This is a genomic window from Streptomyces crystallinus (assembly GCF_039521265.1).
Taxonomy (GTDB): domain Bacteria; phylum Actinomycetota; class Actinomycetes; order Streptomycetales; family Streptomycetaceae; genus Streptomyces; species Streptomyces crystallinus.
The window spans coordinates 171948-224280 of sequence record NZ_BAAACA010000037.1 but is presented as its reverse complement, the minus strand read 5'-3'; the positions used below and the strand labels follow the sequence as shown (position 1 = coordinate 224280).

At 71.8% G+C, this 52333-nt stretch carries 45 protein-coding genes and 1 rRNA gene (1 of these 46 running past the window's edge); 18 read left to right on the top strand and 28 right to left on the bottom strand.

The genetic code is table 11. The features are described from left to right. Positions 1–64: ribosomal RNA gene (gene rrf / locus ABD236_RS35080) — 5S ribosomal RNA — on the top strand; the annotation flags it as partial. An 82-nt stretch (positions 65–146) separates the two neighbouring features. After that, entirely contained in the window at positions 147–710 is a 564-nt protein-coding gene (locus ABD236_RS26180; RefSeq protein WP_344077509.1) for a GNAT family N-acetyltransferase, read from the top strand. Between the two features lie 48 nt (positions 711–758). Here the strand turns inward: ABD236_RS26180 and ABD236_RS26175 are convergent, their stop codons facing one another. The 6 genes from ABD236_RS26175 to ABD236_RS26150 all read right to left on the bottom strand — a co-directional run bounded on the left by ABD236_RS26175 (position 759) and on the right by ABD236_RS26150 (position 8310). Next, on the bottom strand, positions 759–2483 hold the full coding sequence (locus ABD236_RS26175; protein ID WP_344077507.1) for a type IV secretory system conjugative DNA transfer family protein: 1725 nt from the start codon (positions 2481–2483) through the stop codon (positions 759–761). Between the two features lie 111 nt (positions 2484–2594). Beyond that, positions 2595–4019: an ATP-binding protein gene (locus tag ABD236_RS26170; protein ID WP_344077505.1), complete on the bottom strand. Its 1425-nt coding sequence runs from the start codon at positions 4017–4019 to the stop codon at positions 2595–2597. 24 nt (positions 4020–4043) lie between these two features. Beyond that, positions 4044–5594, bottom strand: coding sequence for an SCO6880 family protein (locus ABD236_RS26165; protein WP_344077503.1), 1551 nt, complete (start codon positions 5592–5594; stop codon positions 4044–4046). Beyond that, positions 5591–6952 (bottom strand): hypothetical protein, encoded by a 1362-nt coding sequence (locus ABD236_RS26160; RefSeq protein ID WP_344077501.1) that lies wholly within the window; start codon positions 6950–6952, stop codon positions 5591–5593. Before ABD236_RS26160 ends, ABD236_RS26165 begins: the two co-directional genes overlap by 4 nt. Beyond that, entirely contained in the window at positions 6942–7793 is an 852-nt protein-coding gene (locus tag ABD236_RS26155; RefSeq protein ID WP_344077499.1) for a hypothetical protein, read from the bottom strand. The genes ABD236_RS26160 and ABD236_RS26155 overlap by 11 nt, the downstream gene beginning before the upstream one ends. Positions 7794–8001: 208 nt before the next feature. Next, complete coding sequence (locus ABD236_RS26150) at positions 8002–8310, bottom strand: hypothetical protein (protein ID WP_101389324.1); 309 nt, start codon at positions 8308–8310, stop codon at positions 8002–8004. Positions 8311–8697: 387 nt separating this feature from the next. On the opposite strand from ABD236_RS26150, the gene ABD236_RS26145 reads away from it, so the two are divergent. The 4 genes from ABD236_RS26145 to ABD236_RS26130 all read left to right on the top strand — a co-directional run bounded on the left by ABD236_RS26145 (position 8698) and on the right by ABD236_RS26130 (position 13171). Continuing rightward, positions 8698–9429, top strand: coding sequence for a trypsin-like serine peptidase (locus tag ABD236_RS26145; protein ID WP_344077497.1), 732 nt, complete (start codon positions 8698–8700; stop codon positions 9427–9429). Positions 9430–9507: 78 nt separating this feature from the next. Further along, positions 9508–11148, top strand: coding sequence for a serine/threonine-protein kinase (locus tag ABD236_RS26140; protein WP_344077494.1), 1641 nt, complete (start codon positions 9508–9510; stop codon positions 11146–11148). A gap of 68 nt (positions 11149–11216) precedes the next feature. Continuing rightward, positions 11217–12233, top strand: a complete 1017-nt coding sequence (locus tag ABD236_RS26135; protein WP_344077492.1) for a C40 family peptidase — start codon at positions 11217–11219, stop codon at positions 12231–12233. A gap of 209 nt (positions 12234–12442) precedes the next feature. Continuing rightward, positions 12443–13171, top strand: a complete 729-nt coding sequence (locus ABD236_RS26130) for a phosphatase PAP2 family protein (protein ID WP_344077490.1) — start codon at positions 12443–12445, stop codon at positions 13169–13171. Positions 13172–13181: 10 nt separating this feature from the next. Here ABD236_RS26130 and ABD236_RS26125 read toward each other — a convergent pair whose 3' ends face one another. After that, a complete protein-coding gene (locus tag ABD236_RS26125) occupies positions 13182–14738 on the bottom strand; it encodes an FAD-binding oxidoreductase (RefSeq protein ID WP_344077488.1) in 1557 nt (518 codons plus the stop codon). 267 nt (positions 14739–15005) lie between these two features. Further along, on the bottom strand, positions 15006–15161 hold the full coding sequence (locus ABD236_RS26120) for a hypothetical protein (RefSeq protein WP_344077486.1): 156 nt from the start codon (positions 15159–15161) through the stop codon (positions 15006–15008). 111 nt (positions 15162–15272) lie between these two features. Between ABD236_RS26120 and ABD236_RS26115 the strand changes: the two genes are divergently transcribed. Both ABD236_RS26115 and ABD236_RS26110 read left to right on the top strand, forming a co-directional pair. Next, positions 15273–16139, top strand: a complete 867-nt coding sequence (locus ABD236_RS26115) for an SCO4651 family lipoprotein (RefSeq protein ID WP_344077484.1) — start codon at positions 15273–15275, stop codon at positions 16137–16139. Positions 16140–16274: 135 nt separating this feature from the next. Further along, entirely contained in the window at positions 16275–16448 is a 174-nt protein-coding gene (locus tag ABD236_RS26110; protein ID WP_425543956.1) for a hypothetical protein, read from the top strand. 170 nt (positions 16449–16618) lie between these two features. Here ABD236_RS26110 and ABD236_RS26105 read toward each other — a convergent pair whose 3' ends face one another. Next, complete coding sequence (locus ABD236_RS26105; protein ID WP_067155185.1) at positions 16619–16957, bottom strand: metal-sensitive transcriptional regulator; 339 nt, start codon at positions 16955–16957, stop codon at positions 16619–16621. 206 nt (positions 16958–17163) lie between these two features. On the opposite strand from ABD236_RS26105, the gene ABD236_RS26100 reads away from it, so the two are divergent. Then, complete coding sequence (locus tag ABD236_RS26100) at positions 17164–17784, top strand: DUF47 domain-containing protein (protein ID WP_190094774.1); 621 nt, start codon at positions 17164–17166, stop codon at positions 17782–17784. Positions 17785–17789: 5 nt separating this feature from the next. Then, on the top strand, positions 17790–18788 hold the full coding sequence (locus ABD236_RS26095; RefSeq protein ID WP_344077476.1) for an inorganic phosphate transporter: 999 nt from the start codon (positions 17790–17792) through the stop codon (positions 18786–18788). A gap of 421 nt (positions 18789–19209) precedes the next feature. On the opposite strand, the gene pstB is transcribed toward ABD236_RS26095, so the two are convergent. From pstB to mshD, 8 genes are all read right to left on the bottom strand, one after another. After that, positions 19210–19986 carry a phosphate ABC transporter ATP-binding protein PstB gene (gene pstB, locus ABD236_RS26090; protein ID WP_344077474.1) on the bottom strand — a complete coding sequence of 259 codons (777 nt, stop codon included), beginning with the start codon at positions 19984–19986 and terminating at the stop codon, positions 19210–19212. A 29-nt stretch (positions 19987–20015) separates the two neighbouring features. After that, the gene (gene pstA, locus ABD236_RS26085; protein WP_344077472.1) at positions 20016–21092 is read right to left on the bottom strand and encodes a phosphate ABC transporter permease PstA; all 1077 of its coding nucleotides are present in this window, start codon (positions 21090–21092) and stop codon (positions 20016–20018) included. Beyond that, entirely contained in the window at positions 21092–22081 is a 990-nt protein-coding gene (pstC, locus tag ABD236_RS26080; protein ID WP_344077470.1) for a phosphate ABC transporter permease subunit PstC, read from the bottom strand. The genes pstA and pstC overlap by 1 nt, the downstream gene beginning before the upstream one ends. A gap of 145 nt (positions 22082–22226) precedes the next feature. Next, positions 22227–23369 carry a phosphate ABC transporter substrate-binding protein PstS gene (gene pstS, locus ABD236_RS26075; RefSeq protein WP_344077468.1) on the bottom strand — a complete coding sequence of 381 codons (1143 nt, stop codon included), beginning with the start codon at positions 23367–23369 and terminating at the stop codon, positions 22227–22229. A 272-nt stretch (positions 23370–23641) separates the two neighbouring features. Then, positions 23642–24064, bottom strand: a complete 423-nt coding sequence (locus tag ABD236_RS26070; protein ID WP_344077466.1) for an NUDIX hydrolase — start codon at positions 24062–24064, stop codon at positions 23642–23644. Further along, on the bottom strand, positions 24061–25065 hold the full coding sequence (locus ABD236_RS26065) for a CHAD domain-containing protein (RefSeq protein WP_344077464.1): 1005 nt from the start codon (positions 25063–25065) through the stop codon (positions 24061–24063). The genes ABD236_RS26070 and ABD236_RS26065 overlap by 4 nt, the downstream gene beginning before the upstream one ends. Beyond that, positions 25052–27301, bottom strand: a complete 2250-nt coding sequence (locus ABD236_RS26060; RefSeq protein WP_344077462.1) for an RNA degradosome polyphosphate kinase — start codon at positions 27299–27301, stop codon at positions 25052–25054. Before ABD236_RS26060 ends, ABD236_RS26065 begins: the two co-directional genes overlap by 14 nt. Positions 27302–27596: 295 nt before the next feature. After that, positions 27597–28535 carry a mycothiol synthase gene (gene mshD / locus ABD236_RS26055; RefSeq protein WP_344077460.1) on the bottom strand — a complete coding sequence of 313 codons (939 nt, stop codon included), beginning with the start codon at positions 28533–28535 and terminating at the stop codon, positions 27597–27599. 210 nt (positions 28536–28745) lie between these two features. Between mshD and ABD236_RS26050 the strand changes: the two genes are divergently transcribed. Next, positions 28746–30590, top strand: a complete 1845-nt coding sequence (locus tag ABD236_RS26050; protein ID WP_344077458.1) for a bifunctional metallophosphatase/5'-nucleotidase — start codon at positions 28746–28748, stop codon at positions 30588–30590. A 56-nt stretch (positions 30591–30646) separates the two neighbouring features. On the opposite strand, the gene ABD236_RS26045 is transcribed toward ABD236_RS26050, so the two are convergent. The 3 genes from ABD236_RS26045 to ABD236_RS26035 all read right to left on the bottom strand — a co-directional run bounded on the left by ABD236_RS26045 (position 30647) and on the right by ABD236_RS26035 (position 33945). After that, complete coding sequence (locus ABD236_RS26045) at positions 30647–32083, bottom strand: sensor histidine kinase (protein WP_344077456.1); 1437 nt, start codon at positions 32081–32083, stop codon at positions 30647–30649. After that, the gene (locus tag ABD236_RS26040; protein ID WP_344077454.1) at positions 32080–32814 is read right to left on the bottom strand and encodes a response regulator transcription factor; all 735 of its coding nucleotides are present in this window, start codon (positions 32812–32814) and stop codon (positions 32080–32082) included. The genes ABD236_RS26045 and ABD236_RS26040 overlap by 4 nt, the downstream gene beginning before the upstream one ends. A gap of 90 nt (positions 32815–32904) precedes the next feature. Beyond that, entirely contained in the window at positions 32905–33945 is a 1041-nt protein-coding gene (locus ABD236_RS26035; RefSeq protein WP_344077452.1) for a S1C family serine protease, read from the bottom strand. A 580-nt stretch (positions 33946–34525) separates the two neighbouring features. On the opposite strand from ABD236_RS26035, the gene ABD236_RS26030 reads away from it, so the two are divergent. After that, positions 34526–35422 carry an NUDIX hydrolase gene (locus ABD236_RS26030; protein WP_344077450.1) on the top strand — a complete coding sequence of 299 codons (897 nt, stop codon included), beginning with the start codon at positions 34526–34528 and terminating at the stop codon, positions 35420–35422. Between the two features lie 61 nt (positions 35423–35483). Then, positions 35484–36314, top strand: coding sequence for an MBL fold metallo-hydrolase (locus ABD236_RS26025; RefSeq protein WP_344077448.1), 831 nt, complete (start codon positions 35484–35486; stop codon positions 36312–36314). Positions 36315–36409: 95 nt separating this feature from the next. Here ABD236_RS26025 and ABD236_RS26020 read toward each other — a convergent pair whose 3' ends face one another. Beyond that, positions 36410–37084 (bottom strand): Crp/Fnr family transcriptional regulator, encoded by a 675-nt coding sequence (locus tag ABD236_RS26020; RefSeq protein ID WP_017947815.1) that lies wholly within the window; start codon positions 37082–37084, stop codon positions 36410–36412. 557 nt (positions 37085–37641) lie between these two features. On the opposite strand from ABD236_RS26020, the gene nth reads away from it, so the two are divergent. The 4 genes from nth to ABD236_RS26000 all read left to right on the top strand — a co-directional run bounded on the left by nth (position 37642) and on the right by ABD236_RS26000 (position 42147). Further along, positions 37642–38649, top strand: coding sequence for an endonuclease III (gene nth, locus ABD236_RS26015; protein WP_344077533.1), 1008 nt, complete (start codon positions 37642–37644; stop codon positions 38647–38649). 107 nt (positions 38650–38756) lie between these two features. Beyond that, a complete protein-coding gene (locus tag ABD236_RS26010; protein ID WP_344077445.1) occupies positions 38757–39524 on the top strand; it encodes an NUDIX hydrolase in 768 nt (255 codons plus the stop codon). A 12-nt stretch (positions 39525–39536) separates the two neighbouring features. Beyond that, positions 39537–40760, top strand: coding sequence for a MarP family serine protease (locus ABD236_RS26005; protein WP_344077443.1), 1224 nt, complete (start codon positions 39537–39539; stop codon positions 40758–40760). A gap of 46 nt (positions 40761–40806) precedes the next feature. Then, positions 40807–42147: a 6-phospho-beta-glucosidase gene (locus tag ABD236_RS26000; RefSeq protein ID WP_344077441.1), complete on the top strand. Its 1341-nt coding sequence runs from the start codon at positions 40807–40809 to the stop codon at positions 42145–42147. A 32-nt stretch (positions 42148–42179) separates the two neighbouring features. Here the strand turns inward: ABD236_RS26000 and ABD236_RS25995 are convergent, their stop codons facing one another. From ABD236_RS25995 to ABD236_RS25970, 6 genes are all read right to left on the bottom strand, one after another. Continuing rightward, positions 42180–42359, bottom strand: a complete 180-nt coding sequence (locus tag ABD236_RS25995; protein WP_344077438.1) for a hypothetical protein — start codon at positions 42357–42359, stop codon at positions 42180–42182. A 378-nt stretch (positions 42360–42737) separates the two neighbouring features. Further along, on the bottom strand, positions 42738–43694 hold the full coding sequence (locus ABD236_RS25990) for an alpha/beta fold hydrolase (RefSeq protein WP_344077436.1): 957 nt from the start codon (positions 43692–43694) through the stop codon (positions 42738–42740). Continuing rightward, positions 43691–44152 (bottom strand): phage holin family protein, encoded by a 462-nt coding sequence (locus tag ABD236_RS25985; RefSeq protein ID WP_344077434.1) that lies wholly within the window; start codon positions 44150–44152, stop codon positions 43691–43693. Before ABD236_RS25985 ends, ABD236_RS25990 begins: the two co-directional genes overlap by 4 nt. A gap of 75 nt (positions 44153–44227) precedes the next feature. Next, positions 44228–45631: a Na+/H+ antiporter NhaA gene (gene nhaA / locus ABD236_RS25980; protein ID WP_344077432.1), complete on the bottom strand. Its 1404-nt coding sequence runs from the start codon at positions 45629–45631 to the stop codon at positions 44228–44230. A 448-nt stretch (positions 45632–46079) separates the two neighbouring features. Continuing rightward, positions 46080–48035 (bottom strand): acetate--CoA ligase, encoded by a 1956-nt coding sequence (acs, locus tag ABD236_RS25975; protein ID WP_344077430.1) that lies wholly within the window; start codon positions 48033–48035, stop codon positions 46080–46082. A 218-nt stretch (positions 48036–48253) separates the two neighbouring features. Continuing rightward, positions 48254–50569: a bifunctional SulP family inorganic anion transporter/carbonic anhydrase gene (locus ABD236_RS25970; RefSeq protein ID WP_344077428.1), complete on the bottom strand. Its 2316-nt coding sequence runs from the start codon at positions 50567–50569 to the stop codon at positions 48254–48256. A gap of 298 nt (positions 50570–50867) precedes the next feature. Between ABD236_RS25970 and ABD236_RS25965 the strand changes: the two genes are divergently transcribed. Further along, positions 50868–52145: a polysaccharide deacetylase family protein gene (locus ABD236_RS25965; RefSeq protein WP_344077426.1), complete on the top strand. Its 1278-nt coding sequence runs from the start codon at positions 50868–50870 to the stop codon at positions 52143–52145. A gap of 5 nt (positions 52146–52150) precedes the next feature. On the opposite strand, the gene ABD236_RS25960 is transcribed toward ABD236_RS25965, so the two are convergent. Further along, positions 52151–52333: the final stretch of an ATP-binding protein gene (locus ABD236_RS25960; RefSeq protein ID WP_344077424.1), read on the bottom strand. It continues 804 nt past the right edge of the window; the window shows 183 of its 987 coding nt (coding positions 805–987); its start codon lies off the right edge, out of view — the gene reads right to left on this strand; the stop codon is at positions 52151–52153.

Sequence of the window (52333 nt, the reverse complement as noted above, 5' to 3'; positions counted from 1 at the left end):
TAAGCCTTTCAGCGCCGATGGTACTGCAGGGGGGACCCTGTGGGAGAGTAGGACGCCGCCGAACAATCATTGCGGGAAGCCCCGCACCATGATCCGCAAGGATTAATGGTGCGGGGCTTTTCTGCGTTTCATGGCAGGATCTGGCCATGGATCACGTGATACGCCCCGTACGGGCCGATGAATGGCGCAAGGCCAAGGAGCTCCGGCTGGCCGGGCTCGCAGACCCCGCCGCCCCTGTTGCTTTCCTTGAGACCACCGAAGAGGCCAACGCCCACCCCGACATCTTCTGGCAGGAGCGGACGGCCGGCGTCGCCGCCGACAGCCCCAGCACCGGTGGCCGCCAGTTCGTGGCCGAGGGCCCCGACGGCACCTGGGCCGGAGCCGTCGTCGTGCTGGTGGAACAGGCCGGGAACGTGGACTTCTTCGGGGTGGACATCGAAGCCACCCAGGGGCATGTCGTCGGCGTCTTCGTACGGCCCGAGTTCCGGGGCATCGGGCTCACCGAGCGCCTCTTCGAGGCCGCGCTGGAGTGGGCCTGGTCCTTGGAGGAGCCGCGCCTGGAGCGCGTACGGCTCTATGTGCACCACCAGAACGAGCGGGCCGAGGGCTTCTACCGGAAGTTCGGGTTCGTACGGACCGGGAAGACCGCGCCGGCGCCCGGCGGGGCGCCGAACGCGCATGAGGTCGAGATGGAGTTCCTCCGCCCGTAGCCTTCCGCCCGTAGCCCTCCGCCGTGAACTCACCGGCCGGGGATCCCGCTACGGCGTGAGCGTCTCCGTCCACCGGGCCCTGGCCTGTTCCGCCGAGCGGAGCAGGACCAGGGTCGGCAGGCCCAGGTCCTGGCCGGTCGACAGGAGTTCGGGCAGCCGGGGCAGCGGGGCGACCGCTGCCACGTCGTCCAGGACCAGCGTCATTGGTGGGTCGAGCCGACCGTCGGGTGACCGTTCGGCCATGCGGCGGCCGCGCTCGACCACGTCTGAGGCGAGGGCGGTCAGGAGGGGCATCGCGGCGGGGCGGGACCGCGGGTCCTCGATGGCTTCACCCACCACGTAAAGCGTGCCCCCTTCGGCGGCGAATGATTCCAGCGCGAGCGAATCCGCTCGGTTCGGCGTGCACGCCTCACGGATGTGGATCGAGGACAGCGCGTCGAGCGCACGGGCCGTCAGCTCCTGCGCGATCTCCCGGCGTTCGGGGTGCGCGGTCAGCGCCGACTCCAGCAGGCCCGCGGAGCCGCTCATGGCCTTGGGGTGGGTGCGGAGTATCCGTACGGCCTCGTGGGCGCCGGTGCCCTGGGCCCAGCGGTGCATCTGCTTGACCGCCTTGCCGTCCCGGCTGTCCAGTGCCGCAGCGTGCAGCCAGCACCGCAGCAGGGTCTCGGCGGTGTCGGCCATGGCGGCGTCGATACGGGCCTGCGGGCGTACGGGCGCGAGCAGCGCGGTCGCGCGTGCCGCCGCCACCTCCGCGTCCTCGCAGCCGCTCGTGGGCGACCAGTGCAGCCGGGCCGGGGTGTCGCAGAGGTGCCCCGGGTCGTACACGTGCACAGGGCCGAGCTTCGCGCGCGCGTCCTTGGTCTCCGCCCAGAGAGTGGGGTCCGAGGTGATGACGAGGGCGGCGCCCTCCGCGTCCTGGATGGCCTGGACGGCCGTGGGGCGGCGGGTGTCGGGGCCGCCGTAGACGAGCCGGGGCGGGCGGGCCGCGCGCGGCGCGGGCAGCCGGGCGGCTTCCGGCCCTTCGGCCGCCCAAGCGGCCGTGGCGGGCGCAGGCGCAGGCGCAGACGCGGGGGCGAGGCCGGGGTGCGGTTGGGTGCCAGTGCCAGTGCCAGTGCCAGTGGCGGCACCGGCACCGGCACCGGCACCGGCACCGGTGCCGGCACCGGTGCCATCCTCCGTACGTACCGTACGAGCCGCTTCCGTACCCGCAGCCGGGCTCCACGCGCGCGTGTCGGTGGCCTCGGCGGTCCATGGGGCTTGGGCTTGGGCTTCGGCGGCGGGCGGGCCCACCGCCGGTGCCGTCTCCGTCCGGGCGGCCCGCTGGGGCGGATGCGCCGGTCTCGCCCCGGTGTTGCCGTCCCCGGTCAGCCCCGTACCCGAACCGCCCTGCCCCGTGGCCGCGGCCGCCGCCCTGGCTCTCGCGCGTACCGCACGCCACCGCGACCACGTGCCCAGGGCGAAGATGAACAGGACCAGCAGGATCAGGAGCTCGCTGATGAGCAGGCCCCAGAAGAGGCCGTAGCCGGAGAGCTGCGCGGCGGGGGTGTCGGGCCAGGCGGCCGGGAGGTCGTGCGGGGCCTGGATCAGTTGGCGCATGGCGAGCGGGGTGCGGGTGAACGTCACTGCGTCCGGCCAGGCGCCGTGGCTGAACAGGCCGGCCAGGCCCGTGGCCGTCCAGACCAGGACCGTCAGACCGAGCAGGAACGCGAGCAGCCCGACCAGCAGGGAGTCGGGGATGCCGCGCTCCTCGCCGCGGGAGCGGGACTCCGGCATTGCAGGCAACCTCCGGCGTGTCGGGCCGACTTGCGCGTGTCGGGGAACTTCCTGGGTGGGGACGGCCGTTGATCCGGCAGGCCCGTCGGGGGAGACGGGCCCGGCGGACCGTCAGGCCACGGTCGACTCGGGGGAGGAGGTGCCGGACATTTGCTGTTCCATCAGCGCTGCCCTGCGCTCGCTCTCCGACTCCAGCTGGCTCTCCAGTTCATGGGCGAGCACGTCGTCGGTCGCCGCCGACTCCGTCATCGCCCGGTCGGTGAAGACCAGCGGCCGCTCCCGCTCCGTGACCAGGTGCTTGACCACCTGGACATTGCCGTTGACGTCCCAGACGGCGATCCCTGGCGTGAGCGTCGGGATGATCTCCACCGCCCAGCGCGGCAGACCGAGGACGCCGCCCGTCGCCCTCGCCTCGTCCGTCTTCTGGGCGTAGATCGTCCTGGTCGACGCCATCTTCAGGATCGCCGCCGCCTCCCGCGCCGCCGCCCCGTCCACCACGTCCGACAGATGGTGCACCACGGCCACGAAGGACAGCCCGAGCCGCCGGCCGAACTTGAGCAGCCGCTGGAAGAGCTGCGCCACGAACGGCGAGTTGATGATGTGCCAGGCCTCCTCCACCAGGAAGATGCGCTTCTTGCGGTCGGGCCGGATCCAGGTGTGCTCCAGCCAGACGCCGACGATCGCCATCAGGATCGGCATCGCGATCGAGTTGCGGTCGATGTGCGAGAGGTCGAAGACGATCAGCGGGGCGTCCAGGTCGATGCCGACCGTGGTCGGCCCGTCGAACATGCCCCGCAGGTCGCCGTCGACCAGCCGGTCCAGGACGAGCGCCACGTCCAGGCCCCAGGCCCGGACGTCGTCTATGTCGACGTTCATGGCGACCGCCGACGAGGCCTCCGGGTGGCGCAGCTGCTCCACGATGTCGGTGAGGACGGGCTGGCGGTCGGTGATGGTCTCGTTGACGTAGGCGTGCGCGACCTTCAGGGCGAAGCCCGACCGCTCGTCCAGGCCGTGCCCCATGGCCACCTCGATGATGGTGCGCAGCAGCGCCAGCTGGCCCGTGGTGGTGATCGCCGGGTCCAGCGGGTTGAGCCGGATGCCGCCGTCGAGGGCGGCCATCGGGTCCAGCCGGATGGGAGTTATCCCCAGCTCGCGCGCGATGAGGTTCCACTCGCCGACGCCGTCCTCGCCCTGGGCGTCGAGCACCACGACCTGCCGGTCGCGGAACCGCAGCTGGCGCAGGACGTAGGTCTTCTCCAGGGCCGACTTGCCGTTGCCGGACTCGCCGAGCACCAGCCAGTGCGGCGCGGGCAGCTGCTGGCCGTACAGCTGGAAGGGGTCGTAGATGTATCCCTTGCCGCTGTAGACCTCCCGGCCGATGATCACGCCGGAGTCGCCGAGGCCCGGCGCGGCCGTCGGCAGGTAGACGGCCTGCGCCTGCCCGGTGGAGGTGCGCACGGGCAGCCGGGTGGTCTCCACCTTCCCGAAGAGGAAGGAGGTGAAGGCGTTGGTGAGCGCGGAGAGCGGATCTCGCATGAGCAGGCCCCAATCAGCTCTCGGCTAGCGGCGGATGCCGGTCGCGAACGGCAAGGTGTTGACGAAGGCCCGGTGGTGCTCGCGGTCGCACCACTCCAGCTTCAGGTACGACTTGCCGGCCGAGGCGCGGATGGTGCGCTTGTCCCGCGCCAGCGCCTCGGGGGAGCGCGCCGACACCGTGATGTACCCGACGAGGTTGACGCCTGCCGCGCCGCTGGCGAGATCTTCACCCCGTTGGTCGAGACGGCCGTGGGCGGCGATGTCGCGCGGGTCGACGGTGCGGTTCATCTTGGCCGCGCGCGAGGCCTCGGCCTCGTCGTTGGTCTTCTCGGTGAGCATCCGCTCGATGGCGACCTCGGTGGGTTCGAGGTCCATGCAGACGGCGACGGTACGGATGACGTCCGGGGTGTGGACGAGCAGCGGGGCGAGGAAGTTGACGCCCACGGGGGTCATCGGCCACTCCTTGACCCAGGCGGTGGCGTGGCACCAGGGCGCGCGCGTGGACGACTCGCGGGTCTTGGCCTGGAGATAGGTGGGCTCGACCGCGTCGAGCTCGGCGGGCCAGGCGTTGCGCTTGGTCATGGCCTGGATGTGGTCGATGGGGTGGTCCGGGTCGTACATGGAGTGCACGAGCGAGGCGAGCCGCCCCTGTCCGAGCGGCTGGCGCACCCGGATGTCGGCCTCGGCGAGCCGGGCGCAGATGTCGGTGAGCTCGCGGGCCATGACGACGGCGAGCCCGGCGTCCCGGTCGAGCTTGCGGCCGTTCTGCGGGCGGGCGGCGCGGGCCATGGCGTTGGCCTCGGCGGCGAGCTCGCGCGAGTACTGCATACAGGCGACGAGATACGCGCGGTGCTGCTCACTGGAGGTCGAGACCATCGACTGGAGCTGCTGGTAGGACTCCTGGAGCCAGTCGGGTGAGCTGTGGTCGCCGCGCTGGGCGACGTCCTTGGCGTGCGCGTCCGGGTCGGCGGGCAGGGTCCGGGCGAGCATCTGGAGGCGGGTGACGAACCCGTCGCCGTTGGCCACGTGCTTGAGCAGCGTGCCGAACCGGTCGACCAGGGCCTCCTGGTCCTCCGAGTCGCGCAGCCCGACGCCCGGGCCCTCGATCTCGATGGCGGCGGTGACGGTCCGGCGGTCGGCGTGCAGCAGTACGGCGATCTCGTCCGGGCCGAAGGGCGCGGCGAGCCAGCTGATCCGGCCGATGCCGGGCGGCGGCCCGACCTCGACCTCGCGCCCGTCGCCGCGTACACCTGCCTCCATGGCGCCGGAGCGGTAGGTGGTGCCGCGCCGCAGGGAGCGCTTATAGCTGCGGTTGATCTCGAACCACTTGTAGAAGGTGCGGTGTTTGTACGGGAGGTACACCGCGGCGAGCGCCAGCATGGGGAAGCCCATGAGCAGCACGATCCGCAGGGACAGGACGGGGACCAGCAGTCCGCACATCATGCCGAGGAACGCGCCGCCGATGATCAGCGCGATCTCGCCGGTCTCGCGGTTCTTGCCGACGATGGCCGACGGCCTGGCCCGGCCGATCAGATACGTGCGGCGGGGCGAGACCGGTTGGGACTGGGTCGTCAACGCCCTCCACCTCCTGTGCTGTTGTTGCCTTTGTTGCCGGTGTTGCGGCTGCTGTGCGGGGTGCCGCTGGTGGGTCCGGTGCCGCTACGGGGCGGGGGTGCGGCGGAGGGGACAGGTCCGCCGCCGCCACCGCCGCCGGAGGGACCCCGGCTGCTGTGGGCGGCCACGCCGCCGGACATCGGGTTGGCGGGCCGGGCCTGGGCGCCGCCCGCCTGGTTGCCTCGGCTGCTGTGGGTCTTGATGCCCTGGGAGACGAGGGCGGCCGGGGAGGAGATCACGGCGGCGGCCTGGGAGCCGTCGGTGGCCTGCTTGCGGTTGGTGCGGGCGGCGGCGATCTCGTCGCCGAAGCCGGGGACGAAGCGGTAGATCATCGCGGAGGCGAAGATGGCCAGCAGGATGATGGCGAGGCCGGAGACGACGGCCTGGAAGGAGTCCGGCCCCTTCCCGGCGGAGAGCGCGCCCGCCAGGCTGAGAACGATCACGATGATGGGTTTCACCAGGATGATCGCGATCATGATCCCGGCCCAGCGGCGGACGTGGCCCCACATGTTCTTGTCGACGAGTCCCGAGTACACGACGACGCCGAGCAGCGCTCCCACGTACAGCAGGAGGGCGCGGATGTAGAGCTCCAGGAAGAGGATGCCGGCGGCGAGGATGGTGACCAGGGAGACGACGATCAGCATGATCGGCCCGCCGCCGATGTCCGTCCCCTTCTTCAGGGCGGCCGAGAACGACCCGAAGAAGACGTCGGTCTGGTCGCCGGTGCCGGAGGCGATGACGTCGGTGACGGCGTCGGTGGCGTTGACGACGGTGTAGAGGATCAGCGGGGTGAAGGCGGACGCGAGCACGGTCAGCCAGAGGAATCCGACGGCCTCGGAGATCGCGGTGGTCAGCGGCACCCCGCGGATGGCCCGCTTGGCGACGGCGAGCAGCCACAGGACGAGGGTGAGGATGGTGGCGGCGGCGAACACGACGGCGTAGCGGCCGAGGAAGGCGGGGTTGGTGAAGTCCACCTTGGCGGCGGTCTTCACGAACTTCGACAGCGTGTCGACGACCCAGACGGCGGCGTCGGCGCAGCCCTTCGCCAGGGAGGTGAGGGGGTCGGCGGGGTCGCCGGGGGCGACGTTGTTGGTCGAGGTGCCACTGGGCTTGCCGCTGCCCGACTCGCAGTAGTCCTTGGCAGGACCGCGGATGAGGTCGCAGGGCCCGCCGCCGGTGCTGGCTCCCGGGCTGGGCGTGGGACTCGGGGTGGGGCTCGGTGCCGCGTACGCGTACGTGGCGGCCAGGACGGCTGTGGTCTGCACGGCCGTGAGCGCCGTGGCGAGCGGGAGGGCACGGCGGGGCCGCTTACCGGGCATAGGTGAACCCTCCGTACTGCTCGACGGCGTCGGCCATGTCCTTGGCGGTCGCGGCGGCCTGGTCGCGGCCGACGGGAGCCGGGCCGTCCTTCTGGGTGAAGTCGGTGACCTTCCAGTCGTTGCCGGCCCACTTCAGCTGGAAGGTGTTGGTGTACCAGCCCTCGGAGACCGGGTTCTTCGAGCCCTCGCCGGCGAGGCCGAACAGCGCGGAGTACCAGACGGACACGCTCGCGGTGCCGTTGCCGTACGCCTCGACCTTGGAGCCGACCGGGTTGAAGCGCGAGATAAAGGTCAGCCCGGTGGGCGCGGTGCCGTCCGGCTTGAGCCCGATCCGGGCCAGGAACTCCGGCCCGGAATAGGCTCTGTCGAGGTCGCCCTGGCGCGCGGCCGCCACCTCCGGGGCGTACACGGTGCTCACGATCTCGTGGCGGCGGGCCTGGTTGTACATCCCGTCCGAGCCGAGCGCCACGACGTAGTTCGCGGCGGCCGACTGCGCACCTTGTTCCGTCTGGGGGAAGCCGGTCGCGATGCCGCCCGTCCTGCCCTCCACCGGCCGCACCCCGCTGGCAGCGGTCGGCTTCCCCCCCGACTGCTTCGGGTCGTCCGAGGAGGTGCCGCCGCCGCTGTCGCCGCGGTTGGCGAAGGCGATCGCGGCGACGAGGAGGGCGACCACGCCGACGACCGTAATCAGGGAGCGGGAGGCGCGGACGGGGCGGCGGGCGCCGCCGTACACGTCGGCGCCCTCGCCCTCGGGCAGCCGGGTGCGCGTCTGGCGCGTACCGCCGACGGTGCTGTACGCGTCCTCCGTGCGCCTGGAGTCGTGCTCGTCGCCGAGGCTCATGCCGCGTACGCCCCCTCAACCCTTCGCTGGTCCGTCGTGTAGTACGACGGTAGCCGTGCTGGTTCCCGCGCGGGCGCGGTGTGGTGACTCGACATCAGGGAGACGCAACCTCAGCCGGTGGGCACGACGGACGGATGGTGTGGGGTGGGGGCCTGGGCGGGCCCCGTGGGGACGAACGCGGCGGGACGGCGGCCGGTCTGAGGTGGGGTCAGACGGCCATCCCGTACACGATGGTGAACAGGGTGCCCAGCGAGCCGATGATGAAGACCCCGGTCAGCCCGGCCACGATCAGGCCCTTGCCCTGTTCCGCGCTGAACGTGTCGCGCAGCGCGGTCGCACCGATCCTCTGCTTGGCGGCGCCCCAGACGGCGATGCCGAGGCACAGCAGGATGGCCACGGCCATCACGACTTCGACCATCACCCGGGCCTCGTTGCCCAGACTGCCGAACGGTCCCCAGTTGGGCGCGATCCCGCCGATGATCGTGGTGATGTCGCCCTTTTCTGCTGCCAGGTACACGTAACTCACCGCCCCTGTCGGGTAGTTCGATGCCCCTGCCCCATGGCATGGGTCAGGCTCTATCTTCGCTGATGAAACCGCCCGGGTATGTCGACTTGGCGGCTCTCTTTTCCGGAAACCGCACAGCTGTGCCGGTCGCACCGCCCTGACCTGCGGTGGACCGGTTCTCTACGGATTCGCGTACGGTCACTCTGTGTATCACGCAGGGTGACTCCGGGCAATGACTGTCGTTGGTGCACTCTGGGCCTGTTGGCTCGAGCGGAACTCGCGCGGGCGCGAGCCGGGTCGTTCGCGGGCCCGCACGGGTCCACCCGCGGGACGCCTTCACAGACTCTTCTCAGAAAAGTTCCAGGGCTGTTCTCAGGTCCGCGGGGCAGGGTCGGATCCATGAGACACGTCTCCCAGGTGCGTGCGCTGTCGGCGGTGGCTGTGCTTCTGGTGATCCCGGCGTACGGGTCACGGGACGCCGGGCCGGGCGGCAGGACCTTCGTGGCACCGGTCACGGCCGCCAACGCGCGCGTGGGCGCGCTGTTCGAGGGCGGCCTGGACGGCGACCACTTCTGTACGGCGTCCGTGGTGCACAGCGAGAGCCGCGACCTCGTCGTCACCGCCGCGCACTGCCTGGACGACCAGGACGACGCCGTCTTCGTCCCCGGCTACCGGGACGGCCAGGCGCCGTACGGCACCTGGCCGGTCGAGGAGGCGTACACGGACGACGCCTGGCTGGAGGACGGCGACGAGGACGACGACGTGGCTTTCGCGGTCCTGGGCCCCGGCTCGCTGACGGGGGCCCGGGTGGAGGACGCGGTGGGCGCGGCGCCGCTGGCGACGGCCGTACCGCCCGGCGGCACGGCCACGGTGACCGGCTACCCGAGCGACTCCGACACCCCCCAGGCCTGCACCAACCGCACCACCGCGTACGGCGCCACCCAGCAGCGCATCGAGTGCCCCGCCTTCTCCGGCGGCACCAGCGGCAGCCCGTGGCAGGCGGCGGACGGGTCGGTGGTGGGGGTCATAGGGGGTTACGAGGAGGGCGGGGACGACCCGGACGTGTCGTACAGCGTGGTGTTCGGGGGGACGACGGCGGCGCTCTACCGGCTGGCTTCGGGGCACAGCTGATCAGCCGTCGATCACGAGTGATCACAAGTGGGTCAACGGGTGTGAGCGTGCCGCCACTTGCGTGACAGAGTTCGTGCGGTGGATGCGCTCAGGCCTCGGGATCCGGCACACATAGGTACGTACGCGCTGCTCGCACGGCTGGGTGCGGGCGGGATGGGGATGGTGTACCTCGGGCGTTCGCCGGGCGGGCGGCTGGTGGCGCTCAAGGTGATCAAGGACGAGATCACCGATCACCCCGAGGCGCTGGCCCGCTTCCGGCGGGAGGCGGAGACGGTGCGGGCGGTGCGCAGCGCGTACACCGCGAACCTGATCGACGCGTCGTTGGCGGCACCGCCGTACTGGCTCGCCACGGAGTACGTGTCCGGGCCGACGCTCAGCCGGGCCGTCGCCGACCGGGGCCCGTTGCCGGCCGACACCTGCCGCAGGCTGTTCGCGGCGCTGGCGGAGGGGCTGGCGAGCGTGCACGCGTACGGGGTGACGCACCGGGACCTCAAGCCCCAGAACGTCATCCTGGCCCCGCAGGGCCCCCAGCTCATCGACTTCGGCATCGCGCGCGCCGCCGCCGACACGGCCCTCACCCGCACGGGCGCGGCCCCCGGCACCCCCGGCTACACGGCCCCGGAGGTGCTCGTCCGCAACGAGGTGGGCGATGCGGCGGACGTGTTCGCGCTGGGGGCGACGATGGCGTTCGCGGCCACGGGGCGGGCGCCGTTCGGGGCGGGGTCGGTGGAGGGGGTGTCGTACCGGGCCGTCCACGAGCCGATCGACGTGGTCGGCGTGGAGCCGGGGCTGGCCGCGCTGATCTCGGCCTGCGCGGCCAAGGACCCGGCGCTGCGGCCGACTCCAGCGGAGGTGATCGTGCGGTGCGCGGTGCTCTCCGCGCTGGTGGAGGACCCGTACTACCAGGCGCTCACGGCGGGCCTGACGGACCCGCCCCCGCACGACCTCCCCCCGGCAACGCCCCCACACGCCCTCCCCACGGCAACAGCCCCGAACCAGCTCCCCCCGTCCCCCGCCCCCACCCGCTCCCGCCGCACCACCTGGCTGGTGACGGTCGCGGTGGCGGCGGCTGTGGGGGTGGTGGGGGCGGTGGTGTTGCGGTGGGGGCCGGGTGGGGGTGACGGGGGAGACGGGGAGGCCGCGTCGGGGGCGCCCGGTCCCTCGCGGAGCGCGGCTCCGGTCAGGACGGGTGGGAAGACCCCGGTCGGCCCGCCGACGTACATCGAGCAGACCGCGCCCTCGCTCGACGGGTATTCGGGGCTGTCCGACCGCTGCCGTCAGCCCGTGCAGGAGCAGACGGACGCGCAGCTCCAGTACTCGGTCACGACCGGGGACAGCTCCCCCACGGACGACGTGCCGCCCGGCAAGGTGCGGATCGGGTACCGGCTCAAGTACGAGGAGCCGGGCGCGCCCCCGTACTACCTCGCGATCACCGTGAAGCCGCCCCACGAGGTGGACGCGAAGGGGAACCCCACGTCCAGGACGCCCAACCGGCAGCTCGGCTTCGTCAGCAGGGTGTCCGACCTGTACGCGGGCGCCCAGACGGAGTGGAAGTACGTGATGTACCCGGATGACTTCGGCTACCGCTCCCAGGGCGAGGTGCTGCCCGCCCTGCCGGTCGACCGGGACAAGTCGACCGAATGGACCGTCGTCTACCAGCATGTGAAGGGGCCGACGGACTACAAGAGTGTCGTCTGCGGCGGCTTCGTCGTGGAATGAGACGAGCGGCCGACACGGCTGGCGGGAAAGTAGCGGTGAACCCGGCTGCGATGGGGGAGGGTTGACGGGTGCGCAAATTCTGGGTGGCAGGCGGGATCGGGGTCGGGCTGTGCCTGAGCTTCCTCGCGCTGCTCGTCGTCGGTACGTACTCGGCCGCGGCCGGGCTGGCCGGCGGCCTCGGCGGCGGGGGCAACGCGGTCGGGCTGGCGAAGGGCGCGGTCCCCGCCAAGTACCAGCCGCTGGTGCAGAAGTGGGGCACGCTCTGCCCCGCGCTCAACCCGGCGCTGCTCGCTGCCCAGCTCTACCAGGAGAGCGGCTGGAACCCGACCATCGTCAGCCCCGCCAAGGCGCAGGGCATCGCGCAGTTCATCCCCGGCACCTGGGAGTCGCACGGCATCGACGGCAACGGCGACGGCAAGCGCGACGTCTGGGACCCGCAGGACGCCATCCCCTCGGCCGCCTCGTACGACTGTGAACTCGCCAAGTACGTCAAGAACGTGCCGGGGGATCAGAGCGGCAACATGCTGGCCGCCTACAACGCGGGCGCGTACGCGGTGATCAAGTACGGCGGGGTGCCGCCGTACCCCGAGACCCAGAACTACGTAAAGATCATCCGCACCCTGGAAAAAAGCTTCGCCCGCCCCACCACCCGAGTGGCCCCCTCCCAGCAGGCCGCCGGGGCCATCTACTACGCGCAGCAGAAGCTCGGGACGCCCTACCTCTGGGGTGGGGAGGGGACCGCCGCGCAAGGGGGGCGGTTCGACTGTTCCGGGCTGACGCAGGCCGCTTACGCCAGCGTCGGGATCCAGTTGCCGCGTGTCGCCAACGACCAGTACAACGCCGGGCCGCACCCCTCCCGCGGCGAGCTGCTCCCCGGGGACCTCGTCTTCTTCTCCGACGACCTCACCAACTCCCGCGCCATCCACCACGTGGGGCTGTACGTCGGCGGCGGGTACATGATCAATGCCCCGTACACCGGCGCCGTCATCCGCTTCGACAAGATCGACGCGCCGGACTACTTCGGGGCGACCCGGGTCACCAAGGACGGCGCCGCCGCGTTGCCGACCTTCAAACCGGGTACGTGACCGGCGGTAGGAAGTGGCTGGATCTCGTCGCCACTCTGCGTCAGGCCATGGCCCTGAGCTGCGACGATGAGTCTCTCTTCGGTAACGTCGTGGTGATCATTCCGTGGAGAGTGGAACGCGAGGGCCGTTCAGGCCGTTCAGTGGACAGTGACCGCAGGAGTACTGACCACGGGGGTTGGTAGCTACACGCACAGGCAAGGGGCCTCGGCATGGCTGGACTCGCGCTCGACGGGTCGAACCTGGACGTCAGCCTGCTCTACGACATCAACGGACTCGCCGCTTCCGCCCCCACGTGGTTCGACCGCGTGATGGAGTTCGTCGGGGAGTACGGCATCCTGCTCGCCCTCGTCCTCGTCGTGCTCCGGTGCTGGTGGAGCCTGCGGCGCGGGGAGGACCGCGAGAGCGCGACGGCGTCCGTCGCCGCCCTCGTCTGGGCGCCGCTCGCCGCCGGGATCGCGCTGCTCGTCAACATCCCCATCAGGGGCTTTGTGGAGCGGCCCCGGCCCTTCCTCTCCCACAAGGGTCTCGACGTCCTGGTGGACGGCAAGACCGACTACTCGTTCGTGAGCGACCACGCCACGATGGCGATGGCGATCGGCGCCGGACTCTTCGTCGCCCACCGCAAGTTCGGCCTCCTCGCCATCGCTCTCGCGCTCGCCGAGGGCTTCTGCCGCGTCTACATGGGCGTGCACTACCCCACGGACGTGGTCGGCGGCTTCGCCCTCGGCACCGCCGTCACGCTGCTCCTCGCCCCGCTCGCGCTGATGCTGCTGACCCCGCTGGTGTCGACGGTGGCCCGCTCGCCCCGGCTGGGCCGTCTCGTACGGTCGCGGCGCGCCGGCCAGTCCTCGCTGCGGCTGGCCGCGGACCTGCCGGGGCCCAGGGGGCCGCGCGCGGGGACGGGCGCCGGGCCCGGGGAGAACGACCTGGCGGCGTAAGCCGGTTGCCTCACAGCGCCTGCGGGAAGTCGAACAGCCGCCCGGGGTCGTAGCGGTGCTTCAGCTCGGCGAGCCGGGGCGCGGCGGCGCCGTAGTACGCCCTGCGCCAGTCCTTCAGCTCCGGGTCGGTGTAGTTCTGGTAGGCGGCGCCGTTGGCGTACCGGCTCAGTGCGTCATGGGTGGAATTCAGCCATGCCCGCTGGGCCGTTCCCGAGGTGCCGGGGCGCCAGGCGGCGATGTACTGCGCGAGCACCCGGGAGCGGCGGTGCACGAACGCCGTGGCCGTCGGGGAGACCCGGTTCAGCGCCCCGCCGAGCGCCGTGAGCGCCACGTTGCCCGCGCCGCCGCCCTGGGCCACCGGCACGCTCCCGAAGGCCTCGGTCCTGGCGAGCAGGGCCCGTACGCCGTCGGCGGGGAGCGGCCGGTCGAAGAACGCGGACCGGGCGGCGTACGTCTCGCGCTGGAGCGCGCCTCGGGGCGAGCGGCCGGGGGTGGTGCCCGGGAGGTGGCACTGCGCCTCGGAGAGGGCCGCGCAGCCCGCGTACGCGAGCATCGCGTCGGTGTAGCCGTGGCGGCGCATCGAGACGGAGGAGGCGGGGGCGCCGACGCGGTCGGCGAGGCGGTCCACGGCGTTCTGGAGGTCGCCGTAGGAGCCCAGGGAGAACGCGGCGACGCCGACCGTGGGCGCCGCCCCGGCCCGCGCGCCGCCCGCGGCCGCCCCGAGTTCGGCGGCGGACCAGATCTCGTCCGGCTGGTCGGGGCCCCACTGCTGCCAGGCCTCGATCACGGCCCGCGCCCTCGCCCAGGGCCAGGTCAGATACGCGGTGACGGTCTGCGGGGCGTCGTGCGTACGGAAGGTGAGGCCGGTGACCACGCCGAAGTTGCCGTTGCCCGCGCCGCGCAGCGCCCAGAACAGGTCGCTCTCGTGGTCGGCGTCGGCGGTGAGCCGTCGGCCGTCGGCCGTGACCAGGGTCGCGGAGGTGAGGCTGTCGCAGGTCGCCCCGTACGCGCGCGTGGCGACGCCGTGGCCGCCGCCGAGGGTCAGCCCGGTGACGCCGACGGTCGGGCAGGAGCCGCCGGGGATCGTCCGGCCGCGGCGGCCCAGGGCCAGGTAGACGTCGAGCAGCCGGGCGCCCGCGCCGACCGTGGCGGTGGCGCCGTCGGCCCGGACGCCGTTCAGCTTCGAGAGGTCGAGGACCAGGCGTCCGGTGCCCGACGACCACCCGGCGTACGAGTGGCCGCCGCCGCGCAGGGCGACGGGGGCGCGGTGGGCGCGGGCGAAGGCCAGGCACTCCTGGACGTCGGCGTCGTTCGCCACATAGGCGACGGCGGCGGGTCTCAGGCCGTCGAAACGGGTGTTGTAGAGCTGGCGCGCGGTCGGGTACGCGGCGTCGTCCGGCCGTACGAGGGTTCCGGCGAGGCCGCGTGCGAGGGCGGTCCAGGGAGCCGTGGAGCCGGTCGGACCGGTCGTGCGGGTGGCGGCGGGCCGTGGCCGGGGAGCCGCCGGGCCGCAGCTCACGGCGGCGAGGCCGGCACCGGTGGCGACGAGCAGGGAACGCCGATCCATGGGGGACGCCTTCCCGGTGGCTCGGGCTCAAAACCGCGCGCCCCTGCTGGACGGGGCGTTCGGCTGCGGCCCGTTTGGTTCCCCGCCCCCGGGAGGGCCTTCGTTCGCCAGCGGACCGTGCTGGGCTGGTCGCGCAGTCTCCCCGCGCCCCCTGACTGCCCAGGGGCGCGGGGAACTGCGCGACCAGCCACAGCGGGCCCGCAGACGAAGGGCGACGGATCCGGCCGGGGCGGCGGTGCCGAACCCGGAGGAGTGGGTCATGGCCCACTACCCGGCCGACGCGTGCTCCTGCGCGTCCGTTCGCGCCTTGTCGCGGGAGCGGCGGGCGGGGCCGCTCCAGCCGCAGGTGCAGCGGGCGTGGGCGAAGCTGCCGCGTTCCGTCGTGGTGGTGCGGTGCTCAGGAGCGGAGGCTTGGTGGGACACGCCGCCACGGTACCGAGCGCCGGGCGCGGGCGTGACCGGGGTGGGGACGCGGTCGTTAAGCGGGGCGGGTGGTGCGGCGGGACGTGGCTGGCGTTTGGGGGTTTGACGGCGATGACGGTGCAGCGGCAGAGGCGTGCGGGCGCGGGGTTCGCCGGTGCCGCCGTGACCGGTGTGACGGCCGTCGCGGTGACCGCCGCGGGCGTGCTCGTCGCCGGGTGCGGGGCGGGCGGCGCCCCGGGCGCGGACGGGCCGGGCGGGCGGCCGGCCGAGCCGGGGCAGGTGGTGGCCCGGGCGGCGGACGCGCTGGTGGCCGCCCGCAGCTCCAAGACCAGCACCTCCATGGAGATGGCCGCGGGCGGGACGCGGGTGACGATCCGCGGCGAGGGGGTGTACGACTTCACCCGCCGTATGGGCCGGTTGAAGGTCGTCCTGCCCAAGGACGCGGCGGGCGCGGAGGAGCACCGCCCGATCACCGAACTGCTCGCGCCGGGCGCGCTGTACATGAAGAACCGGGGAGCGGGCGTCCCCGCCGACAAGTGGGTCCGGGTCGACACGGCGACGCTGCCCGACGGCAACCTGGTCACCGGCGGGGTCACCGACCCGATGGTCGCGGCGGAACTGCTGCGCGGCTCCGGCGCGGTGACGTTCGTGGGCGAGGAGGACCTGGCCGGCGTCCGGGTCCGGCACTACCGGGGCACCGCCGACATCCCCCGCGCGGCGGGCGCGGCCGGGCCGCACGCGCGCGGATCGCTGACGGCGGCGGCGAAAGGGTTCGGCAAGGCGAAGGGCGCGGTGCCCTTCGACGCGTACTTCGACGCCCAGGGCCTGCTGCGCAAGCTGCGCCAGCGGTTCAGCTACGTCAACGACGGGCGTACGGTCGCGGTCGCCTCGACCACCCTGCTGTACGGATTCGGGGTGCCCGCGGCCGTGAGGCTGCCGGCGGCGCGGGACATCTACGCCGGAAAGATCGAGTCATAGGGGTCCGGGGGGCGTTCGGGAATTCAGTCATGGACGGTGGCGGAAATGGTCCGTCCGTGCCATGCGCGGTGTGTGTCCTCCTCCCTACGCTAGGAAGCCGACGACGGCAGAAAGAGGGGTAGAGGGGTGAGGTGCGTGGCCGGGCTTCGCAGCACAACCGTCCAGGACCACGTGGCCCTCGTCGAGATCGAGCTGTGCGGCGAGCTGATGATCGCCGCCTCGGCGGCGGACGGGGAGCGGCTCAGTCCTGATCTGATCGACGAGGTGCTCAAGGTCGAGCCCGAGGCCCCCGCCGGGCGCGGGGACTGATTTCGGCCAAGACGGCGTGCCCGGTGGACCTGACCGACCCCGGCCGCCGCTTTTCGGCCAGGTGGCCGGGGTGCCGGGGTGGCTCCATGGACGCGCGGGACGCGCGGGACGCGCCGGGCTGCCCGGGGGCGAAGGGCTGCCCGGGGGCGAAGGGCCGGGGCGGGCCGTTCTCAGGTGCGCAGCAGCCGGGCGATCGCCTTGGTCGCCTCTTCCACCTTGGCGTCGATCTCCCCACCGCCCTTCACCGCCGCGTCCGCCACGCAGTGCCGCAGGTGCTCCTCCAGGAGCTGGAGGGCGAAGGACTGGAGGGCCTTCGTGGACGCGGAGACCTGGGTGAGTATGTCGATGCAGTAGACGTCCTCGTCCACCAGGCGCTGGAGCCCGCGGATCTGGCCCTCGATGCGGCGCAGCCGCTTGAGGTGTTCGTCCTTCTGCTTGTGGTATCCGTGCACCGTGTGCGGCTGGTCCGTGAGGACGGTGTCCGGCTCGGCGGGCTCGGTGGTCGTCATCGCGTCCTCCCGTTGTACGAAAAGGGGGTGGATACCCCTCGTGGGTATAGGGTAACGAACCCTGCGAAAGCGGGCCCGGAAACGGGCCGGGGGCCCGTGCTGATCACTGTGCCTGATGGGCGACACTGAAGTACGCCGGTTAGCCGTGGCCGGATGATGCGCCTAGCATCAGCCTGACCGAATCCAAAGCACCCCGAGGACCCCACGTGCGCTTTCGTCTGACCCCCAGGGAGACGAGCTTCTACGACATGTTCGCCGCATCCGCGGACAACATCGTCACGGGCTCGAAGCTCCTGATGGAACTGCTCGGAGCGGACTCCGCGTCCCGGGCCGAGATCGCGGAGCGGATGCGGGCAGCGGAGCACGCGGGCGACGACGCTACCCACGCGATCTTCCACCAGCTGAACTCCTCGTTCATCACGCCGTTCGACCGCGAGGACATCTACACCCTCGCTTCGTCGCTCGACGACATCATGGACTTCATGGAGGAGGCCGTCGACCTCGTCGTCCTCTACAACGTGGAGGAACTGCCCAAGGGCGTCGAGCAGCAGATCGAGGTGCTGGCCCGGGCGGCCGAGCTGACCGCCGAAGCCATGCCGAACCTGCGGACGATGTCCAACCTCACCGAGTACTGGATCGAGGTCAACCGGCTGGAGAACCAGGCCGACCAGATCCACCGCAAGCTGCTCGCCCATCTCTTCAACGGCAAGTACGACGCCATTGAGGTGCTCAAGCTCAAGCAGATCGTGGACGTGCTCGAAGAGGCCGCGGACGCCTTCGAGCACGTGGCGAACACGGTGGAGACCATCGCCGTCAAGGAGTCCTGAGCTTCGTGGACACCTTTGCACTGGTCGTGACCATCACGGTCGCGCTCGGATTCACGTACACGAACGGTTTCCACGACTCGGCGAACGCCATCGCGACCTCGGTCTCGACGCGGGCGCTGACGCCTCGGGCGGCGCTGGCCATGGCCGCCGTGATGAACCTGGCCGGTGCGTTCCTCGGCCAGGGGGTCGCGCACACCGTCAGCAAGGGCCTGATCGAGACGCCGACCGGCGACAAGGGGATGGGCATCCTCTTCGCCGCGCTGCTCGGCGCGATCGTCTGGAACCTCGTCACCTGGTACTTCGGTCTTCCCTCGTCCTCCTCGCACGCGCTGTTCGGCGGCATGGTGGGCGCGGCGCTGGCGGGCGGCACGGACGTCATCTGGACCGGTGTCCTCGAAAAGATCATCATCCCGATGTTCCTGTCCCCGGTCGTCGGTCTGCTCGCCGGCTATCTGGTGATGTGCGCGATCATGTGGATGTTCCGCAAGGCCAATCCGCACAAGGCCAAGCGCGGCTTCCGTATCGCGCAGACCGTCTCGGCGGCGGGCATGGCGCTCGGGCACGGCCTCCAGGACGCCCAGAAGACGATGGGCATCGTGGTGATGGCGCTGGTCATCGGCGATGTGCAGAGCGCGGACGCGCCGATTCCGGTGTGGGTGAAGATCGCTTGTGCGGTGATGCTGTCGCTCGGTACGTACGCGGGTGGCTGGCGGATCATGCGGACGCTGGGGCGCAAGATCATTGAGCTGGATCCGCCGCAGGGGTTCGCGGCGGAGACGACCGGCGCGTCGATCATGTTCGTGACGGCGTTCCTGTTCAAGGCGCCGATCTCCACGACGCATGTGATCACTTCGGCGATCATGGGTGTGGGGGCGACGAAGCGGGTCAACGCGGTGCGGTGGGGGGTCGCGAAGAACATCATCCTCGGGTGGTTCATCACGATGCCGGCCGCGGCGTTGGTGGCGGCGGCCAGCTATTACGTGGTGCGGCTCTTCTTCGGCTGAGCCCCCACCCACGGCCGGGGCCCGGCCTTTGTCTGCGGCTGAGTGGGTGGCTGGTCGCGCAGTTCCCCGCGCCCCTAGGGGGTCGGCCGCAGCCGGAGTACTCAGCTCAGCCACGGGCTTTTAGGGGCGCGGGGAACTGCGCGAGAAGAGGCCACGACCCGCAGACGAAAGAGGGTTTAGGGGCGCGGGGAACGGCGCGAGCAACCACCCACTCACTCGCAGACGAACGAGGGTTTCCAGGGGCGCGGGGAACTGCGCGAGCAACCCACCACCGGCCTGCAGACAGGCACCGGGCCGGAGAGGGGCGCGAGCAACCACCCACTCACTCGCAGACAAAGGCCGGGCCCGCCCCCTGGCACCAGGGGGCGGGCCCTTCGTCTTGCGGTGGCACCGCCATGCAGCACCGCAGACGGCTGAGGGTCTATCCGAAGCGGCCCGAGATGTAGTCCTCGGTCGCCTGGACGGACGGGTTGGAGAAGATCCGCGCGGTCTCGTCGATCTCGATGAGCCGGCCGGGCTGCCCGACCGCGGCCAGGTTGAAGAAGGCCGTACGGTCCGAGACGCGCGCCGCCTGCTGCATGTTGTGCGTCACGATGACGATCGTGAAGCGCTCCTTCAGCTCGCCGATCAGGTCCTCGATCGCGAGCGTCGAGATCGGGTCCAGGGCGGAGCAGGGCTCGTCCATCAGCAGGACGTCCGGCTCCACGGCGATCGCCCGCGCGATGCACAGACGCTGCTGCTGGCCGCCGGACAGACCCGAGCCGGGCTTGTTGAGGCGGTCCTTGACCTCGTTCCAGAGGTTCGCGCCCTTGAGGGACTTCTCGACGACGTCCGCCAGCTGGTTCTTCTTGTACGAGCCGTTCAGCCGCAGCCCGGCCGCCACGTTGTCGAAGATCGACATGGTGGGGAACGGATTCGGGCGCTGGAAGACCATGCCCACCGTACGGCGCACGGCGACCGGGTCGACCTCCCTGCCGTACAGGTTCTCGTCGTCCAGGAGCACCTTGCCCTCGACACGGCCGCCGGGGGTGACCTCGTGCATCCGGTTCAGGGTGCGCAGGAACGTGGACTTGCCGCAGCCGGAGGGGCCGATGAAGGCGGTCACGGAGCGGGGCTCCACGGTCATCGAGATGTCCTCGATGGCCTTGTGGGAGCCGTAGTACGCGGTCAGGCCGCTGACGTCGATTCGCTTGGCCATGGAAATCACTGCTTCTTTCGTTGGTCGCGTCAGCGGCCGGTCTTCGGGGCCTTCCAGCGGGCGATGCCGCGGGCCACCAGATTGAGGATCATGACGAAGGCGATCAGCACCAGGGCACCGGCCCACGCGCGGTCGTACGACGCGTCGCTGCCGACCCGGAACTGCTCCCAGATGTAGAAGGGGAGCGAGGACTGGGCGCCGTCGAAGGGGTTGGTGTTGATCAGCTGGCTGCCGAAGACGAGCAGCATGATCGGCGCGGTCTCACCGGCGATACGGGCGATGGCGAGCATGACGCCCGTGGTGATGCCGCCGATCGCGGTCGGCAGGACCACCTTCAAAATGGTGCGCCACTTCGGCACACCGAGGGCCAGCGAGGCCTCGCGCAGCTCGTTCGGGACGAGCTTGAGCATCTCCTCGGTGGAGCGCACCACGACCGGCATCATCAGGATCGCCAGCGCCAGCGAGCCCATGAAGCCGGAGGGCTTGAGCTCGAACATCAGCATCAGGGTGAGGATGAACAGGCCCGCCACGATGGAGGGGATGCCGGTCATCACGTCGACGAAGAACGTCACGGCCTTGGCGAGCGCGCCCTTGCCGTACTCCACCAGGTAGACCGCGGTCAGCAGCCCGATCGGGGCGGAGATCAGGGTGGCGATGCCGACCTGCTCCAGGGTGCCGATCAGCGCGTGGTAGACGCCGCCGCCCTTCTCGAAGCCGGGGACACCGGCCATCGAGTGGGTCATGAAGTCCCCGTCGAGGACCTTGGTGCCGCGCTTGATCGTCGTCCAGAGCAGGGAGAGCAGCGGGACCAGCGCGAGGAGGAAGCAGACCCAGACCAGCGAGGTGGCGACGCGGTCCTTGGCCTGGCGCTTGTTCTCGACGGCCGCGGTGACCACGTACGAGACGAGCACGAACAGGAGCGCGGAGAGCAGGCCCCACTGGACCTTGCTGTCGAGGCCGAAGACGAGGCCGGTGCCGCAGCCGAGCGCGAGGCCGGCGGCGCCGAAGGCGGCGGTGGCCCAGCGGGGCAGGCCGCGGCGGCTCAGGCTGCCCTTGCGGGGAGCGGAGGGGGCGGGACGGGTGTCCTGCACTACTGCGTTCGACATCAGGCGTTCGCCCCCGAGTACTCCTTGCGGCGCGCGATGATCAGGCGGGCCGCGCCGTTGACCAGCAGGGTGAGGACGAAGAGCACCAGGCCGGAGGCGATCAGGGCGTCCCGCCCGAGCTCGTTGGCCTCGTCGAACTTCGCCGCGATGTTCTGGGCGAAGGTGCCGCCGCCGGGGTTGAGCAGGTGGAGGGAGATCAGATAGCTCGGGGAGAGGACCGTGGCGACGGCCATCGTCTCGCCGAGCGCGCGGCCCAGACCCAGCATGGAGGCGGAGATGATGCCGGAGCGGCCGAACGGCAGCACCGACAGCCGGATGACCTCCCAGCGGGTGGCGCCGAGCGCCAGGGCGGCCTCCTCGTTCATCCGCGGGACCTGGAGGAAGACCTCGCGGCTCACGCTGGTCACGATCGGCAGGATCATGATCGCGAGCAGGATGCCCACGGTGAACAGCGAGCGGGCGACGCCGACCTCGGTCTTCTCGAAGACGTAGGTCCAGCCGAGGTACTCGTCGAGCCAGGAGTTCAGACCCTCCAGGTACGGCACGAGGACGATGGCGCCCCAGATGCCGTAGATGATCGAGGGGATCGCGGCGAGCAGGTCCACCACGTAGGCCAGCGGCGCGGCCAGCTTGCGCGGCGCGTAGTGCGAGATGAACAGGGCGATGCCGACAGCGACCGGGACCGCGATGACCATCGCGATGATCGAGCTGGCGACCGTGCCGAAGAGCAGGACGGCGATGCCGAAGACCGGCTTGTCCCCGGCGGGGTTCCAGTCGAAGGTGGTGAGGAAGTTGCCCTCGTCCTTCGAGATGGCCATGCCCGCGCGGACGCTCAGGAAGACGGCGATCGACGCCATCAGGACGAGCAGGAAGACACCGGATCCCCGGGAGAGGCCGAGGAAGACCTTGTCGCCCGCGCGTCCGGTGGACTTGCGGCGCAGGGCGGGTGCCGCCGGTGGCGGCGGGGTGTTCGTGGTTATGGAAGCCATCGATCTTTCCGGTCTGTGGGCGGGGACGGCAGGGGTCCCCTGGCGGCGGTGCACCGGATGGTGGGGGCGGGGGCCGGATCGGGACCCCCGCCCCAGGGGCCTTCGGACGACCGGTCCACCGGTCGGCCGTCGGCCCGACGGGGTGTTACTGAAGACCCGCGACCGTCTCGCGGACCTTGGCGTTGATCTCGGCCGGGATCGGCGCGTAGCCGGCGTCCGACAGGATCTTCTGGCCCTCGTCGCCCGAGGTGTAGGTCAGGAAGGACTTGACCGTGCCGAGGGTGTCGGCCTTGTTGCCCTTGTCGCAGGCGATCTCGTACGTGACGAGGACCAGCGGGTAGGCGCCGTCGGCCTTGGTGGTGTAGTCCAGGCCGAGGGCCAGGTCCTTGCCGGTGCCCTTGATCTTGGCGGCGGCGATCGCCTTGGAGGCGTTCTCCGAGGTGGCCTTGACCGGGGCGGCGGCGCCCGTGTTGATGTCCACGGTCTTGATGGACTGCGCGGTGGCGTAGGAGAGCTCGAAGTAGCCGATCGCGCCGTCCGTCTGCTTGACCTGCGCGGCGACGTCCGAGGAGCCGGCGGCGGCCTGGCCGCCCGGGGCCGGCCACTTCTTCTCGGCCGGGTAGGGCCAGTCGGCCTTGGCGGTGGCGCCGAGGTACTTGCCGAGGTTCTGGGTGGTGCCGGAGTCCTGCGAGCGGTGGAACGCCTGGATCGCCTTGTCCGGGAGCTTGGCGCCCGAGTTCAGCTTGGCGATGGCCTCGTCGTTCCAGTTCTTGATCTTGCCGTTGAAGATCTTGGCGATCGTCGGGGCGTCCAGGACCAGGCTGTCGACACCCTCCAGGTGGTAGCCGATCGCGATCGGGCCGCCGACCATCGGGAGGTTGATGCCCTGGCCGCCGCCCGCGCAGACCTTCTTGGAGTTGGCGACCTCCTCCGGCTTCAGCGGCGAGTCCGAGCCCGCGAAGCCGACCTGCGACTGGTTGAAGGCGATGATGCCCTCACCGGACGAGGAGGACTTGTAGTTGATCTCGACGCCCTTGCAGGCCGCCATGTAGTTCTTGACCCACAGGTCCATGGCGTTCTTCTGCGCGGAGGAACCGGAGGCCAGCAGCTGGCCCTTGGCGCCGTCGCACTTGATGTTCGAGGCCGCGCTCGTCTTGCCGGTGCCGCCCGTGGAGCTCGAACCCTTGTCGTTGTCGTCGCTGCCGCACGCCGTGAGGGCCAGGGCGCTGGACACGGCGATGACGCCGAGGGCGGTGGCGCGGAGCCGGTTCTTGCGCTGAAGCTTCACTTTCGGGTGTTCCTTCCAGGAGCCGCCGGTGTCCGTCCGTTGTACGGCGGCGTGCGAAGAGGTGTCCGGTCGGGCGGGTCGCCTCACACCGTGTAAGGCCGAAATTAGGCAGAAGAGGTGAAGCCGCCGACGGAGGAGAGTGAACGGGAGGTGAACCGTGGCGGACAGTGCGGTGGCGACCGTTACCGGTTCGTGTTCAGCCGCTCCCGGCAGGTGAACAGCACCCGGCGCCGACCCGCTCCGGCCCTGGTGGGACGGGTCGGACGGATCCCTCACGCCCGGAACAGGGCGTTCAGCAGCGCGTCGACCAGCTGTCGGTCGCGCGGCTCGGTGAGCCGGTGGCGGGCGGCCGCCGGGGCCAGCCAGAGCACCCGGTCCACCTCGTCGCCCGGCACGAAGCGGCCCTCGCCGGCCTCGGCGGCCCAGTAGTCGACCACCTTGGGGCGGCCCTGGACGTCGATGTAGTGCGCCGTGGGCAGCCGGGCGCCGGGCACACAGGTGTGCCCGGTCTCCTCCAGGACCTCCCGCAGCGCCCCCGCGAGCGGCTCCTCGCCCCGCTTGAGCTTGCCCTTGGGATGCGACCAGTCGTCGTACTTCGGCCGGTGCACCAGACAGATCTCCAGCCCGCCGTCGCCCCACGGCGAGCGGCGCCACAGCACGCAGCCCGCCGCGAGGACCAGCCCGTCGCGGTTCACGGCGCCGTCACCGGCGCGCTCACCGCCGCCATCGGCTGCCAGACCTGCTGGAAGGCGAACCGGGCCGCCTCCACCTCGTGGCGCTGGTCGGCGTGGAGCACCCCCAGGGCGTACGCGGTCGCCGGGGCGATCCTCGGGGTGCGGGCCGCGGCGGCGGCCGCCGCGGCCGCCTCCGAGGCGTCCCGGTGCCGGTCCAGCGCGAGCCCGGCCCGCGAGAGCCGCTCGTCGTCCTCGTACGGCACAGGGGTGCGCAGCACCTCCTGGGCGTACCGGTGCAGCCGCAGCAGCAGCCGCACCTGGTGCCAGGGGGCGTCCTGCGCCTCGCCGGACTGCACCAGCGCCTCCGCGTTGTACGGATGGGCCGCGCGGGCCAGCGGCAGCGCGGCCACCGCCTCCGCCAGGCGCTGCTCGGCGAGCTGGGCGGCCGGCGGCAGCACCTCCACCGCGTAGGCCGCCGCCGAGCCGGACAGCGGCACCTCGCTGGCGAGCAGCGCCACCGCGTCGGCCACCGCGTGGAACCGGGACGAGCCCAGCGCCTGGAGGGCCGCCGAGTGCGCCCGGGTGCGGGCCAGCGTCAGCTGGCGGTCGAGCAGCGCGCCCGCCCGGGCCGCGCCCACCGCCAGCGCCCCGGCCGCCGACTCGCCGCGCGGCAGCGGCACCTGCGGGGTGCCCGACAGCCGCTGGAGGCCGTCGAGCAGCCGGGCGAGCCGGGCCGCGCAGGCGTGCTCCCCGGCCAACGTGGCGGAGAGCCAGGCCAGTTCCGTACGCAGCGGCTCGGACCAGGCCGGGTCGAGCAGCGGGCGGAAGGTGTGCAGCGTGCCGCTGATGCGGCGGGCGGCGCGCCGCAGCGCGCGAGCGGCCTCCTCGGCGCCGTCGTTGTCGGGCCCCGCCTCGCGGTGCAGGCGGAGGCTGCGCAGGAACTCCCCCGCCCGCGCGTGGAGATAGGGGGACAGCACGGCCCCGGCGGTCTCCGGTCCCGGGATCTTCTCAGGGCGTAGCACGCCGGCGCCTCCGGGCGTCTATCAGCATCTCCTGTACGTGGCGCAGCGGCTGTCCGTCGGCGTCGGCGGCGTGCCGGGTCCACTCGCCGTCCGGGCCCAGGTGCCAGGAGGAGGTGGTGTCCGACATACCGGTCTCCAGGAGCCGGGTGAGAGCCGCGCGGTGGGCCGGGTCGGTGACCCGGACCAGTGCCTCGATGCGGCGGTCCAGATTGCGGTGCATCATGTCGGCGCTGCCCAGCCACACCTCGGGCTCGCCGCCGTTGCCGAACGCGAAGACCCGGGAGTGCTCCAGGAAGCGCCCCAGTATCGACCGCACCCGGATGTTCTCGGAGAGCCCGGTGACACCGGGCCGCGCCGCACAGATGCCGCGTACCCAGATGTCGACCGGCACACCGGCCTGCGAGGCCCGGTAGCAGGCGTCGATCACGGCCTCGTCGACCATCGAGTTGACCTTGATGCGGACGTAGGCGGGCCGCCCGGCGCGGTGGTGGGCCGTCTCCTTGTTGATGCGCGAGACCAGGCCGTCCCGGAGGGACTTGGGCGCGACGAGGAGGCGGCGGTAGGTCTCGCGGCGCGAGTAGCCGGACAGCCGGTTGAAGAGGTCCGAGAGGTCGGCGCCGACCTGCGGGTCGGCGGTGAGCAGCCCCAGGTCCTCGTAGAGCCGGGCCGTCTTGGGGTGGTAGTTGCCGGTGCCGACGTGCGAGTAGCGGCGCAGGGTGTCGCCCTCCTGGCGCACCACCAGCGACAGCTTGCAGTGCGTCTTCAGGCCGACCAGGCCGTACACCACATGGCAGCCCGACTCCTCCAGCTTGCGGGCCCACTTGATGTTGGCCTGCTCGTCGAACCGCGCCTTGATCTCGACCAGCACCAGCACCTGCTTGCCGGACTCGGCGGCGTCTATCAGCGCGTCCACGATCGGCGAGTCGCCCGAAGTGCGGTACAGGGTCTGCTTGATGGCGAGCACGTCCGGGTCGGCGGCCGCCTGCTCCAGGAACGCCTGCACCGAGGTGGAGAACGAGTCGTACGGGTGGTGGAGCAGCACGTCGCGCTCGCGCAGCGCGGCGAAGATGTCCGGCGCGGAGGCCGACTCGACCTCGGCGAGGTCGCGATGGGTTCCGGCCACGAACTTGGGGAACTTCAGCTCCGGCCGGTCGAGCGCCGCGATGCCGAAGAGGCCGGTGAGGTCGAGCGGGCCCGGCAGCGGGTACACCTCGGCGTCGCTGATCTTCAGCTCGCGCACCAGCAGGTCCAGCACGTACGGGTCGATCGACTCCTCGACCTCCAGGCGCACCGGCGGCCCGAAGCGGCGCCGCATGAGCTCCTTCTCCAGCGCCTGGAGGAGGTTCTCGGCGTCGTCCTCCTCCACCTCCAGGTCCTCGTTCCGGGTCACCCGGAACATGTGGTGGGCGAGCACCTCCATGCCCGGGAAGAGCTCTTCGAGGTGGGCCGCGATGACGTCCTCGAGCGGCACGTACCGCTGCGGCGAGGCCTCCAGGAACCGCGAGAGCAGCGGCGGCACCTTGACCCGGGCGAAGTGGCGGTGGCCGCTGACCGGGTTGCGCACGACCACGGCGAGGTTGAGCGAGAGCCCCGAGATGTACGGGAAGGGGTGCGCGGGGTCCACGGCCAGCGGGGTGAGCACCGGGAAGATCTGCTGGCGGAAGAGCGTGAAGAGCCGCGCCTGCTCCTTCTCGGTCAGATCGGGCCAGCGGATCAGATGGATGTTCTCGTCGGCGAGCGCCGGGGCCACGTCCTGCTGGTAGCAGGCCGCGTGCCGGGCCATGAGCTCGCGCGAGCGGGTCCAGATCAGGTCGAGGACCTCGCGGGGCTGGAGCCCGGAGGCGGACCGGGTGGCCACGCCGGTGGCGATACGGCGCTTCAGACCGGCCACCCGGACCATGAAGAACTCGTCCAGGTTGGAGGCGAAGATCGCCAGGAAGTTAGCCCGTTCGAGGAGGGGGGTGCCCGGGTCCTCGGCGAGCTCCAGGACGCGCTCGTTGAAGGCGAGCCAGCTGCGCTCGCGGTCCAGGAAGCGCCCCGAGGGCAGCTCGTCGCCCCCGGGCGCGTCCTCGCGGTCGCGCTCGTACCCCTCGTACCCGTCCAGATCCGCGTCGATGTCCGGCTCCAGGTCGGAGACGGCGGCCGCGAGGGTGTGCGGCCGGTGGGCGGCTATGGAGCCGACCGACGGCTGGGCGGCGGGCTGGAGGTGGACCTCGGCGCTGGGCTGCTGGCTCATGAACCCATTCTTCCGCGCCCGGCCGCTCTCAGGCGCGTCGGAGAGCACGTCGGAGCGGGCAGGCGTGAGCGCCGTGGGGCGGGCGGCGGTCCCGTTCCGGGAGGGTGGCACCTCGGGCTGCATTGAGTGAGCGTCGCAAGCGTGTCTGAATGCGCGGTAACGAGGACATGACGTGCGGGAATCCGAGGCCTGACGTGGATGTCAGGTCCAGCCCGGCGGTGCCGGGCGCCCTACAGGGGCGCGGGGAACTGCGCGACCAGCCCAGTACGACCCGCACCCCGGAGACGGCACCGGCTCAGGATTCGGTCCGGTACATCAGATCCACCTCATGCGTGCTGAACCCCAGTCGTTCATACACCGCCACCGCCGCCGTGTTGTCGGCGTCCACGTACAGCATGGCCACCGGCACCCCCTCGGCGGCGAGATGCCGCAGGCCCGTCGCGGTGAGCGCCTTGCCGAGGCCCCCGCCCTGGGCGTCGGGGCGGACGCCCACCACGTACACCTCCCCGATCCTCTCGGCCGCGTGCACCTTCGTCCAGTGGAAGCCCACGATCCGGCCCTCGCGCTCGGCGAGGAAGAAGCCCTTCGGGTCGAACCAGGGCTCGGCCTTGCGGTCGTCGAGGTCGCGCTGGGTGAGTGCGCCCTGCTCGGGGTGGTGGGCGAAGGCCGCCGCGTTCACGGCCAGCCAGGCCGCGTCGTCCTCGCCGGGCACGAAGGTCCGTACGTCCACGCCCGGCGGGTACACCGGCTCGGCGATGTCGTTCGGGCCCAACGGCCGCCGCATCTGGCGCAGTTCGCGGAACAGGGTGAGGCCGAGGACCTGGGCGAGGTGGCGGGCGGCGGAGTGGCCGCCGTGCGCCCACACCCGCAGCCGCTTGCCGGAGGCGCCGAGCAGCGCCGAGCCGAGCGCCCGGCCGTGGCCGCGCCCGCGGTGGGCGGGGTGGATGACGAGCTCGGCGGCCGGTGCCTCGATGGGGTCGGTGTCCTCCAGCTGCGCGTATCCGATCAGCTCGGACCCCTCGGCCGTGGTGACCGTGAGCAGGAAGTGACGGATCCCGGGCCGCCGGCCGCCCCGCAGCTGGAGCCGGCCCTGCTCGGACACGGCCTGCTGCCCGTCGGCCCCGGCGGCCTCGGCGAGCAGCGCGAGGACCTCCTGGGCCTGGGGGTGGGTCAGCTCGTCGAGGGTCTGGATCTCACGTCCGGAGGGGCCGGGCACGGCGGGGTCAGTCGTCATGGGTACGAGCGTACGGCGGCCGGGGGCAAAACCTGACGTACCGACAAACGGCAACCATCCCGTAACCCCCACCCCCCTGTCGCGCTACGCGCGTTGACCCTAGGCTTCCGCTCGCGGCGGACGACCATCGTGTTTCGGCCACCGCACGACCACCTCGGCGCACTCTGCGCGCACACCCGCTCCACCACCAGCTGAATCCTTAGGGGAGAGATGACAGCGACACCCAAGAACCACGGCGGCCGCGCGGGCCGCCGGGTCCTGGCGGCCGCCGCCGGGCTCACCACGCTCGGCGCGCTCGTCGCGGCGATGCCGTCCGCCGCCGCCCACGACCACGGCCACGGCCACGGGCACCCGAAGCCCTCGCGGACGGTGGACGTGCAGCTTCTCTCCTTCAACGACCTGCACGGCAACCTGGAGCCGCCGGCCGGCTCCGCCGGAGCCGTGAACGAGAAGCAGCCCGACGGCACCGTGAAGTCCATACCGGCCGGCGGCGTCGAGTACCTGGCGTCCTCGCTGCGCACCGCGCGCCAGGGCCACCCGTACTCGATCACCGCCGCCGGCGGCGACATGATCGGCGCCAGCCCGCTGCTCTCCGGCCTCTTCCACGACGAGCCGACCATCGAGGCGCTCAACAAGATCGACCTGGATGTCACGGCCGTGGGCAACCACGAGTTCGACGAGGGCGCGGTCGAGCTGGCCCGGATGCAGAACGGCGGCTGCCACCCGGTCGAGGGCTGCTACGAGAAGGGCAGGAAGTTCCCGGGCGCCGGCTTCCCGTATCTGGCCGCCAACGTGACCAGCGAGAAGACCGGCAGGCCGATCCTCAAGCCGTACACCGTGTGGAAGAAGAACGGCGTCAAGATCGGCTTCATCGGCGTGACCCTGGAGGGCACCCCGAACGTCGTGACCGCCTCGGGCGTCAAGGGCCTGAAGTTCCACGACGAGATCGAGACGATCAACAAGTACGCCAAGGAGCTCGACCGGCAGGGCGTGAAGTCCATCGTCGCCCTGATCCACGAGGGCGGGCTGCCCGCCACCAACGCGTACAACTACGACTGCGACTCGGCGGGTCCCGGCAGCGGTCTGTCCGGCCCGATCGTGGACATCGCCAAGGGCATCACGCCCAAGGTCGACGCGCTGGTCACCGGCCACACCCACCAGGCCTACACCTGCACGATCCCGGACCCGGCGGGCAACCCGCGCATGGTCACCTCGGCGGCCTCCTACGGCAAGCTCTTCACCGAGACCACGCTCACCTACGACAAGCGGACCAAGGACATCGTCCGGACCGCCGTGAAGTCGCCGAAGTCGGTGAACCACATCGTCAGGCGGGACCAGGCCAAGGCGCAGGACATCACCGACCTGATCGCCCGCTGGAACAAGCTGGCCGCCCCGATCGCGGGCCGCCCCCAGGGCTACATCGCCGCCGACATCAACGGCCGCGGCTCCGAGCTGCCCGAGAAGCCGCTGGGCGACCTGATCGCGGACGCGCAGCTCGCCGGGCTCTCCCCGGCCGACAAGGGCGGCGCCCAGCTCGCCTTCATGAACCCCGGCGGCATCCGCTCCGACCTCGTCTACAAGGCGAGCGGCAGCGAGGGCGACGGGGTCGTGACCTACGGCGAGGCGTTCACCGTCCAGCCGTTCACCAACATGATGAACGTGGTCGACCTGACCGGCGCCCAGATCATCCAGGGCCTCCAGCAGCAGGTCAGCGGCGGCAACGCGGCCTCCCCGAAGATCCTCCAGGTCTCCAAGGGCTTCAGCTACACCCTCGACATGACCAAGACGGGCGCGGACCGCGTGCTCGTCGACACGGTCAAGCTGAACGGTGTCGCCCTCGACCCGGCGAAGACCTACCGGGTCGCCATGAACGAGTTCCTCGCGGGCGGCGGCGACGGCTTCGCGGCGCTCGGCCAGGGCAAGAACAAGCTGGTCGGCGCCTCCGACCTGGACGTCTTCAACGCCTACCTGGCCGCGAACTCCTCGGCCTCGGCCCCGCTGGCGACGCCGGCGGGCGGCCGGATCACGGTCGTGGGCAAGGCGGCGGGCGAGTAGCCGCCCCTTGTCGTACGTGAGTGGGGCGCCGGAGGATTCCGGCCCCCCACTCCTCGTTACGCCAGCGGCGCGTCCGGCGGCGGAGTGGGCGCCCCCGGCAGCCGGATCGTGGCGACCGTCCCGCCGCCGTCCCCCGCCGCGCCCAGCGTGACCGTGCCGCCCGCGTGCTGGACCGTACGGGCCACGATCGACAGGCCGAGGCCCGAGCCCGGCAGCGAACGGGCCGAGGGGGAGCGCCAGAACCGCTCGAAGACGTGCGGGAGTTCGTCGGCGGGGATGCCGGGGCCCTGGTCGCGCACGGTCAGGGTGCCCCGGTCGAGGGTGACCTCGACGGTGCCGTGCGGCGGGCTGAACTTCACCGCGTTGTCCAGCACGTTGACGACGGCGCGCTCCAGGGACGCGGGCTCGGCCCGTACGTACCAGGGCGCCAGCTGCGCCCTGATGTCCAGCTCGGGCCCGCGCAGCCGGGCGCGGTCGAGCGCGAGCCGGGCGATGTCGTGGAAGGCGACGACCTCCAGCGGCCCCGCGCGGACCGCGTCGGGCCGGGACAGCTCCTGGAGGTCGCCGATCAGCGAGGCGAGCTCGGTCATCTGGGCCTTGACGGAGGCCATCAGCGCCTTGCGGTCGGCGGCCGGGATGGCCCGGCCGGTCTCCTCGCTCCTCGCCAGCAGCTCGATGTTGGTACGCAGCGAGGTGAGCGGGGTGCGCAGCTCGTGGCCCGCGTCGGCGATCAGCTGCGACTGGCGGTCGCGGGAGGAGGCCAGCGCCGCCGTCATCGCGTTGAAGGACCGCGAGAGCCGGGCGATCTCGTCCTCGCCCTCGGCCGGGATACGGACGGTGAGGTCCTCGGTGCGGGCCACGTGCTCGACCGTGCCGGTGAGCCGGTCCACCGGACGCAGACCCGTGCGCGCGACCCACAGACCGGCGGCTCCGGCGCCGAACACCCCTATGCCGGAGACGATCAGCAGGACGATCGCCAGCTTGTTGAGCGGCGTGGTCACATCGGACATCGGCACCGCGATGGAGACGGCGACCCGGCTCTGCTGGACGGGGCCGGTGACGCGGGCCGCCTTGGTGTAGACGCGGCGCTCGACCCCGGCGCCGTCCGTCGTGGTGTGCAGGGCGTCGTCGCGCAGTCCGGCGGCGACCTCCACGTCCGAGCGCTCCACCCGGAGGTGGGCGGACCTGGGGTTGGCGCACACCGTGCCGTCCGGGAAGACCAGCTGGGTCAGCGGGGTGTTGCCCGGCAGCCGGATCGGCTTGGGGTCGGGGCTCTGGCACGTCTGGATCAGTACGTTGGCGTACTCCTCGCTGGCCGAGCTCGCCGCCTGGTTGCGCAGGCGGTTGTCGAGCTGGCTGGTCAGCACGCCCTGGGTGATGAACCAGCAGGCGGCGGCCATCGCGGCCACGGCCACCGTCACCGCCGTGGCGACGAGCAGCGCGAGCCGGGACCGGAGCGGCAGCTCACGGAACCACCGCAGGGCTCTGCTCACTCCGCGCCGCCCGAGCGCAGGGCGTACCCCACTCCGCGCACGGTGTGGACCACGCGGGGCTCGCCGCCCGCCTCGGTCTTGCGGCGCAGATACATCACGTACACATCGAGGGAGTTGGACGACGGCTCGAAGTCGAAGCCCCAGACCGCCTTGAGGATCTGCTCGCGGGTGAGCACCTGGCGGGGATGGGCCAGGAACATCTCCAGGAGCGTGAACTCGGTACGGGTCAGCTCCACCACCCGCTCGCCCCGGGTCACCTCGCGGGTCGCCAGGTCCATCCGCAGATCGCCGAAGGTCAGCACGTTGTCGTCGTGCCGGTCGCCGCCCGCCGGTCCCGCGTACGAGCTGCGGCGCAGCAGCGCGCGGATGCGGGCGAACAGCTCGTCCAGCTCGAACGGCTTGACCAGGTAGTCGTCCGCGCCCGCGTCGAGGCCGGTGACGCGGTCGCCGACGGTGTCGCGCGCGGTGAGCATGAGCACCGGGGTGGTGGACCCGGCGGCGCGCAGCCGCCGGGCGGCGGTGAGCCCGTCCATCCGGGGCATCTGGATGTCCAGGACGATCAGGTCGGGCCGGTACGCCTCCGCCTTGGCCAGCGCGTCCAGCCCGTCGACGGCGACCTCCGTCCCGTACCCCTCGAAGGCGAGGCTGCGCTGGAGCGCCTCACGGACGGCGGGCTCGTCGTCGACGATCAGGATGCGCTGGGTGTCGTCCTCGGCGGCTGCGGGGCTCATCGGTCTCGGGTCTTCCTCGGGGTGTGGCCCGGCGGGGTCCGGGTCGGGTGCGGCTGTGGCTGCGGCCGTTGTCCAGCGTCGCATGCGGGATCAGCTCGCGCTGCTGTTCCCGCCGCCGTCGCCGCCGTTGCCGCCGCCGCTCTCGCCGCCGGCGCGGAGGGAGGCGAGGTCGGCCTTGACGGTGTTCACCGGGATGGCGAACCCGAGCCCGACGCTGCCCGCCGCCGAGGAGGACTGGGCGCCCGCGGAACTGGGGCTGTACATCGCCGAGTTGATGCCGACGATGTTGCCGTTCATGTCGATCAGGGCGCCGCCGGAGTTGCCCGGGTTGAGGGAGGCGTCGGTCTGGATGGCCTTGTACGTGGTCTTGGAGGACCCGGTGTCCCCGTTGAACTGCTGCCCCCCGAACTCGAAGGGCCACCCGCCACGCCCACGGCCGTCCTGCCCCTGCCCCTGCCCTTGCTCCTTGGGGACGGTGACGTCCCTGTTGAGGGCGGAGATGATGCCGCTGGTGACGGTGCCGGTCAGGCCCTCGGGGGAGCCGATGGCGACGACCTGGTCGCCGACGCTGAGGTTGTCGGAGTTGCCGAGACTGGCGGCCTTGAGCCCGCCGGCGCCCTGCACCTTGATGAGGGCGAGGTCCTTGCCCGGGTCGGTGCCGACGACGCTCGCGGTGTACGTCTTGCCGTCGCTGGTCCGCACTTTGACCTGGTCGGCGCCGGCGATGACGTGGTTGTTGGTGACGATCTCGCCGCCGGAGGTGATGATCACGCCCGACCCGGTGGACTCTCCCGAGGTGGAGGTCGCGCTGATCTCCACGATGCTGGGGGAGACGGCCTTGGCGACGCCGGAGACGGTGCCGCTGGTGCTCCGGGAGGCGTTCGTCCCCGCGACGCCGGGCGCACTGGCGCTGCTGTCGTTCCCCGCCCACCGCTCCACGAGCGTGGCGGTCCCGCCCCCCACGGCCGCGGCGGCGATCGCGACGGCGGCGAGGAGGCCGACGGGGCGGCGGGCCCGGCGGCGGGTGGGCCCGGGCCCCGGCTCGTACGCGGGCGGCGGCGGGTAGCTCCCCGCGCCCTGCGGGTACGGCTGCGGCTGCGGCTGGTTCGGCTGCTGCTCGGGGAAGGTCATGTGCATCACCTTCGCGGGGCTGGATGAGAGGGGTCTGAGGACGGGGTGAGAAGGGAGGCAGAAGGGCGTTTGCCCGAAATAAAGACGCCACCCCACCGGGCCGTTGCCTGCCCCTCCCCACCCCTTCCCCAAACCCTCCGGGGGCGGCCAGGCCGTCTCGCGCCTGCGGGCCGCGCCCCTGATCGGGCCGGACTTTGTCTGCGGGTGAGTGGTGGGCTGGTCGCGCAGTTCCCCGCGCCCCTTGGGTAGTCGGCCGCAGCCCGGGACTTCAGCTCAGCCACGAATCTTTTAGGGGCGCGGGGAACTGCGCGAGCAACCGGCCACCGGCCCGCAGATGAACAACCGGCCCGATCAGGGGCGCGGGGAACTGCGCGAGCGACCCGCCACCGGCCCGCAGACGAACAACCGGCCCCCGGGGCGAAGCTCCCGGCTGCCCGCCAGAGGGCTTTCGGGAAGGGGCGGGGTGGGGAAAAGCCCGCCGCAGGCGGTAACCGGGGACGCGGGCCCCAGCCCCCCACACCGGCCCGCACAGACGCGGCGCAGACTCGAACATGCGCGCGCCGCGAGATAGCCTCCGCCCATGCCCAACGGACAGTGGTACCCCCCGGAATGGCCGGCCCGCATCCACGCCCTGGCCACCGGCACCCTCACCCCCGTCCCACCCCGAAGAGCCGCCACCGTCCTCCTCCTCCGGACCCACACCGGGGGAGCCGGAGGAACCGGAGAAGACGGCCTCACCGTGCACATGCTGCGCCGCCGCACCACCATGGCCTTCGCCGGCGGCGCCTACGCGTACCCCGGCGGCGGCGTCGACCCCAGGGACGACGCCCACCGGATCGGCTGGGCCGGCCCCACCCGCGAGACCTGGGCCGCACGCCTCGGCGTGGACGCCGACGCCGCCCAGGCCATCGTCTGCGCCGCCGTCCGGGAGACGTACGAGGAGGCCGGCGTCCTGCTCGCCGGCCCCGACGCCGACAGCGTCGTGGGCGACACCACCGGCGACGACTGGGAGGCCGACCGCCAGGCCCTCGTCACCCGCGCGCTCTCCTTCGCCGAGTTCCTGGAGCGCCGCGGCCTGGTCCTGCGCTCGGACCTGCTCGGCGCCTGGGCCCGCTGGATCACCCCGGAGTTCGAGCCCAAGCGGTACGACACCTGGTTCTTCGTCGCCGCGCTCCCCGAGGGCCAGCGCACCCGCAACGCCTCCACCGAGGCCGACCGGACCGTGTGGATCCGGCCCGCCGACGCCACCGCCGGGTACGACGCGGGGGAGCTGCTGATGATGCCCCCGACCGTCTCGACCCTGCGCGCCCTCCTCCCGTACGCCACCCCCGCCGAGGTGATCGAGGCGGCGGCGGCCCGCGACCTCACCCCCGTACTGGCGCGGGCGACCCTCGGCGACGACGGGGAGATCGTGCTGAGCTGGCCGGGGCACGACGAGTTCACCAAGCGGGTACGTACCGTCGAGGACACGCCATGACCACCGGCACCCCACCACCGTGCCCGCTCCCGCTCCCGCCCACCATGGAAGGTGCCCCCGCGTGACCGAAGCCGCGGCCCTCCCCGGCCAGCCCCGTGGCGGGGTCCTGTCCGGCCCCGCCACGACCCGTACCGTCAACGTCCTCGCGCCCAACCCCTCCGCGATGACCCTCGACGGCACCAACACCTGGATCGTCGCCGAGCCCGACTCCGACCTGGCGGTGGTCGTCGACCCGGGCCCCCTCGACGAGGTCCATCTGCGCAACGTCATCGCCACCGCAGAGGAGATGGGCAAGCGGATCGCCCTCACCCTGCTCACCCACGGCCACCCCGACCACGCCGAGGGCGCGGCCCGCTTCGCCGAGCTGACGCGTACGCACGTCCGCGCGCTGGACCCGGCGTTGCGCCTGGGCGGCGAGGGGCTGGGCGCCGGTGACGTGATCACGACCGGTGGCCTGGAGATGTGGGTGGTGCCCACCCCGGGCCACACCTCCGACTCCCTCTGCTTCCATCTGCCCGCCGACGGGGCCGTACTGACCGGGGACACGGTCCTGGGGCGCGGCACCACCATGGTGGCGCACCCGGACGGCCGCCTCGGCGACTACCTCGACTCCCTGCGCCGGCTGCGCTCGCTCGCGGTCGACGACGGCGTCCACACCGTGCTGCCCGGCCACGGCCCGGTCCTGGACGACGCGCAGGGCGCCATCGAGTTCTACCTCGCCCACCGCGCCCACCGGCTGGCCCAGGTGGAGACGGCCGTGGAGAACGGCCACACCACGGCAGCCGAGGTGGTGGCCCGGGTCTACGCGGACGTCGACCGCTCCCTGTGGCCGGCCGCCGAGCTCTCCGTACGCGCCCAGCTGGAGTACCTGACCGAGCACGGCCTCATCTAGCCGGTGGTCTGCGGCCGGTGGCCGACAACGCGGCGGGCCCGCCTCCCCGAGGGGAAGCGGGCCCGTACGTACGCGTACGAAGGCGCGCGGGCGCCTCAGCGCGAGCGCTTCGCCAGCCGCTCCACGTCCAGCAGGATCACCGCACGGGCCTCCAGCCGGAGCCAGCCGCGCTGCGCGAAGTCCGCGAGGGCCTTGTTGACCGTCTCGCGGGAGGCGCCGACCAGCTGGGCCAGCTCTTCCTGGGTCAGGTCGTGCACCACGTGGATGCCCTCCTCCGACTGCACGCCGAAGCGGCGCGACAGGTCGAGGAGCGCACGGGCGACCCGGCCGGGGACGTCCGAGAAGACCAGGTCGGACATCTGGTCGTTGGTCTTGCGCAGTCGGCGGGCGACGGCGCGCAGCAGCGCCGTGGCCACCTCGGGCCGGGCGTTCAGCCACGGCTGGAGGTCGCCGTGGCCCAGGCCCAGCAGCTTGACCTCGGTGAGCGCGGTCGCGGTGGCGGTGCGCGGGCCCGGGTCGAAGAGGGACAGCTCGCCGATGAGCTCGCCGGGGCCGAGGACCGCCAGCATGTTCTCGCGGCCGTCGGGGGAAGTGCGGTGGAGCTTGACCTTGCCCTCGGTGACCACGTAGAGGCGGTCGCCGGGGTCGCCCTCGTGGAAGAGGGCGTCGCCGCGGGCGAGCGTCACCTCACTCATCGAGGCGCGGAGCTCCGCGGCCTGCTCGTCATCGAGCGCCGCGAAGAGCGGGGCGCGCCGCAGAACGTCGTCCACGAGTTCTCTCCTTGTCGACCGGTACAGGGGACCGTGCTGCCCATTTTGCCGGACGGGGTAAACAGTGCGATCAATCACACGGGTAATCACAAGGATGACGCACCCGAATGCCGGACTGTGCGCCAGGGGGCCGATTGGGGTGCTGATTCGCTGTGGCCGGGGCGGATGTCGGTGGGTGGCTTTAGGCTGGCCGGGTGTCCAATTCGCCGGTGAGAGCGCAGGCCAGGGGGGCCGTACGAGTGTCCGCAGGCAGTGATTCCGCTGTGGGCGAACAGCCCGCGGGTAAACCGAAAAAAGCCGCGAAAGAATCAAAATCGGCCAATCGGGCCGCGTCGGCACCCGAGCCGGGCCCGGGCGCGTCGACCGGGTCGGGCGCGCCGGGCGGGCCGGCCGGGCAGGGCGAGTCCAGCGTGCCGGGCGGACCGGCCGCGCCGGATGCGCCGGACGCGCCCGCGAAGCCGGACGCGCCCGTGAAGGCCGCGCGGAAGCAGGCCGCGCGGAAGCAGGCCGTCGGTAAGCAGGCCGTCGGTAAGCAGGCCGCGCCCAGGAAGGCCGCCGTGAAGGAGGCCCCTGCCGAGCCCGCCGCCAAGGCAGCCAGGAAGGCCCCTGCCAAGGCAGCCGAGAAGGCTCCCGCCGAGCCCGCAAAGGCCGCGAAGAAGGCCGTCGCCGAGCCCGCGAAGACCGCCAAGGCCACGAAGAAGGCGGTCGCCAAGCCCACGAAGGCCGCGAAGACCGCCGAAGCCGCGAAGCCCGCCAAGAAGGCCGTCGCCCCCGCCAGGGCCGCCCTCAAGCCCGCCAAGCCCGAGTCCCACGTCGCCATGGTCCGCCGCGCCCGGCGGATCAACCGGGAGCTGGCGGAGGTGTATCCGTACGCCCACCCGGAGCTCGACTTCCGCAACCCCTTCGAGCTGCTGGTCGCCACCGTCCTGTCCGCGCAGACGACCGACCTGCGGGTCAACCAGACCACGCCCGCGCTGTTCGCCGCGTATCCGACCCCGGAGGAGCTGGCGGCGGCCGACCCGGAGGCGGTCGAGCAGCTGATCCGGCCCACCGGGTTCTTCCGCGCCAAGACGAAGTCGATCATGGGGCTCGCCGCCGCCCTCCGCGACGAGTTCGGCGGCAACGTGCCGGGCCGCCTGGAGGACCTGGTCAAGCTCCCGGGAGTGGGCCGCAAGACGGCGAACGTGGTCCTGGGCAACGCGTTCGGAGTCCCCGGGATCACCGTCGACACGCACTTCGGCCGACTGGTCCGGCGCTGGAAGTGGACCGACGAGGAGGACCCGGTCAAGGTCGAGGCGGTCGTCGCCGAGATCTTCCCCAAGAGCGAGTGGACGATGCTCTCGCACCGGACCATCTTCCACGGCCGCCGCATCTGCCACGCCCGCAGACCCGCCTGCGGCGCCTGCCCCATCGCCCCGCTCTGCCCGGCGTACGGGGAGGGCGAGACGGACCCGGAGAAGGCCAAGAAGCTCCTGAAGTACGAGAAGGGCGGCTTCCCGGGCCAGCGGCTCTCGCCGCCCCCGGACTACCCGGGGCTCCCGGCCCCGCCGCTGGAGGCCGGCTGACGGATCGCGGCACAGGAGCGGAGGAGCTCGACGAACGAACGCGAGGGCCGGGGCGGAACGAACGCGACCGCCCCGGACGTTGTGACCGGTGGACGACGGGGGTGCCTATGACGCACGCGAGTGACACCAGCAAGACGAGTGACCCCAGCAGGGCGTACGGGAGCGGCGCGGGCGCTCAGGGCGGCGTGAGCGCCCCCGACGGCCGCCAGGGCCCTGCCGTGAGCCGTGCCGGGCTGCCCGAGTGGCTCGACCCCGTCGCGCGCGCGGCCGACCGGATCGAGCCGCTCCAGCTCAGCCGGTTCCTGCCGCCCGAGAGCGGCGCCGGGCGCCAGTCCGCCGTGCTGATCCTCTTCGGCGAGGGCCCGGCCGGGCCCGAGCTGCTGCTGATGGAGCGCGCCAGCCAGCTGCGCTCGCACGGCGGCCAGCCCTCCTTCCCCGGCGGCGCCCTCGACCCCGAGGACGGCGACCCCCGGACCACCGGCCCGCTGCGCGCCGCCCTGCGCGAGGCCGAGGAGGAGACCGGCCTGGACCCCGCCGGGGTGCAGATCTTCGGCGTGCTGCCCCGGCTCTACATCCCGGTGAGCGGCTTCGTGGTGACCCCGGTCCTGGGCTGGTGGCGCGAGCCGACGCCGGTGCGGGCGGTGGACGCGGCGGAGACCGCCCGGGTCTTCACCGTCCCCGTGGCGGATCTCACGGACCCGGCCAACCGGGCCACCGCCGTCCACCCGCGCGGCCACGCAGGACCGGCCTTTCTGGTCGAATCCGCCCTCGTGTGGGGCTTCACGGCCGGGGTGATCGACCGGTTGCTGCACTTCGCGGGCTGGGAGCGGCCCTGGGATCGCACCAGGCGGGTCCCGCTCGACTGGCACGCGTGACAGGCTGACCTCGTGAACGTGCTGGACATCCTGTTGCTGGTCGCCGCCGTGTGGTTCGCGATCGTCGGCTACCGCCAGGGCTTCGTCGTCGGCATCCTGTCGGTGATCGGCTTCCTCGGCGGTGGTCTCATCGCCGTGTATCTGCTGCCGGTCATCTGGGACCAGCTGACCGACAAGCGGGAGGTGTCGACCACCGCCGCCATCGTGGCGGTCGTCGTCGTGATCGTCTGCGCCTCCGTGGGCCAGGCCTTCACCACCCACCTGGGCAACAAGCTGCGCCAGCACATCACCTGGTCGCCCGCGCGCGCCCTGGACGCCACGGGGGGCGCCCTGGTCAACGTGGTGGCGATGCTCCTGGTCGCCTGGCTGATCGGCACCGCGCTCTCCCCGCTGGCCGACCCCCAGGACTCCTCCAGCCGGGGGAACGCGCTGGGACGGGCGGTCAACGACTCCCAGATCCTGCGCGGCGTGGACAAGGCGATGCCCAAGCAGGCGTACACCTGGTTCTCCGACTTCTCCTCGATGCTCGCGCAGAACGGGCTGCCGCAGGTCTTCGCCCCGTTCACCAACGAGTCGATCACCAAGGTCCCGCCGCCCGACGAGGCGCTGGCCACCAGCCCGGTGGCGGCCTCGGCCAAGCGCTCGATCGTCAAGGTCACCGGCACCGCCCCGAGCTGCGGAAAGCGCCTGGAGGGCACCGGCTTCGTCTTCGCCGAGCGCCGGGTGATGACCAACGCCCATGTGGTGGGCGGCGTGGAGGACCCGAAGATCCAGATAGGCGGCCAGGGGCGGACGTACGACGCGACGGTGGTCCTCTACGACTGGCGCCGTGACATCGCGGTCCTGGACGTGCCCGACCTGAAGGCGCCGGTGCTGCGCTTCGCCTCGCAGCAGGCGCACAGCGGCAGCGGCGCGATCGTCGCGGGCTTCCCCGAGGACCAGCCGTACGACGTGCGCGCCGCGCGCGTGCGCGGCCGGATCACCCCGCCCGGCCCGGACATCTATCACCGCGGCACGGTCACCCGCGAGGTCTACTCGCTCTTCACCACGGTCCGCCCCGGCAACTCCGGCGGCCCCCTCCTCACCCCCGACGGCAGGGTCTACGGAGTGGTCTTCGCCAAGTCCCTCGACGACCCGAACACCGGCTACGCGCTGACGGCGAACGAGATCCGCGAGGACATCCAGCTGGGCCGCACCGCCAACCAGCAGGTCGACAGCCAGCAGTGCGCCCTGTGACCGCGCCACCGCCCCGCTGACCCCCTGACTCCCCGAAGAGGCCGGAATGCGACTGACGATCCTCGGCGGCGGCGGTTTCCGCGTCCCGCTCGTGTACGGCGCCCTGCTGCGCGACCACGCCCCCGGCAGGGTCACCGAGGTCACGCTGTACGACGTGGACGCGGCCCGGCTCGCCGCCATCGCCCGGGTCCTGGCCGACCAGGCGCGCGGCGTCCCGGACGCCCCCGCCGTCCGGGCGGTGACCGACCAGGACGAGGCGCTGCGCGGCGCCGACTTCGTCTTCTCCGCGATCCGCGTCGGGGGTCTGGCGGGCCGCGCCGCCGACGAGCGGATCGCGCTCGCCGAGGGCGTGCTTGGCCAGGAGACGGTCGGCGCGGGCGGTGTCGCGTACGGACTGCGGACCGTGCCCGTCGCGGACGCCGTCGCCCGCCGGATCAAGGCGCTCGCCCCGGACGCCTGGGTCATCAACTTCACCAACCCGGCCGGTCTCGTCACCGAGGCCATGGCCCGCCACCTGGGCGAACGGGTGATCGGCATCTGCGACTCACCGGTCGGCCTGGCCCGCCGCGTGGCCCGTACGGTCGGCGCCGACCCCGACGCCGTACGTCTGGACTACGCGGGTCTGAACCACCTGGGCTGGCTGCACGGGCTCTACGAGGGCGACAAGGACGTGCTGCCGCGGCTGTTCGCCGACGACGCGCTGCTGACCTCGTTCGAGGAGGGCAGGCTCTTCGGCGCCGACTGGCTGCGCTCCCTGGGCTCGGTGCCCAACGAGTATCTGCACTACTACTACTTCAACCGCGAGGCGGTGGCCGCGTACCGGCAGGCGGAACTCACCCGCGGCGCCTTCCTCCTCGACCAGCAGGCGCGCTTCTACGCGACCGTGGCCGACGGCGGGCGGGCGTGGGACGCCTGGGACCGCACCCGCGCCGAGCGCGAGGCCACGTACATGTCCGAGAACCGGGAGGTCTCGGGCGCGGGCGAGCGCGCCGCCGACGACCTGGAGTCGGGCGGGTACGAGAACGTCGCCCTGGCCCTGATGCGGGCCATCGCGCGCGACGAGCCGGCCACCCTGATCCTCAACGTCCGCAACGGCGCCTCGCTGCACGCCCTCGACGCCGAGGCGGTCGTCGAGATCCCCTGCCACGTGGACGCGTCAGGCCCCCGCCCGCTCCCCGTGACCCAGCTGACGGGCCATGAGGCGGGCCTGGTCAGCGCGGTGAAGGCGGTCGAGCGGTGTGTCCTGGAAGCGGCCGCCGCCGGGTCGGCGCGAGCGGCGGTGAAGGCCTTCGCCCTGCACCCGCTGGTCGACTCCGTCCAGGTGGCCCGACGCCTTCTGACCGGCTACCGGGAGGCCCATCCGGGGCTCGGGTATCTGCGTCCGTAGGAGCCGAACGTCACCGCGCTCCGGCGGAACGCTTACGTACGGGTATGGCGCAGCCGGGCCGAGACCCAGCGGGCCCGGCGGCGGAGGATACGCGGAATACCGAGTTGGGGATCATGGCCCTGACCTTGCGGGCCACCCCTCTCGTGCGAAATCGGCGCGGTGGCCGAGCGGCGGTTGCGTGCTGCGTCACCGTAGTCGTGCGTCCAGCCCATACCCCGACGTCTGCCCGGGCCCCAAGGTCGGTAACCGCGTCTCGGGGGGCCAATTGGCCTATGCGCCGGGCATTTGGCTGTTCGTCAGACAAGCGTTCCCTTCCGCTCGCCGGACGCCGCCCGCCGGCTCAGCGATCGGGCTCGGGGTCCTTCAGCCAGTTAACCAGCTCCGCCGAGAACGCGGCCGGATCCTCCTCGTGAGGGCTGTGTTTTCCCGGGGGATGACCCCCGGACCCCCAGCCGGGAGGGGGCTTCACCTGTCCGGTTCGGGGTCCTTCAGCCAGTTCACCAGCTCCGCCGAGAACGCGGCCGGATCCTCCTCGTGAGGGCTGTGTTTTCCCGGGGGATGACCCCCGGACCCCCAGCCGGGAGGGGGCTTCACCTGTCCGGTTCGGGATCCTTCAGCCAGTTCACCAGCTCCGCCGAGAACGCGGCCGGATCCTCCTCGTGAGGGAAGTGGCCCAGGCCGTCGAACAGCCGCCAGCGGTAGGGCGCTTCGACGTACTCGCCGGAGCCCGCCGCGCTGCGGGTGCGCATCACCGGGTCGAGCGAGCCGTGCAGATGCAGCGTCGGTACCCGTACCGGCCGCTTCATCCGGCGGTTGAACTGGATGCCGTCCGGGCGGGCCATCGAGCGCACCATCCAGCGGTACGGCTCGATCGAGCAGTGCGCGGTCGACGGGATGGTCATCGCCCGCCGGTAGACCTCCACGGCCTCGTCCTCCGGGGCCACCGGCCCCGACCACTCCCGCATCAGCCGCCCCACCAGAGCGGCGTCGTCCGCGACGAGCTGACGCTCCGGCACCCACGGCCGCTGGAAGCCCCAGACGTACGAACCCGCCCGCGACTGGGAGAAGTCCGAGAGCATCGCGGAGCGCCAGCGCCTCGGGTGCGGCATCGAGGAGACGACCAGCCGACGCACCAGCTTGGGCCGCATCACGGCCGCCGTCCACGCCAGATAGCCGCCCAGGTCATGGCCGACCAGCGCCGCGTCGGGCTCGCCCAGCGACCGTACGACCCCGGTGATGTCCAGCGCGAGGTTGGCCGGGTCGTAGCCCCGGGGCGTGCGGTCGCTGCCGCCGACCCCGCGCAGGTCCATCGCGACCGCCCGGAAGCCGGCGTCGGCGAGCGCGGTCAGCTGGTGCCGCCAGGTCCACCAGAACTGCGGGAAGCCGTGGAGCAGCAGCACCAGCGGCCCGTCACCCAGCTCCGCGATGTGGAAGCGCGCCCCGTTGGCCGCCACGTCCCGGTGTGTCCAGGGACCCTCCATACGGACAGGGCTGCCGTTGCCGCCAGGGCTGCCCGTGGCGCCGGTACCGGTATCAGGTGCGGTCATGCAGACGAGCGTGCCACAGCCGGGGCCTGCTCCGTGACCGGGCGGGGATGCGGCTTGACGCCCCCGAGCACGGCGGCGGTCCGCTTGGCCGAGGCGATGGACTTCTCCGGCGGCTTGACCTTCTTGAACTTGGCCACCGACAGCGCCGCGAGCAGGCCCGCGAGCAGCAGGAACGCGCCGCCCACGATCAGGAACGACCAGGCGAGGCCGAGGCCCAGGTTGTGGATCCCGTACGCCGCCGCGAAGCTCAGCACCGGCAGCGAGAACAGGACGAGCACTCCCGCGGTACTGATGGCGAGGCCACCGATCGCCCCGCGCTTGACGTCCTGCCGCAGCTCCGCCTTGGCGAGCGCGATCTCGTCGTGCACCAGCGCGGACATCTCGGCGGTCGCCGAGGCGACCAGCTGGCCGAGGCTGCGGTCGGCGCCGCCGAGGGCGGTGTTGCTGGGGTCGCTCATTCGCTGACTCCCTCTTCTCTTCTCCGGTCCCGTCATCTCCCGGCCCAGATGTCCTTCTCCGGCCCAGATGTCAGATCATGCCGGACGGTCGGCCTCGTCGCTCCCCGCCCCCGCCAGTTGCGCGAGGCGGCGGTGCTCGGCGGCCTTCTCCTCGTACAAGGAGGCCATCCGCAGGTGGTAGGCCGGATTGTGCTGTTCGTACACATCCGGGATGCCGTCCTGGTCCTCGTCGCGCTCCTCCTCGTCGACCAGCGCCTTGTAGCGGCGCACCCGCAGCTTCAGCAGGACGGTGGCGAAGACGGCGGCGATCAGTGAGCCCATCAGCACGGCCGCCTTGATCTCGTCCGCGAGCGCGCCCTCGCCGTCGAAGGCCAGCTCGCCGATGAGCAGCGAGACGGTGAAGCCGATCCCGGCGAGCGCGGCCACCGCGAAGACGTCCGGCCAGGCCAGGTCCTCGTTGAGCTCCGCCCTGGTGAACCGCGCGGCGCACCACGTGCCCCCGAAGATCCCCACCGTCTTGCCGACCACCAGCCCGAGCACCACGCCGAGCGTCTCCGGCCGGGTGAACACGTCCGCCAGCGCCCCGCCGCTGACCACGACCCCGGCCGACATCAGCGCGAAGAGCGGTACGGCGAGCCCGGCGGAGAGCGGCCGCACCAGATGCTCGATGTGCTCGCCGGGCGAGTGGTCCTCGCCCTCCCGGCGGGTGCAGCGCAGCATCAGGCCCATGGCGACGCCCGCGATGGTGGCGTGGACGCCGCTGTTGTACATCAGCCCCCAGATGCCCAGGGCGAGCGGTACGTACACGTACCAGCCGCGTACGCCGACGCGCAGCAGCACCCAGAAGAGGACCAGGCCGGCCGCGGCGCCGCCGAGCGCGACGAAGTCGATCTCCTTGGTGAAGAAGACGGCGATGATCAGGATGGCGAAGAGGTCGTCGACGACGGCGAGCGTGAGCAGGAACGCGCGCAGCGCGGACGGCAGCGAGGTCCCGATGACCGCGAGCACAGCGAGCGCGAAGGCGATGTCGGTGGCCGTCGGCACGGCCCACCCGTCCATCTCCCCGCCGCCGACGGTGTTGACCAGCGCGTATACGAGCGCGGGCACGGCCATGCCGCAGAGCGCGGCGATCACGGGCAGCGCGGCGGCCTTGGGGTCGCGCAGCTCGCCCGCGACCAGCTCGCGCTTGAGCTCGATACCGGCGACGAAGAAGAAGACCGCGAGGAGGCCGTCGGCGGCCCAGTGCTGGAGCGAGAGATCGAGCCCGAGGGCGTCGACGCCGACGTGGAAGTCCCGTACGTCGGCGTAGCTGCCGCCCCAGGTGTTGGCCCAGATCAGCGCGGCGATTGCGGCGACGAGCAGCAGCACTCCGCCGACGGTCTCGGCGCGCAGCGCCTCCGCGACGAAGTTCCGCTCGGGCAGGGAGAGCCGCTGGAGGAACTTCCGGCTGCTGTCCTTGAGACTGTCGGGCGCGACCACGGGGTGACCTCCGGTCGGGTTCGGCGGGCATGACGAGCACGTTGCCGACCAGACTTCCCGGCGCACCAGGTCATTACTTTACCTAAGCCTTTACCCGGATGCGGATGGGGATGATTCCGGCGATCTTCACCTTATGGGGGAGCGGGGTGCGGGGCACGCGCGCGCCTGCGGACCGGTGACGGGTTGCCCGCGCCCCTGAACCGGCTTTCGTCTGCGGGCCGTGGCTGATTGCTCGCGCAGTTCCCCGCGCCCCTGAAAAGCCGTGGCTGAGCTGGGATCTCCGGCTGAGGCCGACTACCTAGGGGCGCGGGGAACTGCGCGAGAAGCGGCCACGGCCCGCAGACGAACGAGGGCTCCGGGGCGAAGCCCCGCAACGGGGCCCGGGGGGCGAAGCCCCCGGAGGCCCAGCCACGCACCACGCGCAGCCGGGCCCCACCCCCCGGCCCCCTCAGTCCTCGCTGGAAGCGCTGGGCAGCTTCGTCTGGATCAGATCCATCACAGAAGAGTCCGTGAGCGTCGTGACATCCCCCAGCTCCCGGTTCTCCGCAACATCCCGCAGCAACCGCCGCATGATCTTCCCCGACCGCGTCTTCGGCAGCTCCGCCACCGGCAGCACCCGCTTCGGCTTGGCGATCGGCCCCAGCGTGGCGCCGACGTGCGCCCGCAGCTCCTCCACCAGGCCCTCGGACTCCGCAGCCGACCCACGCAGGATCACGAAGGCCACGATGGCCTGCCCGGTCGTCTCGTCGGCCGCGCCGACGACCGCCGCCTCGGCGACCGAGGGGTGCGAGACGAGCGCCGACTCGACCTCGGTCGTCGAGATGTTGTGCCCGGACACGAGCATCACGTCGTCGACCCGGCCGAGCAGCCAGATGTCCCCGTCCTCGTCCTTCTTCGCCCCGTCCCCGGCGAAGTACTTCCCCTCGAACCGCGACCAGTACGTGTCGATGAACCGCTGGTCGTCACCCCAGATGGTGCGCAGCATCGACGGCCACGGCTCGGTGAGCACCAGATACCCGCCGCCCCCGTCGGGCACCTCGCGCGCCTCGTCGTCCACGACGGTCGCCGAGATCCCGGGCAGCGCGCGCTGCGCGGAGCCGGGCTTGGTCTCGGTCACGCCCGGCAGCGGCGAGATCATCATCGCGCCGGTCTCCGTCTGCCACCAGGTGTCCACGATCGGGCAGTTGTCCGCGCCGATGTGCTTGCGGTACCAGATCCACGCCTCCGGGTTGATGGGCTCGCCCACCGACCCCAGCACCCGCAGCGAGGACAGGTCGAACTTCGCGGGGATGTCGTCGCCCCACTTCATGAACGTCCGGATCGCGGTGGGCGCCGTGTAGAGGATCGTCACCCCGTACTTCTGGACGATCTCCCAGAACCGCCCCTGGTGCGGGGTGTCCGGCGTGCCCTCGTACATGACCTGCGTCGCGCCGTTGGCCAGCGGTCCGTACACGATGTACGAGTGGCCGGTCACCCAGCCGATGTCGGCGGTGCACCAGTACACGTCGGTCTCGGGCTTGAGGTCGAAGACCGCGTGGTGGGTGTACGCGGCCTGCGTCAGATAGCCGCCCGAGGTGTGCAGGATGCCCTTCGGCTTCCCCGTCGTCCCCGAGGTGTACAGGATGAACAGCGGGTGCTCGGCGTCGAACGGCTGCGGGGTGTGCTCGGCCGACTGGCGCTCGACGATGTCGTCCCACCAGACGTCCCGGCCCTCGGTGAACGCGGTCTCCTGCCCCGTACGCCGCACCACCAGGACGTGCTCGACCTGCGGGCACTTCGCCACGGCCTCGTCGATCGCGGGCTTGAGCGCCGACGGCTTGCCGCGCCGGTAGCCGCCGTCCGCCGTGATGACCAGCTTCGCGTCGGCGTCCTGGATACGGGAGGCCACGGCGTCGGCCGAGAAGCCGCCGAAGACCACCGAGTGCGCCGCGCCGATCCGCGCGCAGGCGAGCATCGCGACGGCCGCCTCGGGAATCATCGGCATGTACACCGCGACCCGGTCACCGGCCCGGACACCCAGCTCCGTAAGGGCGTTGGCGGCCTTCGCGACCTCGTCCTTCAGCTCGGCGTAGGTGATCGCGCGGCTGTCGCCGGGCTCGCCCTCGAAGTGGATGGCGACCCGGTCGCCGTTCCCGGCCTCGACGTGCCGGTCCACGCAGTTGTACGCGACGTTGAGCTGTCCGTCGGCGAACCACTTCGCGAACGGCGGGTTCGACCAGTCGAGCGTCTCGGTCGGCTCGGTGGCCCAGGTCAGGCGCCGGGCCTGCTCGGCCCAGAAGCCCAGCCTGTCCGTCTTGGCCTGCTCGTACGCCTGCGCCGTCACGTTGGCGTGCGCGGCCAGCTCGGCGGGCGGCGCGAACCGCCGCTCCTCCTTGAGCAGGTTGGCCAGGCTTTCGTTGCTCACGACATCTCCCTTTCCCAGGGCGTCCTATGTGCCTATGTGTCCCGGCCCATAGCTCATCAGGCCAATCGCCGGGTGACAAGAGTCTCCCGAAAATTGGTTTAGACCTGTAAGGGGTCCGGGTCATCGGCGTGTCATCAGACGGTCTCACGGACCAGGTCCGCCCTGGGTTCAGGCGTGCGGGGGCCACCGTGTGCGCAAGGGCGCGGCAGCACAGCCGCTCAGGTGCGGGACGCCTCCCGAGGCGTCGGCCCCACCCCCTCGAACACCTCCTCGCAGTCGTCGGACGCCAGCAAGTACGCCTGGGCCTCGCCCACATGGAAGTACATCCCGTGCAGGGCCAGGGTGCCCTCGGCCAGCCGCCGCGCCACCGACTCATGGCTGCGCAGATGGTCCAGCTGCTGCACCACGTTGGTGAGGCAGAGCTGCTCCACGGCGTCGGCGGGCAGCCGCCCGGCGATCCGCGCCCAGGCGTGCCTGCGGCTGGCCATCCGCTCCAGGCTGGGCAGCCCGTGCCGCAGCCAGCGCCGCAGCGGCGTCTGCGGGGCGTCCGGCCTGCTGTTCAGCAGCGCCTGCATCGCCCCGCAGCCGGAGTGTCCGCACACCGTGATGGACTCGACCCGCAGCACCTCCACCGCGTACTCGATCGCCGCCGCCACCGAGTCGTCGCCGCACTCCGCACCCGGCGGGGGCACCAGATTGCCGACGTTGCGCACGGTGAACAGGTCGCCCGGGCCGCTCGATGTGATCATGCTGGTGACCAGCCGGGAGTCGGCGCAGGTGAGGAAGAGCTGGGACGGCTGCTGCCCCTCGCGCGCCAGGCGCGCCAGCTCGTCCCGCACCAGCGGCGCGGTGTTGCGCTGGAAGGAGCTGAGCCCGCTGGCCAGTTGGTGCCCGTGCTGCCGGGGCGCCGGCGCCTTGTCGTGGCAGTGGTGGTTGCGCCAGGGCGTCCAGGGGCGGCAGCAGTTCTGCGCGCCGGAGGCGGGCTCGGCGACGCGTCCGCCGGACCGGCCGGTGATCCGCACCTCGCCACCGCGCGCGCTGTGCGAGTCCTGCCAGCCGTGGAGTGCCTCGTACGCCGCGTGGTCCATGAACGAGCCGTCCAACTCCACGACGGCCCTCGCCCCTTGGGGCACCTGGTTCAGGGACCGGGTCAGCCGGGGCACGGCGAGGAACGTCAACTGCCCGCGCGCCCGCACCAGATACGACAGGTCGTCCTGGCGCTGCACGGTGATCCGCGTACGCGCCACCCGGCGCAGCGCGACCGCCACGGCCACCGCGACCCCGATGACCACGCCCTGGAGCACCCCGAACAGCAGCACCCCGGCGACCGTCGCCACGTACACCAGGAACTCGCGGTGCCGGTGGACGTTGCGGATATGGGCGTACGAGACCATCTGGATGCCGACCATCATCACCAGCGCGGCCAGCGCCGCCAGCGGGATCCACTCCAGGACGGCCACCAGCAGCCCGGCGGCGAGCAGCACCCACGTCCCGTGCAGCACGGTGGAGGCACGGCTGGTGGCCCCGGCCCGCACATTGGCGCTGCCGCGCACCGCGCCCCCCGAGACCGGCATACCGCCGAGCAGCCCGGAGAGGGCGTTGGCGATGCCCTGGCCACGCAGCTCCCGGTCGAGGTCGGCCCGGGCGGGCGGGGTGCCCGGCCGCTCGGCGGCAAGCTTGTCCACGGCGACGGAGGAGAGCAGCGACTCCAGGCTGGCGACCAGCGTCACCGTGAGCACGGCGGCAACCAGCCCGCCCACCGGCCCGTGCGGCAGCTCCGGCAGGACGTGCGCGTCCCACGAGGGCAGGTCGACCCGGGCGATGTCCGGCGCGGCCACGGCGGCCACGGCGGTGGCGACGACCACGCAGGCGAGCGCGGCCGGAACCCGGCGCAGGGCTTTCCCGGCGCGCCCCGGCAGACGGGGCCACGCCAGGAGGACGGCGAGGGTGAGCGCCCCGATGAGGGGTGCGGCGGGGCCCACCCTCGCCAACTGGTCCGGCAGCGCCTGAGCGTTGTCGACGGCGGAGCTCTGGGGGGAGCCGCCCAGGACGATGTGGAGCTGGGCGAGCGCGATGGCGGCGCCGATGCCGGCGAGGGTGCCGTGCACGATGGCGGGGCTCACGGCGAGCGCGGAACGCGCGGCCTTCAGCGAGCCGAGCGCGATCTGGAGCAGACCCGCGAGGACGGTGATGGCGCAGGTGGTGCGCCATCCGTAGCGCTGGATCAACTCGGCCGACACCACCGTGAGTCCGGCGGAGGGGCCGCTGACAAGGAGCGGTGAGCCGCCGAGCAGTCCGGCGGCGATGCCGCCGACTCCGGCGGCGATGAGGCTCGCCTCCAGGGGGGCGTCGATGGCGACGGCGAGGCCGAGCGACATCGGTACGGCGAGCAGGAACACGGTGACGGACGCGGACAGGTCGGCTCCGGCGATCCGGAAGCGGCGGCCTCCCTTTCGGGGCGGTGGGGCGTGCGGGTGCTGCGGGCTGTCGGGGTGAGTGAGGGGCTGGGCGCGGGTGGGGACGCAGGCAGACATGTTCCCGTCTCCTCCGGGGCGGCGCGGTCGCGGATGTGGGGGTCGCGGCCGTGGGTCACGGCGTGCAGCGGCGGGATTCTCAACTCTCGGTAAACGGATCGTAATGCAGAGTAAAGGTCAGCGCCTGGCATTTAGGGCAAATAGGCCAACGATTCACTCTTGGAGGTGAATAAGCAGCTTTTCGTGCGGCCTGTCGCGCCTCCTTCCCTCATGCTGCGTGTCACTTTTGCGGCGATTTCATGACATTCAGTACGAGAGATCTTCGGATCTGCTGATCGGTGAGGAAGAGGGTGGGCGGATGATGGCCGCCACGAAGAGGATCGCCACCGGGGCCGTCGTCGCCGCGCTGGTGGCGGTCGCTACCGGATGCTCGGTGGGGAACGGGACCAGGGCCGCCGCGCCCGGCCCGCAGGCGCCCGCCGCCGCCCCCAAGAGCGCGGTGCGGCTGATCGGGGACGGCTCCACCGCGTTCACGGGGCTCCAGCCGCATCTGATGAAGCCGCAGAAGCTGGCGCCGGGTCAGCAGCCGCCGCAGTTCGTGGTGTTCTCCTGGGACGGGGCGGGCGAGGACAGCCAGCGGCTGTTCTCCCACTTCCGCGAGGTCGGCAAGAAGTACAACGCGACGATGACGTACTTCCTCAGCGGGGTGTACATGCTCCCGGAGGAGAAGCGCGAGCGGTACACCGCGCCCAAGCACTCGCCGGGCAGCAGTGACATCGGGTTCAACGACCTGAAGGGCATCAAGGACACGGTCGCCCAGCTGCGCGGTGCGTGGCAGGACGGCAACGAGGTCGGCACCCACTTCAACGGCCACTTCTGCGGCAACGACGGCGGCGTCGGCACCTGGTCGGTGGACGAGTGGAAGAGCGAGATCGCCCAGGCCAAGTCGTTTGTGAAGAACTGGAAGTCGAACACCGGCCTCACGGCGGAGGCGCCGCTTCCGTTCGACTACGACAAGGAGCTCATCGGCGGCCGCACCCCCTGCCTGGAGGGCCGCAAGAACTTCGTGCAGGCGGCCGGCCAGCTGGGCTGGCGCTATGACACCAGCGGCGTCAACGACCAGGTGTGGCCGAAGAAGAACGACAACGGCGTCTGGGACCTGTCCATGCAGCTGGTCCCGGTCCCGGGCCGCGCCTTCCAGACGCTGTCGATGGACTACAACTTCTACATGAACCAGTCGGGCGCGGTGACGGGCGACGCCGACCAGCACGAGTACTGGGGCAACCAGATGCGCGACGGCCTGCTCCAGGCCTTCGACCGCTCGTACAACGGCAACCGCGCGCCGCTGATCATCGGCAACCACTTCGAGTCCTGGAACGGCGGCACGTACATGCGGGCCGTCGAGGACACGATCAAGACGGTCTGCGTCAAGCGCGAGGTGCACTGTGTGTCGTTCCGCCAGCTCGCCGACTGGCTGGACGCGCAGGACCCCTCGACGCTCGACAAGTTCCGTCAGCTGAAGGTCGGCGAGGCCCCGAAGGGAGGCTGGACGGCCTTCCTGGCCGCCCAGCCCGCCGTCCCGGTCCAGTCCGCCAGGCCGCTTCCGCAGCCCGGCCTCAAGCAGGCCGCCGGCTGACGCGGTCAGCCCGGCAGCGGAACGGCCAGTTCCTCACGCAGGACGAAGTCGGGGTCGACCTGGGCCGCCAGGTCGGCGCCCGTCTTCGCGTTCCCCCAGCTCTCGGCGTTCTTCAGATGGAAGTGGACCATCTGCCGGGTGTAGCGCTCCCAGTCGCGCGCCTCGTACGAGTCGTCCGCCGCGTCCTG

What these genes read in the sequence shown, in the direction of transcription:
- ABD236_RS26060 (WP_344077462.1), bottom strand. Translation starts at nt 27,301, where the DNA reads ATGAGCCAGCAGCCCAGCGCCGAGGTCCACCTCCAGCCCGCCGCCCAG.
- ABD236_RS26040 (WP_344077454.1), bottom strand. Translation starts at nt 32,814, where the DNA reads ATGAGCCCCGCAGCCGCCGAGGACGACACCCAGCGCATCCTGATCGTC.
- ABD236_RS26000 (WP_344077441.1), top strand. Translation starts at nt 40,807, where the DNA reads ATGCGACTGACGATCCTCGGCGGCGGCGGTTTCCGCGTCCCGCTCGTG.
- ABD236_RS26105 (WP_067155185.1), bottom strand. Translation starts at nt 16,957, where the DNA reads ATGACGACCACCGAGCCCGCCGAGCCGGACACCGTCCTCACGGACCAG.
- ABD236_RS26125 (WP_344077488.1), bottom strand. Translation starts at nt 14,738, where the DNA reads ATGGATCGGCGTTCCCTGCTCGTCGCCACCGGTGCCGGCCTCGCCGCC.
- ABD236_RS26170 (WP_344077505.1), bottom strand. Translation starts at nt 4,019, where the DNA reads ATGCGAGATCCGCTCTCCGCGCTCACCAACGCCTTCACCTCCTTCCTC.
- ABD236_RS26160 (WP_344077501.1), bottom strand. Translation starts at nt 6,952, where the DNA reads ATGCCCGGTAAGCGGCCCCGCCGTGCCCTCCCGCTCGCCACGGCGCTC.
- pstC (WP_344077470.1), bottom strand. Translation starts at nt 22,081, where the DNA reads ATGGCTTCCATAACCACGAACACCCCGCCGCCACCGGCGGCACCCGCC.
- ABD236_RS26050 (WP_344077458.1), top strand. Translation starts at nt 28,746, where the DNA reads ATGACAGCGACACCCAAGAACCACGGCGGCCGCGCGGGCCGCCGGGTC.
- ABD236_RS25965 (WP_344077426.1), top strand. Translation starts at nt 50,868, where the DNA reads ATGATGGCCGCCACGAAGAGGATCGCCACCGGGGCCGTCGTCGCCGCG.
- ABD236_RS26175 (WP_344077507.1), bottom strand. Translation starts at nt 2,483, where the DNA reads ATGCCGGAGTCCCGCTCCCGCGGCGAGGAGCGCGGCATCCCCGACTCC.
- ABD236_RS25995 (WP_344077438.1), bottom strand. Translation starts at nt 42,359, where the DNA reads ATGGGCTGGACGCACGACTACGGTGACGCAGCACGCAACCGCCGCTCG.
- ABD236_RS26130 (WP_344077490.1), top strand. Translation starts at nt 12,443, where the DNA reads ATGGCTGGACTCGCGCTCGACGGGTCGAACCTGGACGTCAGCCTGCTC.
- ABD236_RS26180 (WP_344077509.1), top strand. Translation starts at nt 147, where the DNA reads ATGGATCACGTGATACGCCCCGTACGGGCCGATGAATGGCGCAAGGCC.
- ABD236_RS26030 (WP_344077450.1), top strand. Translation starts at nt 34,526, where the DNA reads ATGCCCAACGGACAGTGGTACCCCCCGGAATGGCCGGCCCGCATCCAC.
- mshD (WP_344077460.1), bottom strand. Translation starts at nt 28,535, where the DNA reads ATGACGACTGACCCCGCCGTGCCCGGCCCCTCCGGACGTGAGATCCAG.
- ABD236_RS26155 (WP_344077499.1), bottom strand. Translation starts at nt 7,793, where the DNA reads ATGAGCCTCGGCGACGAGCACGACTCCAGGCGCACGGAGGACGCGTAC.
- ABD236_RS26010 (WP_344077445.1), top strand. Translation starts at nt 38,757, where the DNA reads ATGACGCACGCGAGTGACACCAGCAAGACGAGTGACCCCAGCAGGGCG.
- pstA (WP_344077472.1), bottom strand. Translation starts at nt 21,092, where the DNA reads ATGTCGAACGCAGTAGTGCAGGACACCCGTCCCGCCCCCTCCGCTCCC.
- ABD236_RS26145 (WP_344077497.1), top strand. Translation starts at nt 8,698, where the DNA reads ATGAGACACGTCTCCCAGGTGCGTGCGCTGTCGGCGGTGGCTGTGCTT.
- ABD236_RS25990 (WP_344077436.1), bottom strand. Translation starts at nt 43,694, where the DNA reads ATGACCGCACCTGATACCGGTACCGGCGCCACGGGCAGCCCTGGCGGC.
- ABD236_RS26035 (WP_344077452.1), bottom strand. Translation starts at nt 33,945, where the DNA reads ATGACCTTCCCCGAGCAGCAGCCGAACCAGCCGCAGCCGCAGCCGTAC.
- pstB (WP_344077474.1), bottom strand. Translation starts at nt 19,986, where the DNA reads ATGGCCAAGCGAATCGACGTCAGCGGCCTGACCGCGTACTACGGCTCC.
- ABD236_RS25970 (WP_344077428.1), bottom strand. Translation starts at nt 50,569, where the DNA reads ATGTCTGCCTGCGTCCCCACCCGCGCCCAGCCCCTCACTCACCCCGAC.
- ABD236_RS25985 (WP_344077434.1), bottom strand. Translation starts at nt 44,152, where the DNA reads ATGAGCGACCCCAGCAACACCGCCCTCGGCGGCGCCGACCGCAGCCTC.
- ABD236_RS26115 (WP_344077484.1), top strand. Translation starts at nt 15,273, where the DNA reads ATGACGGTGCAGCGGCAGAGGCGTGCGGGCGCGGGGTTCGCCGGTGCC.